Origin of the sequence: Tenacibaculum aiptasiae, assembly GCF_965221665.1 — a bacterium.
In the GTDB taxonomy this organism is placed as follows: Bacteria; Bacteroidota; Bacteroidia; order Flavobacteriales; family Flavobacteriaceae; genus Polaribacter; species Polaribacter aiptasiae.
The window spans coordinates 519043-576713 of the sequence record NZ_CBDCSN010000002.1 but is presented as its reverse complement, the minus strand read 5'-3'; the positions used below and the strand labels follow the sequence as shown (position 1 = coordinate 576713).

The following is a 57671-nucleotide window of genomic DNA, read 5'->3' as shown; positions in this document are numbered from 1 at the left end:
CGAGAATTCTTTTTTGTATTTCTGTATATATGTTTGACATTCCTGATAATTAAAAGTTGTGTTATCAGGAAAAGAGGAAGTAAAATTCTTTCCGTTATCTCTCTGCCAAGCAGTAGAATGTAGCACCTTCTTTGTATATACAAAGGGTTGCTAAGGCTTCAAAGGGTCTATTCCCTCCACCTTTCTTGATAACATCAATTAAGTTAATGAACTATGGTGCAAATCTATTAGTTTATTTTTAGTTTCCCAATAAATTATTCTTTTTATTTAATAAAAAAATCTCACTTACTAGCTGTAAGTGAGATTTTAAGATTTAATGTGTTTCCTAATTTAGTTAGTTGTTTTCCATTATGATAATTTTATCGAAGATTAACATTAAATCTACCACAAAAGTAAAAGCATCATTTTTTAATGATGTCTATAAATTTTCAAAATACTTTATAAACCATATAATTCTGAAGATAAATAACGATCACCTCTATCACAAACTATAGCAACAACGACTCCTTTTTCTATAGAGTTGGCTACTTTAAGTGCTGAGGCAAAAGCACCACCACTACTCATACCTGCAAAAATTCCTTCTTGTTCGGCTAGTTTTATAGTTGCTTCCTCTGCTTCTTGCTGATTTACCTCTAAAATTCTATTGATTTTTTGTGGTTTAAAGATAGCTGGTAAATATTCTTGTGGCCATTTTCTAATTCCAGGGATTTTAGCGCCGTCTTTAGGTTGTACTCCTATGATTTGAATTTGATCATTTTGTTCTTTTAAGTAATCTGAAACGCCAGTTATGGTACCTGTTGTACCCATGGCTGATACAAAATGTGTTATTTGTCCCTCTGTATCTTTCCAAATTTCAGGACCTGTAGTTGTATAATGTGCTTTTGGATTATCAAAATTATCAAACTGATTTAATCTAAAATATCCTTTTTTATATTTCAATTCTAAAGCATGGTCTATAGCTCCTTCCATTCCTAAAGCACTTGGAGTTAAAATAACCTCTGCACCATAAGCTCTCATGGTTTTTACTCTTTCAACAGTAGCATGTTCAGGCATTACTAATACCATATTAACTCCTAACACCTTTGCCATTAAAGCTAGTGCAATACCAGTGTTTCCACTAGTTGCTTCTACTAAAGTGTCACCCTTTTTTATGTTTTTCCTTTTGATGGCTTCGGAAATCATAAAATAAGCAGCTCTGTCTTTTACACTACCACCAGGGTTGTTCCCTTCTAGTTTCAATAATAATTTAACATTGGGTTTATTGAAAGCATTTGTTATTTCTACAAGAGGAGTATTTCCTACAAAATCGATAATACTTTTTGTTTTCATGATTTGTTTCTTATTGTGAAAATCATTTTGCATATGACTTTCTGGTGGTAATTTTATTTTCTGATTCGTAAGTAACAATTGATCCTTCTGGAACTGATTCTGTTACACACACGTTAGCACCAATAATGCTATTTTGACCTATAACTACGTTTCCTCCTAAAACGGTGGCATTAGCGTAAATAGTTACATTATTCTCTATGGTTGGATGTCTTTTTGTTGAAGCTAATTCTTTTTTTACTTGAAGTCCCCCTAGAGTTACTCCTTGATAAATCTTTACATTATTTTGAATATGTGTAGTTTCACCAATAACAATTCCTGTAGCATGATCGATAAAAAATGAAGCACCTATAGTTGCACCAGGATGAATATCTGTACCTGTTACTCCATGGATGTATTCACTCATCATACGAGGTAAAATAGGTACGTTTAATTTTACCAATTCATGACTTAATCGATATACTGCTATTGCATGAAAACCAGGGTAGGCTAAATAGACTTCTTCTAGGCTTTTACATGCTGGATCATTTTGTTCAAAAGCTAAAGCATCTAAATCTAATTGTTCTCTTATTCTACAAAAGGACTCTTGGTACAATGCCCAAATACTTTCTCCTTCAAGAATGTTTAACTCTTTTAAAATAATAATGAATTGACTTTTTAAATGTGTAGCTTTTTCTTGGCATACATCACTAAATAAAGCATAGAATAGCTGTTTTGTAAAAGTTTCTACATTGTCTTTTAATGATAAATTATAATTTTTAAACTGCATTTTAATAGTACTTTTCTGTATGAAATTAATTTTCGGGTGCCAATTCTATTTCCAAACCTTCTAGCTCAGGAGTTATTTGTATTTGACAGCCTAAACGACTATTTTTCTCTACATGAAATGCTTCTGCTAACATTAAATCTTCATCAGGAGTCATTTCTGATAATTGATGATTTGATTTTACATAACATTGACAAGATGCACACATAGCCATACCTCCACAAATACCAATTGTACCTTCTTCTGCCAGTTCATAGGAACGGACAATTTCCATTAAGTTCATTGCCATATCGGTAGGTGCAATTACTTCATGGAGTATTCCTTCCCGATCGGTTATTTTTATATTGATATCTGACATTGTGTTATTTTTTAATTGATTGCTTTTACTACAGCTTTTGGAGCTTCTTTTTTTGAACCATCAAAACCTTCAACACCTCCAACAGTTGTGTATTTCATTACATATTTTTTATCAGGATGTATACGCTGAAAAGCACTTTGACACATCAATGTAGCTTCGTGAAATCCACATAAAATCAGTTTTAATTTTCCAGGATATGTATTAACATCTCCAATGGCATAAATACCTGGTATGTTTGTTTGATAATCTAAAGCGTTGTTTACTTTTATGGCATTTTTTTCTATTTCAAGTCCCCAGTTAGCAATAGGTCCTAGCTTTGGTGATAAACCAAATAATGGAATAAAATGATCTGTTTCATAAATATATGGCTCTTTGTCTTTTTCTACTATTTGAACAGCATTAACATGCTCGTCTCCATAAACTTCCTTTATTTCTGCAGGTGTTATTAAATGAATTTTTCCAATATCTTTTAACTCTTGTACTCTCTCTACAGAGTCTAAGGCTCCTCTAAATTCATTTCTACGGTGAACTAAAGTTACTTCCGAAGCAATGTCAGCTAAATATATAGCCCAGTCTAAAGCCGAATCACCTCCACCAGCTATAACCACTTTTTTATTCCTATAAATTTCTGGTTCTCTAATAATGTAAGCTACTCCTTTGTCTTCATAATTTGAAATATTAGGAATAGGTGGTTTCCTAGGTTCAAAACTTCCTAAGCCACCTGCTATAGCTACCACCGGAGCATGATGCTTTGTTCCTTTGTTTGTGGTAACTATAAAAGTTCCATCTTCTTGTTTTTCTATAGTGTCAGCTCTTTCTCCTAAGGTAAATCCTGGTTCAAATTGTTTTATTTGTTCCAATAAATTTTTTGTCAAATCACCTGCTAGAATCTCAGGATAAGCAGGGATGTCATAAATAGGTTTTTTAGGATATATTTCTGAACATTGCCCTCCTGGTTGAGGTAATGCATCAATTAAATGACACTTTAATTTTAATAATCCTGCTTCAAAAACTGTAAAAAGTCCTGTAGGACCCGCTCCTATAATTAATATATCTGTTGTAATCATTTTTATTTTTTTGTCACTAGTGTGAAGAGTCGTAAAAAACCTCTTTTTAAGATTCTTTTACTTCTGTTCTTAGCTTATTAAACCTTCTGTTAACTTGTTTAATGTTTCTACTTTTTCTTCAAAATTACCTTTGATGGTCTTTCTGTACTTATTTAAATTTTGAACTAATTCATTAATGTCTTCTGGAATTACTTCTTCAAAAAACTGACGTAACCTTTTAGCTGTTGTTGGAGATTTTCCATTAGTTGAAATAGCTACTTTGACATTTCCTTTTGTTACTATTCCACCTAAATAGAAATCACAGAGATGAGGTGTGTCTGCAACGTTTACCAATAAGTTTTGTTCTTTACAATCGTTGTAAGCTTGTATGTTTACATAGTTGTTATCTGTAGCAACAATAACCAAATCTTTATTATGTAAATGACTTACTTTGTATGCTTCTTGAATTATTTCAATATGATGCTTTTCAGCTAAGCTTTTTACTTCTGGAAGTATATTGATTGCTACTATTTGAACTTTTGCATTTGGGCTTGATTTTAATAAAAAACTCAATTTTTCCAATCCAACATTACCTGCACCTATTAAGAGAACATTTAATTGATGTACTTTTAAAAAGATAGGGTAGAGGTTATTTTTTTCTTCTACTATCATACCGCGATATTGGTTTTTATTTGCGATTGTACCAATTGAAGTTCTGCCCTATGTTTTACAACTTCTCCTAATACTATGATTGCCGGATTACTTAATTTGTTTTTTGTAACTACTTCCTCTATAGTGTTTACAGTACCAATTCCGATTTTTTCTTGTGGAGTAGTACCGTTTTGAATAATAGCTACAGGTAAATCATGCTTTTTTTCTTTTTGAAAAAGTTGAATAATTTCTGATAATTTGCCCATTCCCATTAATATAACTACAGTAGCATTAGACTTTGCGGCTAAAGCGACATCACTAGAAATTTGATGCTTTTTTGTTGTTCCTGTAATTACCCAGAAACTTTCTGAACTTCCACGTTTTGTTAAAGGAATATTTTGATATGCAGGAACTGCTAATGATGATGAAATACCAGGAACTACATCTGTTTGTAGTCCAAATTTTGCAGCATATTCCATTTCTTCTGCACCTCTACCAAAAATAAATGGATCACCTCCTTTTAAACGTACCACATGTCCATGTGAATGACCTCTAGCTACTATTAGTTCATTAATTTGTTCTTGTTGATAACGGTAACAGCCTCTTCTTTTACCAACAAAAATTATTTCAGCATTTGGATTTACATATTTTAATAAATCATTGTTAACCAAAGCATCATATAACACTACATCTGCTTGTTTTAAAGTATTGATTGCTTTTAAGGTGATTAGTTCTACATCACCAGGACCAGCACCCACTACGGTTAATTTTGGTAGATTTCTCATGTCTCTTTATGTTTAACTTTCTACTACTTGCTTCCTGTATGCATCTACCGTTTTATAAAACGATTTTGCTTCTTTCAGATACTTTTTAGCGAAAGCTTCTGTTGGGTTATTTTCTTTTATTTGATATACAAAATCAGTAAATGAAGTTGGTAATTCAATCTTATTTGTACTGATAAATACTTCATCAAAGTTTTTAACAATACTAGCTTGTGTATTGGTTTTTGCTCCTTCTGAAGTTAACAATGCTTTTGCAGTATTGATGATTGCTGAATATGAATGATATATGCTGTCTGACCATTGCTTTTCATTCAATGCACCAGTAGCATTTTCTATTTTTTCTTCACTTTCAAATAGTAAGGTTGCAATCAAGTCGATAACAACTCCAGCACATTCTCCAACACCAATGGCTTTTACATAGTTTTTATCATGACCCCAATCAATAAAATCATCCTGGTTTAAATTGGAAGTATCTGATAAATGTTTTAATAAATCATAGAAATAGGTTTTTCCATATCTATCATAATATGTTAAGAAGTCTTCTTTTTCTTGTTTATGATCTTCAAAATCATTTAAAAGAATACGTAGAGCTTCAGGACCTCTTTTGCTTGGTATTTTTACTAGTTTATCAGAAAAACGTCCTTTACCATTACCTAAAACACCTCCACCAATTAATACTTGAAGGGCAGGAGCTAATAAGTTTCCAACTTTAACAGACATCCCTTGAAACCCTATATGTGCCATATTGTGTTGTCCACAAGCATTCATACAACCACTAATTTTAATAGTGATGTTTTTATTATTTACATATTGTGGATATTCTGATTTTAATACACGCTCTAATTCTGTTGCAATACCTGTACTACTTGAAATACCTAAGTTACAAGTATCAGTTCCTGGGCATGCTGTAATATCTGTTAAGCTGTTATAGCCTATTTCTGTAAAACCTAATTTTTCTAATTCAACATAAAAGAATGGTAAAAACTCTTCTCTGACGTGACGGATTAAGATATTTTGACGCAATGTAAAACGCAATTCATTTGCTGCATACTTTTTAATTAAATCTGCAAGTAAACGAGCCTTGTCTGTGTAAAAATCTCCCAAAGGAACTTTAATTCCAATGGCATATAATCCTTTTTGTTTTTGTTGAATAACATTGGTTTCTTTCCAGTTTTGATAAGCTTCGTTATCAGTTATTTTTACTGAAGGAATTTCCGATGTTTCAAATTTAACTTCCTTTTCAAAATCAGATGTGTCTATTGGATATTTTTGATTAGCAAATGCTTTTTGTTCTTCAGAAACTAATTTTAAAAAGGCATCAACTCCTAAATCTTTAACTAAAAATTTTAAACGTGCTTTTGCTCTTTTTGAACGTTCCCCATGCCTATCAAAAACTCGTAAAACCCCTTCAATAGTAGGAATTAATAAATCAGCTTCTAAAAATTCATAGATAACATCAGCATGTCTAGGTTGCGAACCTAATCCTCCTGCTAATAAAACTTTAAAGCCTTTAATTTCTTTACCTTCTATAGTTTTTGTTTTAGCAATAAAGCCTAAATCATGCATAAAACTCAATGCTGTATCATGGTCTGTTGCAGAAAAAGACATCTTAAATTTTCTTCCCATTTCCTGACAAATAGGGTTACGTAAGAAAAATCGAAATGTAGCATGTGCATAGGGGGTTACATCAAAAGGTTCATTGATGTCTATCCCAGCAGTTTCAGAAGCTGTAACATTTCTAACTGCATTTCCACAAGCCTCGCGTAAGGTGATATCATCTTTTTCTAATTGTGCCCATAATTCAGGAGTTCTATCTAAACTCACATAGTGAATTTGTATGTCTTGACGAGTTGTAATATGTAAGCGTCCTCTTGAGTATTCGTCCGATACATCAGCTATTCGATGTAATTGTTCGCTAGTAACTTTACCATAAGGTAGTTTTATACGGATCATTTGTACTCCAAACTGACGTTGACCGTATACACCTCTTGCCAAACGTAAACTTCTAAAGCGTTCTTCGTCTATTTGACCTTCTTTAAATAAACGGATTTTACGTTCTAATTCTAGAATATCTTTTTCTACAATTGGATTCTCTATTTCGGTTCTAAAACTTTGCATTACTTTATTTTTTAAAGCTCGTAAGCGTTACTTTTTTTAATTGTGTAAGAACTGCTGTTTTGCTAATAGTTCTTCTTCTGTTTCAATAATGTCTTCATCAGGAACACAACAATCTACTGGGCAAACTGCTGCACATTGTGGTTCTTCATGAAATCCTTTACACTCTGTACATTTGTCTGGAATAATGAAATAGTACTCGTCAGAAATTGGTTCTTGATCTTCATTTGCGTCTATTTCTGTTCCATTCAATAATTGAATATTTCCATTTAATGAGGTTCCTTCGTTATAATTCCAGTCTGAAGCTCCTTCATAAATAGCTGTATTTGGGCATTCTGGTTCGCATGCTCCACAATTGATGCACTCATCTGTTATTATAATTGCCATTTGATTTTCTTATTATTGAATAAAGCCTACTCCGGCTGTATTGTTGGTTTTTGGATTGATTAAAATGAAAGTTCCATTAGCTTTGTTTTTCTGGTAAGAATCATAAAACAATGGTTTGCTAACTTTTAAGGTTACATCGCCAATTTCATTTAAAGTTAATTGTGATGGATTTTCTTCCTTACCTGAAAAATCTGTTTTTATGATGGACGATAAAGACATAATTTTTGCCTGTGCATCATTTACTCCATGTTTTATATAATATTTATCAGAAGCTTGTAATGGATTTTTATCCATCCAACAAATTGTAGCAGTTAATTCTTTTGATACCGTAGGAACTTCTTTTGTTTTTACTAACATGTCTCCACGGCTTACATTTACATTGTCTTCCAACGTAATAGTTACAGAACTTCCTCTTTTTGCCTGTAAGTATTCTTTATCAAAAAAATGAATACTCTTTATTTTGGATTCAGTAGCAGAAGGTAATACAGTAACAGAATCGCCAACTGCTAAATTCCCTCCATAGATTTTACCAGCATAACCTCTGAAATCATGATAATCATCTGTTTTAGGTCTGATTACTGTTTGCACAGGAAACCGTGTTTGTGATTGTTCTTCTATATCATCAGCTTGTAAACTCTCTAAATGATTTAGTAATGTTTCTCCATTATACCAAGGAGTATTCTCTGATTTTTCAACTACATTATCTCCTTTTAATGCAGAAAGAGGGATAAAGGTTAATTGCTGATTTTTATAAGCACTTTTGCTAGCTAAATACTCAATTTCATTTTTTATTTGATTAAACTTTTCTTCTGAATAATCAACTAAATCCATTTTGTTAATGGCTATTACTACATTTTTTACTCTCAATAAGTTGTTGATGAAAAAATGACGGTATGTTTGCTCTATAACTCCGTTTCGAGCATCTATCAAAACAATAGAAGCTTGTGAGTTTGAAGCACCAGTAACCATATTTCTGGTGTATTCTATATGTCCAGGTGTATCAGCTATAATGAAACTTGTTTTTGGTGTTGAAAAATATATGTGAGCTACATCTATAGTAATTCCTTGTTCTCTTTCGGCAACCAAGCCATCGGTAGCTAATGAAAAATCTAAGTAATCAAAGCCTCTTTGTCTACTTTTTTCTTCAATGGCTTCTAGTTTGTCATCAGTTAATGAGTTAGTATCGTATAGTATACGACCGATTAATGTACTTTTACCATCATCGACACTACCTGCAGTTGCTATTTTTAGTACGTTCATTTTATGTATTAGTTGTTGTGTAACAACTTGTGTTTAAATGTTTGTTATAAGTTTTAAAAGTATCCTTGTTGTTTTCTTTTTTCCATTGCAGCTTCCGATCGTTTGTCATCTATTCTAGCACCTCTTTCGGAAATTGTTGATACTTTAATTTCGTTTACTACGGTGTTTATATCTACAGCATTGGATAGTACTGCAGCTGTACAGCTCATATCTCCAACTGTTCTAAAACGTACCATTCGTTCTTCAACTTTTTCATTTTCATCTCTATAAACCACATCATCTTCTGCAGACCATATAAGTCCATCTCTTAAAAATGTAGCTCTTTTGTGAGCGAAATAAATAGAAGGGATTTCGATATTCTCATCTCTTATATAAGACCATACATCTAATTCTGTCCAGTTAGAAATAGGGAAGACTCTTACATTTTGACCTAAATCAATTCTTCCGTTTAACATATCGAATAATTCTGGACGTTGATTTTTTTCATCCCATTGCCCAAAATCATCACGAACAGAGAAAATTCGTTCTTTAGCTCTTGCTTTCTCTTCATCTCTGCGGGCTCCACCGATACATGCATCAAAACCAAATTCATCAATTGCATCTAATAACGTTTCTGTTTGCAGCATGTTTCGGCTAGCGTACTTTCCAGTTTCTTCTTTTACTCGACCTTTATCAATATTATCCTGAACATTTCTAATAATTAAATCAACGTTGAGGTCTTTTGCTAAACGATCTCTAAATTCTATTGTCTCAGGAAAATTATGTCCAGTATCTATGTGTAAAAGAGGAAAAGGGATTTTAGCAGGATAAAATGCTTTTTGGGCTAATCTTACTAATGTTATACTATCTTTTCCACCAGAAAACAGTAATACTGGTTTTTCAAATTGAGCAACAACTTCTCTAAATATATATATGGCTTCGCTTTCTAAAGCTCCTACTTTTATTGTTTCTGTATTCATAATCATATTCTTTAAATATGTAAACCACATTCTCTATTACTTTCTACTTTTGTTGGATCGAAATATTTAAATTCATTTGGTAAATTATGTTGTTCTAAATATTCGTCTAATTCCTTATCTGACCAATGATAAAATGGACTCACTTTTAAAATTCCGTCTTTGCTAAAAGAAAGTATTCCTATATTATCTCTAAATGCTGTTTGCCCTTTTCTTAAATTGGTAAACCAAACTTCTGGTTGATGTTCTTTAATCGCTCTTTTAAATGGTTCTAATTTTACTTGTTCTGTAAATAAAGCATGGTCTTTATGTTCTATAGAAGGAACTCCTAATACAATATTTCTATGAGCCACTGTTTGTTTAGGAACATATAAATGAACATTCAAGCCTAATTTTTCAATTAATTCCTCAGCATGTTTGTAGGTTTGTGGTGTGTTGTAACCTGTATCGCACCAAATAACCTTTATGTAAGGGTTTTTTCTAGACACTAAGTGTAAAATGGCTACTTCATAAGGTCTAAAGTTTGTTGTAATAATTGTTCTTTTCTTTAATTCGAAAACCCATTCTATAATTTGTTGTGGAGTTAACTTTGCTAACCCTTGGTTTAATTCTTCAATATTTAATTGACTTTCTAAGCTCATTTTTTGCCCCATTTTATTTTGTTCCAAACTCTTTCATGAAAAAAGTACAACACCATTTTTGTGATTAACTCAATGCTTCCTATTGAAAATGCTGTGGCTACTTCTCCGGTAATTAACCATGATATTAATATGGTATCTATTGTTCCTATAACTCTCCAGCTAATTGATTTTACAATGCTTCTCAACGGATTTTCAGAAGCTTTATCTAGCGTGTAATTTTTCTTATTTTCTATTATTTGTTCTAAAATCATTTTTAAATTCTATTACCCTATCGGGTAACTAGGTTTTAAGAAGTGACAAATGTATACATTCATTTTAAATGTGAAAACATTTATTTGAAAATTTTACAATAGAATAACATTTGTGTTATTTTACACTAAATCTGCTAGTGTATTATTACGAAGTACTTGTAGGGTATTATCCCTAACTTGAATCATTAATTTATGTACTGAACATGCATCTTCATCAGGGCAGTCATCACACTTTTCATAATAATTTAAGCTTACACAAGGGAGCATAGCAATAGGACCTTCTAAAGTTCTGATAACATCAGTCATCTTAATTTCTGAGGCTTCTTTTAACATATAGTAACCTCCACCTTTGCCTTTTTTGGCTCCTAAAAATCCTGCTTTTCGTAAGGTAAGTAATATACTTTCTAAAAATTTATGTGATATATTTTCACTCTCGGAAATAGTAGCTATTTGTACTTTATTTCCTTTTTCTTGTCTTGCAATAAAGGTTAGTGCCTTTAAACCGTATTTTGTTTTCTTAGAAAGCATATTACAAAAATACACTTTATTTACTTTTTAAGTATCTAATGCTTGTGTTAAATCGTTAATAATATCATCTATATTTTCTAAACCAACGGAACAGCGTACCAATCCGTTTGTGATACCAACTTCTAACCTGTCTTCTTCACTCAACTTACTATGAGTTGTAGATGCAGGATGAGTAACTATGGTTCTTGTATCTCCTAAGTTTGCCGATAACGAACATAACTTTATGGCATTTAGAAAGCTACGTCCAGCTTCAATTCCACCTTTAATTTCAAAAGCCACAATATTGCCTCCTAATTTCATTTGTTTTTTTGCTATTTCATGTTGAGGATGTGATTTTAAAAAAGGATATTTTACAAGGTTTACCTTTGGATGTTTTTCTAAAAATGTAGCCACTTTTAAAGCATTTTCACAATGTTTTTCAACCCTGATACTTAAGGTTTCTAAACTTTTAGATAATACCCATGCATTAAAAGGGGACATAGCTGGACCAGTATTTCTTGAAAAAAGATAAATTTCACGAATCAATTCTTTTTTTCCAACGGTAATTCCTCCTAGAACTCTTCCTTGTCCATCAATTAATTTAGTAGCTGAATGGATAACTAAATCGGCACCAAAATTAATTGGGTTTTGTAGGTAAGGAGTAGCAAAACAATTGTCAATTACTAAAAGTAAGTTGTGTTTTTTAGCAATATTTCCTAGTAATTCTAAATCAATAATATCTACTGCTGGATTTGTAGGTGTTTCTGCATATAGAATTTTTGTATTTGGCTGAATTAACTGCTCAATTTTTTCAACTTCATTTATTTTGAAGTAGCTTGTTTCAATATTCCATTTTGGTAAATATTTTGTAAATAAACTATGGGTTGACCCAAATACAGATCTACATGAAACAATATGGTCTCCAGCATTTAATAAAGCCCCAAAAGTAGAAAATACAGCAGCCATTCCAGTAGCAAAAGCATAGCCAGCTTCAGCTCCTTCCATTTGCACTATTTTATTTACAAATTCTGTAGTATTTGGATTTGAAAATCTACTGTATAGATTTTTATCTTTTTCTTCAGCAAAAGAAGCACGCATGTCTTCTGCATCATCAAATACAAAACTTGATGTCAAATATAACGGAGTTGAATGCTCTGAAAATTGAGAGCGTTCAGTTTGTGTTCTAATAGCTTTTGTTTCGAAATGGTTGCTCATTATTTTTATATTTAAGAACTATTAAATAGTGGTTTAATGTTTAGTTGTTGTTATTAGCTAATCGTAAAATATCTCCAAATACTCCTCTGGCTGTTACTTTTGCTCCAGCTCCAGCTCCTTGAATTACAATTGGCTGCTCTCCGTAAGATTCTGTGTAAATTTCGAAAATAGCATCAGAGCCTTTTAAACTTCCAAGAGGTGAATTGATAGGAACAGAAGTTAGTTTTACACTTAAGTTTCCTTTTGTTTGTTGTAGGTCTCCAGATAAGTCTCCTATATATCTTAATACATGATTTGATTCTTGATTTTCTTTTAATTTTTGGAAAGAAAAATCTAATTTTTCTAAATCAGATAAAAAGGCTGTAGAAGAAATATTTTGAAGTTCTTTTGGAATTAAATTTTCTATTGAAATATCTTCAAATTCATTTTCTAAGTCAAGTTCTCTGGCTAAAATCAATAGTTTTCTAGCAACGTCATTACCACATAAATCTTCGCGAGGGTCTGGTTCTGTTAACCCTTTGTCTATTGCTTCTTGTAATACCGTTGAAAATGCCGAGTTACTTGATGAATAATGATTGAATATATAACTTAAAGATCCAGAAAAAACACCTCTAATTCTGGTAATATTTTCTCCTGAGTCATGTAATAGTTTAATAGTGTCAATTAATGGTAATCCCGCACCAACATTGGTTTCGTATAGATATTTCTTATTGGTGCTTTCTAACGTTTTTCTTAGATTTTTATAAGACTTATATGATACTGTATTGGCTATTTTATTAGATGAAACCAAATCGAAACCAGCATTTACTAAAGGAATATAGTTATTAATAAAATCGGTACTTGCCGTATTGTCAACAGCAATTAAGTTTTCTAAATGGTTTTCTTTAGAGAAGTCAATAATATCTTGAACTATTGTGCTGCTTTCTTTTGAATCTTCTAAATCTTTGTTCCAATTTTTAGTTGCTCCATCTTTAGTTAAAAGTGCTTTTTTGGAGTTGGCAATAGCAAAAATATTTAATTGTATTTTTCGTTTTTCTAAAATGGCCTTTGCATTTTCTAATATTTGTTCTATTAGAGTTCCTCCAACTAAACCTTTACCAAAAAGAGCAATGTTTATTTTTTTAGAAATTCCAAAAACTTGTCCATGGATAACGTTTAAAGCTTTGTGTAATTCTTCTTTTTTTACAACCAAGCTAATGTTTTTGCCTGTAACAGTATTATTAAATAATAATGGTATTATTTGATTTTTGATTAAGGCATTATAAGGATGATGGAATTCACTTAAATCTTGTCCGATTATTGATATTACAGCAATATCTTTTACTACAGATATTTTATGGACATCTTTAGTATAAAACTCATTTTCAAACTCTTTATTTAATGCTTTTACAGATTCTTCAGCTCTGGTTTTTTCAACAACCAATCCAATGCCTCTTTCTGAAGATCCTTGAGAAATAAAACTAACACTAATATCAGAACTACTTAAGGTTTTAAAAATACGAGCATCAACACCAACTTTTCCTAATAAACCTCTTCCTTCAAAGTTTAATAAAGCTACATTATCTAAAACGGATAATGATTTTATTCCTTTTGAAGTAGATTTAGAGGTTATTAAAGTTCCTTTATCGTTAGGATTAAAGGTATTTAATATTCTTAAATTGATATTTTTTTCAAGTAAAGGAATAATTGTTTTGGCATGTAAAATATTAGCACCAAAGTTTGCTAATTCGTTTGCTTCAGAAAAAGAAAGACTTTCTATCTTTTTAGCATCACTTACCAAATCTGGATTAGCTGTAAATATTCCATCAACATGTGTGTAATTTTGTAATTCATCAGCATCTAAATAATTAGCCAATAAAGATGCCGTATAATTACTACCATTTCTTCCAAGAGTGGTGGTTTCATTTTTTAAGTTTGAAGCAATAAAACCAGATACTACATTTACAGTAGCATTATTAAATTGGCTAAAATGTTTTTTAACATTCTCCTTAGAAACCTCTAAAATTGGTTGTGCATTACCAAAATTTTCATCGGTTTTTAACAGTATTCTTGAATCTGTAGGATTTGCATTAATTCCTTTTTGCTGTAATAATTCAGAAACAGTTTTTATAGATAGTAATTCACCCTGTGCTAAAACTTCATCTTTTATTTTAATACTATAATCACCTAATAAGTTTACTCCTTCAAATAATTTCTCTAAACGAGAGAATTCTGAAGAAAAATCTATTAATGGAGTTAATAGTGATTGTTCATGTTTAAAAGCTTCAAGTTGTTGTTGGTATGCTTCGTTTTTAGCGGCCTTATTTAAAATGTCTTCTAAAGTATCGGTAGCGTTTCCACGGGCAGAAACAACAACAGCAATGTTTTCACCATCATTAATTTTATTTTCTATAATAGAAATTACATTGTGTATTCCTTTGTTTGACAATGATTTTCCACCAAATTTTAAAACTTTCATTTTGTTGTTTTTTGAATTTTTATTGAATATGGGTTCAATAATTTCTTTTAGTTGTTCGTATTCTATTAAAAAAGCATCATGACCGTGGTCAGAGTTAATTTCATTATAAGTTACATTTGAATGTACTGTTGCAAGTTCCTTGTGTGTTTCTCTATTTTCTTCAGCAGTAAAAAACAAATCAGAATCAACACCTATAATATGAATGTCGGCTTTAATCGTTTCTAACACATTTAAAACTTTACGTTCCTTGGTTACATCAATTGTTTTTAATAATTGATTCATTAATTTATAAGATGCTAATTGATAGCGCTCTTGTAATTTTTTACCATGATGAAGTAACCAGCTTTCTACATTGAAGATTTGTAATTCTTCATTTTTTGAACGTTGAAAACGTTTTTTAAAAGACTCTGGAGTACGGTAACAAAGCATAGCATGCATGCGAGCATCGTGTACTGGATTACTAGAATTGGTTAAAAACTGTTCTTGAATTTGGCAATTCGCAATTAGCCAATCGGTAGACTTCCAATCTGTAGCAACAGGAATCAAATATTCAGTTATTGTTGGTTTTAAAACGGCCATTTCCCAAGCAATGCCTCCTCCTAAAGAACCACCAATTAAAGCAAATAGCTTTTTAATGTTTAGTTTTTCTAAGCCTAATAAAAAGATATTGGCAATGTCTCTAGCTACAAAACTTTTGTAATCATCTATTAAGAAATCATCATAACCATTACCAGGAATATTAAAACATAAAACAGTATACTTTTGAGTATCTATCACTTTATTCTTTCCAATAATATCTTTCCACCAACCATTTTCGCCAGCAACATTACTATTTCCTGTTAATGCATGATTAATTAGAATAACAGGAGCAGTACCCAAATGTTTCCCAAACAACTGATAACTTAAAGGTATATCATTAAACTGGGCACCACTTCCTGTTGTGTAACTAAGAATATTTATATGTAATAATTTGCTTTTCATTATTTAAAGTAGTCTTTAAACTTTTAAACAAGAGCTCCCTTTGGTATTTTATTGAAGGCTTCTTTTAGGTCTGATTTTAAATCGTCAATGTTTTCTAAACCAACAGATAATCTTATTAAATCTTCTGTAACACCAGCACTAGCTTGTTCTTCAGGATTTAATTGTTGATGTGTAGTGCTTGAAGGATGAATAATTAAAGATTTTGTATCTCCAATATTTGCTAAAAGTGAAAATGTTTTAGTGGTATTAGCTATTGTTTTTGCTGCTTCAAAACCACCTTTAGCTCCAAAAGTGACTATTCCGCTTTGACCTTTTGGTAAATAATTATTGGCTAAGGTTTTGTATTTACTACTTTTTAAACCAGGATAGTTTACCCAAGCAACCTCTTCTTGTTCTTCTAACCATTGGGCTAATGCTAAAGCATTTTCTGAATGCTTTTGAATTCTAATGTTTAAGGTTTCTAACCCTTGAATAATGTTAAAAGCGTTTGTTGGACTTAAAGCGCCTCCAAAATCACGTAAGCCTTCTAAAATTAATTTAAAAGTATAAGATTCGGCTCCTAAAGTTTCATAGTATTTTAAACCATGATACCCCGCTGAGGGTTCTGTAAATTCAGGAAATTTACCATTAGCCCAATTAAAAGTACCAGCATCGATAATTGCACCTCCTAAAGAGTTTCCTTGTCCGCCAATGTATTTAGTTAAAGAGTGAATAACAATATCAGCTCCATGCTTGATTGGGTTTAGTAGGGCAGGAGTAGCAACGGTATTATCGACAATGAAAGGGACTTCTGCTTTTTTTGCTTGCTTAGAAATAGCTTCTAAGTCTAAAACATCAAGCTTAGGGTTACCTAAAGATTCAACAAAAAATGCTCTTGTATTTTCTTGAACAGCTTTACCGAAATTTTCAGGATCAGAAGCATCAACAAAAGTTGTAGTAATACCCAAACGAGGTAAGGTAATATTTAATAAATTGTAAGTTCCGCCGTATAAACTACTAGATGCTACAATATGATCGCCTGCTTTTAGTAAGGTTAATAATCCTGTAGAGATGGCAGCGGTACCAGAAGCAAAAACAACAGCACCAATTCCTCCTTCCAAAGAAGCTAAACGCTCTTGTAAAATTTGATTTGTAGGATTGTTTAGTCGAGTATAAATAAATCCTAATTCTTTTAATGAAAAAAGATTTGCTGCATGATCAGAGTCATTGAAAACATAAGAGGTTGTTTGATAAATAGGAACGGCTCTTGTGCCTCCTGTTTGTTTTACATCATGTCCTGCGTGCAACGCTTTTGTTGCAAATTTTTGTGTACTCATTTTTCTTGTTTTTGAGTTAATAAATAATTAAACCAAAAGCCAAATGCGTCAATGTTTTGACGTACTTACTAGAAAAATGTTATTAAGAAATATTAGAAATTTCAGTATGAATTTATAGAAATTTCTTTTTGGTTATCTATCCTTGTAGCTACATCTCGATTTTTTACCGAAGTAACATTTTGGTAGAATTTAGCACCTTCTTTGTATAGAACAAAGGGTTGCTAAGGCTTCATAGGGTCTAATCCCTCCACCTTTCTTGATAACATCGTCAATAAGTGATTGAACTTTTACGAATGCAAATATTCAGTTATAAAAATTTAATTTCCTAATATTTTTTACTTTTTTTTATTTTTTAATTCGTTATATACTACGTATATAGAATTTTATTTTTAATTCTTTTTTAACAAAAAGCTTTTTAAAGTTTGAATTTAATCAATAACTTTGCGGCTGAATTTTTGAGGAGAAATTTGATCTGATTGCAACCTCTATAAAAAATGCTAAAGCAGTAATTATCTACTTCTTTTAGCGACCAAGCAATCCAAGTTTTTCTTCCGTTAATTTTTAAAAAGAAGTTTATGTCATATTTATTTACTTCAGAAAGTGTTTCTGAAGGACATCCAGATAAAGTAGCAGATCAGATTTCTGATGCTTTAATAGATAATTTTTTAGCTTTTGATGAAACGTCTAAGGTAGCTTGTGAAACTTTGGTAACTACTGGTCAAGTTGTATTGGCAGGTGAGGTAAAATCTAAAACATATTTAGATGTTCAAAAAATTGCAAGAGATGTAATTAACAAAATAGGATATACCAAAAGCGAATATATGTTTGATGGTAGTTCTTGTGGAGTTTTTTCAGCAATTCACGAGCAATCACCAGATATTAATCAAGGGGTAGAAAGAGCTAATCCAGAAGATCAAGGAGCAGGAGACCAAGGAATGATGTTTGGTTATGCTACTGATGAAACAGATAACTATATGCCTTTAGCATTAGAGTTATCGCACCGTTTGTTAATTGAATTAGCTGAGTTAAGAAGAGAGAATAAAGATATTACTTACTTACGTCCAGATGCTAAATCTCAAGTAACTATTGAGTATTCTGACGATAATGTTCCTCAAAGAATTGATGCTATTGTAATTTCTACTCAGCATGATGATTTTGATGAAAGTGAAGAGGTAATGTTAGCAAAAATTAAGTCTGATATTATATCTATTTTAATACCAAGAGTAGTAGCTAAATTACCAGAGCATATTCAGGTATTATTTACTGATGATATTACGTATCATATTAATCCAACAGGAATTTTTGTTATTGGAGGACCTCATGGTGATACAGGATTAACAGGTCGTAAGATTATTGTTGATACTTATGGAGGTAAAGGAGCTCACGGTGGAGGTGCTTTCTCAGGAAAAGATCCATCTAAAGTAGATCGTTCAGGAGCTTATGCAACTCGTCATATTGCTAAAAACTTAGTAGCTGCTGGTTTATGTAAAGAAGTGTTAGTACAAGTTTCTTATGCTATTGGAGTAGCTAAGCCAACAAGTATTAATGTTGAGACTTATGGAACTGCAACAGTTGATATGACTGATGGTGAGATAAGTAAAGTAGTGGAAACTATTTTTGATATGCGTCCTTATTTTATCGAGCAACGCTTAAAATTAAGAACACCTATTTATTCTGAAACAGCTGCTTACGGACACATGGGAAGAACTCCAGAAAAGAAAACAGTTACTTTTACAAACCCAATGGGAGATACTATTGAGCGTGAAGTAGAAACGTTTACTTGGGAGAAATTAGATTATGTAGATAAAGTAAAAGAGAGTTTTGGTTTATAATAAACTCTGATTAATACAAAAAAAAGCCTTGACATTGTCAAGGCTTTTTTTACGTCTTATTTTATCTGAAAGATAAAAGGCATTCTAGCTTGAATTCCTTTTAGTTTTTTCATTTGGTTTATATTGTCGTATAATTGATAGTGTTCATCACCTAAAGCTTCTTTTAAAATTTCTTCTTTAGAAACTTTACCAAAAGGAGAAAAGTTTAAAGCTTCTTTTAAATCCTTTTTATAGTTAGGATAATTACGGATTTTATAATTTTCAAGGTCAGCTAATTCAGCAGCTATTTCAATAGCATCATTTAAACTTCCTAATTTATCTACCAATCCTTTTTCTATAGCTTCTTTACCACTCCAAACTCTACCTTGAGCAATTTCGTTTACTTGCTCAAAAGTCATATTTCTTCCAGTGGCAACACGATTTACAAAAGTAGTATAAATTTGTTCAACACCTTCTTTAGTAACATCATAAAACTTTTGATTCATAGGTTCAAAAACACTATAACTTGGACTATCATTTGTAGATACTTGCTCGGCATTTATTCCAATATTATCCGCTAATTGATTAAAGTTTGGAATTGCTCCAAACACTCCAATAGAACCTGTAATTGTAGTTGGTTCAGCAATAATTTTGTTGGCATTACAAGCAATATAATAACCACCAGAAGCAGCTACGTTACCCATAGAAACAACTAAAGGTTTCTCTTTTTTAGCTAATTCTAATTCACGCCAAATTAATTCAGATGCCAAAGCACTACCACCTGGAGAGTTAACACGTAAAACGATTGCTTTTACATTTTTATCTTTTCTAGCTTTACGAATAGCTCTATTTGTTAAACCTTGTCCAATAATATCTTCATTTCCTTCTCCATACATAATTTGACCTTGTGCATAAATTACAGCAATTTTGTCTTTACTTGTAGAGGAAACTCTTCCTTTTCCAGATTTGATATAATCTTCTAAACTAATTGTGTTTACTTTTTTGTCAGAGTCTAATTTAAGCTTCTTTTTGTATTCATCTATATAAATAATTCCATCAATTAACTTGTTTTCTTTTGCTAGAGTAGCATTTCTTCCGTTAGCATTATCAGCAATTAAATTTAAATTCTCTACAGAAATGTTTCTGCTGTTGCTAATATCTTCAGTAATTTCAGACCAAATTGAATTTAAAAAAGAAGTAGTTTGTTCGCGATTAGCATCACTCATTTTATTACTTAAGTATGGTTCTACAGCACTTTTATATTTTCCATGACGTATAACCTCCATTTTTACACCGTATTTATCTTCAAAATCCTTGTAGTATAAAATTTCGGTAGATAAACCTTTAAAGTCAATAGCTCCAACAGGGTTTAAAAATACGCTGTCGGCAACTGAACTTAAGTAATAATTCTTTTGAGTATATACATCATTATAGGCATATACAAATTTTCCACTTTCTTTAAATTCTTCAATCTTATTTCTAATAGCTTGGGTTTGTGCAATTCCAGCACTTATATATGTAGTTTTTATACTAATCCCTTTAATATTGTTATCAGTCTTAGCATTTTCTATAGCATTAATAATTTTATTTAAAGCTAATTTTTCATCGTTTAATTCTAAAATTTCAGCTAGTGGATTATCTTCTTTAGGAGCATAATCCTTTATAGGTGTAGCTAGATTTAATTCTAAAACAGAATTTGATTTTACAACTACTTCATCTTCTGATCCTGTAATTGCAGCAATAGCCACAAAGAATATAAATATTAAAAAAATGGCTATAAAAAAACCAAGAATTGATGCTAATAAATTTCTTAAAAACTTCATTTTATATTGTTAAATTTTTTCTGGCAAATATACAGTTTTACAGGAAGTTTGTAATGTTACCTTAAACGTATGCGATATTTGCGCTGTGCGAACTCAAAATAATTAAACAGTTTGTAATTTACATCATACCCATAGTTAATATGAGGACTGTAATCAATTTGGTTTCCATAAATATTTGGATTAAAACCTAATGAATTATTAGCTCTTGAATTCCATATAGTAACATAAATTCGGTTTTTAGTTTCCAAAAAAGACTGAGAGTAAAAACCAACCGGTCTTGCTATTGTTTTTAAATAATTATTAAAGCCAGGATCTAGAATGGTGATTTCATATTCTAAACTATCATTTTTTATAACTACAGGTTCTTCTTTTGAGCTTGAACTGTTTTTTATTGGAGATGAACTACAAGTATAAACTACAACTAGTAGTAGACTAAGTATTGAAAAATATTTTAATGTTTTCATAATCAAAAGATTTAGTAATTATAAAGTTGCAAAAATTATTCCATTTTTCATTGATTTTTAGCCTGTTTAACAGTAATTTTCAGTTTTAAAATAAAGAAATGAAAAAAAGATGCTTTTGGGTAAGTGATGACCCATTATATATAGAATATCACGATAATGAATGGGGAGTTCCTGTATATGAGGATGATAAGTTGTTTGAGTTTTTAATTTTAGAAACGTTTCAAGCAGGTTTAAGTTGGATTACAGTACTTAAAAAGAGGGAAAATTTTAGAGAAGCTTTTGATAGTTTTGATTATAAAAAAATAGCGAATTACGGAGAAGAGAAATTTGAAGAGTTACTTCAAAACGCAGGAATCATAAGAAATAAATTAAAAATAAAAGCAACAATTACCAATGCTCAAGCTTTTATGAAGGTGCAAGAAGAGTTTGGTTCATTTTCAAAATATATTTGGGGGTTTGTAAATGGAAAACCAATTAAAAATTCTTTTTCAAAAAGAGAAGAAGTACCTGCAACTACTGAATTATCTGATGCAATTTCAAAAGATTTAAAAAAGAGAGGATTCAAGTTTGTTGGTTCAACAGTCATTTATGCTCATATGCAAGCTACAGGTATGGTTAACGATCATACGACCGATTGCTTTAGATATAGCGAAGTTTAAAATTCGTACATTTATCAACAGAAAAATCAATTAAATATTAAAAAATGAAATTAAAACAGATGCTTTGTGCTGCAGCTGCAGTTGGTTTTTTGGTTTCTTGTAATGTAGAGAAGAAAAAAGAACCAAAAGAAGAGGTAAAAAAAGAATCAAAATTTGATTATGAAGTAGAGCAATTTGCAGATATTAAAGTATTAAGATATCAAATTCCAGGATTTGATCAATTAACTTTAAAAGAAAAAAAGTTAGTGTATTACTTAACTCAAGCAGGTTTAGCAGGTAGAGATATTATGTGGGATCAAAATTACCGTCATAATCTTGAAATAAGAACAGCTTTAGAAAAAGTAAATAACGAATTTAAAGGAGATAGAACTTCTCAAGATTTTAAAAACTTTACAACTTATTTAAAGAGAGTTTGGTTTTCAAATGGAATACACCATCATTATTCTAATGATAAAATTAAAGCTGAGTTTTCTAAAGAATACTTAGAAGGTTTATTAAAAGAAACAAACACAACAATTTCGCCAGAAGCTTTAGATGTTATTTTTAACGATAAAGACATGAAAAAGGTGAATAAAAAGGCAGGAGTAGATAATGTATTAGCATCTGCTGTAAACTTTTATGGTCCAGAAATTACAAATAAAGATGTTGAGGATTTTTACGCTACAGCATATAAAGGTCCAGAAAATCAACCAATAGAAGCAGGATTAAATTCTAAATTAGTACGTGAAAACGGAAAGTTAGTTGAGAAAGTATGGAAGTCAGGAGGAATGTATGGAGCTGCAATTGATAAAATTATTTTTTGGTTAGAAAAAGCCAAAGGTGTTGCAGAAAATGAAAAGCAAGCTGAAACATTAAGATTATTAATTGAGTACTATAAAACAGGTAGCTTAGATGTTTGGGATAAATACTGTATCGCATGGGCTACTTCTACAGAAGGAAATATTGATTGGATTAATGGGTTCATAGAAGTATATAACGACCCTAAAGGATATAGAGGATCTTATGAGACAATAGTTGAAATAAAAGATTTCGATATGTCTAAAAAGATGAAGGTTTTATCTGATAACGCTCAGTGGTTTGAAGATAACTCACCATTATCTCCAGCGCATAAAAAACAAAATGTAGTAGGAGTATCATACAAAACTGTAAATGTAGCAGGAGAAGCAGGAGATGCATCTCCAAGTACTCCAATTGGAGTAAACTTACCAAATAACAACTGGATTCGTCAGCAGCATGGTTCAAAATCAGTTTCTTTAGGGAATATTATTGGAGCATATAACAATGCTGGAGGAACAGGACGTTTAAAAGAGTTTGCTCACGATCAAGAGGAAATAGATTTAGAGATTAAGTATGGAAAGTTAGCGGATAAGTTACATACAGCTTTACATGAGGTAATTGGACATGCTTCTGGACAAATAAATGAAGGAGTAGGGCAGCCAAAAGAGACTTTAAAAAACTATGCATCTACAATGGAAGAAGGTAGAGCAGATTTAGTTGGATTATACTATTTAATGGATCCTAAGTTACAGGAATTAGGATTAGTAGATGATTGGCAAAAAGTAGGAAAAGCTGCTTATGATGGTTATATCAGAAATGGATTAATGACTCAGTTAATTCGTATCAATTTAGGAGATGATATTGAAGAAGATCATATGGTAAACCGTCAATGGGTTTCAGCTTGGGCTTTTGAACAAGGGAAGAAAGATAATGTAATAGAGAAAGTAACAAAAGATGGTAAAACATATTTTGTTGTAAATGATTACATGAAACTTCGTGAGATTTTTGGACGTTTATTAAAAGAAGCGCAAAGAATTAAATCTGAAGGAGATTTTGAAGCTGCAAAAGCATTAGTAGAAGGATATGGTGTAAAAGTAGATCAAGACATACATAAGGAAGTATTAGATCGTAATAAACAATTTACGTCAGCTCCTTATAGTGGGTTTGTAAATCCTGTTTTAGAGCCTGTAAAAGATTCAGAAGGAAATATAACTGATGTAAAAATTACACAACCAAATACATTTGAAGAGCAAATGAATTTTTACGCTAAAAACTATAATTTCTTACCAATTAAGAACTAATAGAGTTTAACAAATAAGAATTATAAAACCGACACTGAATGCAGTGTCGGTTTTTTGTATTTTTAAAGCATAAAGAAACTAACAATGGCAAAGAAAATAAAAGACCCAGGATTTGGATACAATTCAAGAAAGAACATTAAAGGAATTGTAAATAAAGACGGAAGTTCTAATGTTATACACATTAACAAAAAGTTTAATTTGGATGATATGTATACCTTCTTTATAGAATTGTCGTGGTGGAAATTTTTCTTGTTAATTATTGTAGGTTATACATTCTTAAATATTGTTTTTGGATTTATTTATATGGCAATTGGTATTGAAGAAATAACACCATCGAGAGGAAATTTTATAGATGATTTTTTAAACGGATTCTTTTTTAGTGCTCAAACATTAACAACTGTAGGTTATGGTGGAATTGCGCCACAGGGAGTTACTGCTAATTTAATTGCAGCATTTGAAGCAATGATAGGACTGTTAAGTTTTTCATTTATTACAGGATTACTGTATGGGCGATTCTCAAGAGCTAAAGCAGCTATTCATTTCAGTGAAAACTTAATTTTAAGAGATTTTAAAGAGCATAGAGCTATTATGTTTCGTTTAATGAATAGTAGGAAAACAGTAATGATAGAGCCAGAAATAACAGTGACTTTATCAATAAATGAAAAGAATCTAGAAGGTGAATATAAAAGAGAATTTTATCGATTAAAACTGGAAAGAGATAAAATCATGTACTTACCTACAGTATGGACTATAGTTCATGAAATAGATGAAAAAAGCCCATTATTTAAATATTCTGATGAAGAAATTTTAAATTTAGAAGCAAAACTGTATGCACTAATACAATATCACGAAGAATCTTTCGGGCAAAAAGTATATCAAATAACTTCATATGACTTTCAACAGCTAGAATCAGCAGTAAAGTATAAACGATCATTCCATTTTAATGAAGAAGGCTATACAGTCTTAGATCATGAAAAGATTAATGAAGTAGAAGAAATGGTTTAACCCTTAATTAAGTATTTCGAAAGAAATAAAAGAGCAATCACAGTAATAATACCGATAGCTACATACAAAGCGCCATTTTGATAATGTTTCTTATTGTTTTTAGCATCTTTTTTATAGCTGAAAATCATTAAAGCAACAAAAGCGATAACAAATAAACTGGCAAAAATAATTCTTCCAGTAGTAAACATTTTGGCAGCAATAAGTGTAAACATAAAATTGTATTTTTAGCAAAGTTAAAGAATGATTTTATAATGAAGAAAACTAAAACAGCAATTGTTTTTGGAGCAACATCAGGTATCGGTAAAAACCTAACAGAACTGTTAGTAAAAGATAATTATATTGTTGCAATAACGGGAAGAAGGCTAGAGATGCTTGAAGAAATAAAAGCCCAAAATCCTGCCCAAATAATTATAAAACAAAATGATATAACTCAAGTAGAAGAATTAGAAAAGGCTTTTAATGAAATTGTTACCGAATTAGGAGAGGTGCATCTAGTAGTGCATTCATCGGGAGTAGGAGAGGTGAACAATAAACTAGATTGGAGTACAGAAAATAAAACAGTTCAAACCAATGTTGTAGGTGCAACGAAATTATACGGATTGGCTTATAATTTATTTAGAGAACAACAATTTGGACATTTGGTAGGGATTTCATCAATAGCATCGCTTAGAGGAAATAGAGCGGCACCTTCGTATTTTGCTTCTAAAGCATATCAGAAAGCGTATTTAGAAAGTTTATATATTAAAACTAAAACCATAAAATCAAGAAAGGTTTTTATAACCGATATAAGACCTGGTTTTGTAGATACAGCCATGGCCTTAGGAGACGGTATTTTTTGGATGGTTTCTTTAGAAAAAGCAACAAAACAAATTTACTCAGCAATAAAAAGAAAAAAGCGAGTAGCTTATATTTCGAAAAGATGGCGTTTAATTGCTTGGGTTTTAAAAATAGTTCCAACTCGATTATTAAAAATGGCAACTTAAATGAAAAAGAAAAATTTAATAGTTTTTGATATAGATGATACTTTAACAAAAAGTGAGAATCAGCATCAAACAGCATTTGTAGAGGCAATGATTAGTTTTGGGATTACTAATATTGATAAAGATTGGAAATCCTATAAGAATATGACTGATAGTTATATTTTGAAGAAAAACTACGAGCGTAATTTTAACAAAGAGTTTGACTTTTCAATGATGCCAGAGTTTGAGGAAAAGATGACGGAACATTTACTCTCTTTACAAGAAACAAAAGAAATACTAGGAGCAAAAGCTATTATAGATTTTTTTATGAATGAAACGGATTATGCTATTTGTTTTGCTACAGGATCTTTGTTAGAACCAGCTTTAATAAAACTACAACAAGCAGAAATAAATTTTATACCAGATGTAATTGAAACTGCAAGCTCTTTTTATACAAGAGAAGAAATTGTAAAATCAGCGATAGAAAAAGCTAAAAAATATTTTCAGGTAGATGAGTTTGAAACAATAATCTCAGTAGGAGATGGTATTTGGGATTTAAAAACGGCTCATAATCTTGGAGTTCACTTTTTAGGAATTAGAAATAAAAACTTGGAAGATTTTCAGCAACACAATATAAAAAGTCATATTGTAGATTGGTCTCATTTTGATTTTCAAAAAATACAAACAGAATTAGAAATAATATAAGATGAAAGATAAAATAAAAGCAGTACATGAATTTCATTCAGCATTTAAATTAAATATTCAAAATGAACCAACAGTTGCTATTTCTGATGAAAGAAAACAATTGCGTTTTGAGTTAATGAAAGAAGAGAATGAAGAATATTTAGAAGCAGCAAAAAATAACGATTTAGTTGAAGTAGCTGATGCGCTTGGTGATATGTTATACATTCTATGTGGAACTATTATTGAACATGGTATGCAACACAAAATAGAAGAGGTGTTTGATGAAATTCAGAAAAGTAATATGAGTAAGTTAGGAGAAGATGGAAAGCCTATTTATAGAGAAGATGGTAAGGTATTAAAAGGACCAAATTATTTTAAACCTAACATTAAAGAAATATTAAATAAATTGTAATAAAAAAGCTCCTTAATTTTAAGGAGCTTTTTTATTATTGTTTTTCCATAATACGGTCTAGTTCGGAAGTTAAAGTCTTAACATTGTTAACCATTTTGAGAATAACACCGTTAGAATCTACAATTAAATGGGTAGGATATTGTTTAACTTTTAACTTTTTAGACATATAGTCTTTCTGCTCAGGAATAGTAGAGAATTTAAAAGATTTTGTTTTTAAAAAATCAACGAGTTTATCTTTTTTATCAAAAGCTAAACTTACAAACTCAATATTATCATCTTTATATTTATCAACCAAAGCATTTAACTCAGGAAACTCTTCTACACATATTTTACAGTTAATAAACCAACATTTTAAAACCAATATTTTACCTTCAGTATCAGCTTTATTATGAGATTTTCCTTTTAAATCAACAAAATCATAACTTGGTAGCTTTTTACCTTCTCTTCTAAAGTATTGATAAGCTATAGTGGCTTTTCCTGTAATTCCTTTTTTAATCTTTTCATCTGAAGCTTGCTCAAGATTAATAAGTTTGTATTGAGTTTCACCTTTTACCACGTCTTTAATAGGGATAAAAGCACCAGTTCTTAATAAACTAAGGAATATACCTTTGTCGGTTTTAACTCCTTTGTCATCAACAGGAACAAAGGTAGACATCAAATCGATGTTCTCTTTCGTATACTTATTCCAATTCTCAAAACTTCCTTGAATATCACTTAAATTAGTTTCTTTAGGAGTTTTAGATTCAGTTTTTTTTTCGCTCTTTTTTTTAGAAGAAGCTTTTGTTTTCTTTTTAACTTCAGTTTTTTTAGCTGTTTTAGCATTATTGGTTTTTATACTTTCACTTGAATAGCTATTTAAAGCAAATAGTGATATAGAAAAACCTATTATAATAGATAAAACAGTCGGTACAATATTTTTCATTTCCCCTTGAATTTTATTGTAATTAATTGACTATAAGTTACTAATATAGCTTTTTTTTATCGAAAATTAAATTTTCACTCGCCAGTTATACTGATCTTCCGATTTATTATACTGAATATTAAGTAGTTTTTCTTTAAATAAACTAGCGTAAGAATTTTCAATATTTGGTAATTCGAAAGTACTGTCGTTATGTTTAAAACCTTTTATAGGGTTAATTACAGCAGCAGTACCAGAACCAAAAATTTCTTTTAGTTCACCTAGTCTGGCAGCTTCTTTAATTTCAGAAACAGATACTTTTCTAACTTCAATTTCGATGTTGTTATCTTTAGCAAGTTGAATAATAGATTTTCTAGTAACACCATCTAAAATTCGATCATTAGTTGGTGTGGTAATTAATTTATCACCAACTCTAAAGAAAATATTCATCGTCCCAGCTTCTTCTAAGTACTCATGAGAATTGGCATCTGTCCAAATAATTTGCTGATATCCTTCTTTGTGAGCTAAACTAGTAGGATAAAACTGAGCAGCATAATTACCAGCCGCTTTGGCATATCCAACACCACCATCGGCAGATCTACTATATTTTTGAGAAAAAATAACTCGAACCTCACCAGCATAATATGATTGAGCAGGAGAACAGATAATCATAAATTTATAAGCTTCAGCAGGAGAAGCAGCAATGGCTCCTTCTGTAGCAATAATAAACGGACGGATATATAAAGAGTTACCTAATCCTTTTTTTATCCAGTCTTTATCAATGTTTAATAGCTTTTTTAAACCTTCAAAAAAAACATTTTCAGGAACAGGAGGCATAGCCAAACGTTCGGCAGATAAATTTATTCGGTTAAAATTTTCATCAGGTCTAAAAAGAAAAATATCATCATTTTCGTCTTTATAGGCTTTCATACCTTCAAAAACAGCTTGCCCATAATGAAAAACTCTGGCAGAAGGCTCAAATAAAATTGGACCATAAGGTTTAATTTCTGGGTTTACCCATTGTCCGTCAACATAATCGCAAACAAACATGTGATCCGAAAAAGTTCGTCCAAAATTTAAATTATCAAAGTCTACAGAGTCAATTTTTGATTGCTCTATTTGCTGAATTTTAATATCCATAAATTGCTGTTTTTACAAGTGCTACGAAGATACAAAAACTAGCTGTATTATGCTTTTTTTGAAGACAGACTTAGTGAATAATAATTATATTTGTTATCTAACTAGATTAAATTGAAAAACAAATGAAAAAAATACTTTTATTAGGACTTTGTTTAAGTCTTTCATTTATAGCTTGTAAGTCAGAAAAAAAAGAAGAAAAACAAGAGGTAAAAGCTATTGAATTAGTTTCTTTTGGAAAGGAAATTTCAGCAGATAATGCTATTAGTAAAGAAGAAATGGCTAAGAAGTTTGAAACTATGAATGCCGGAGATACTTTGGATGTGAAATTTATGGGAGAAATAGCTGAGGTATGTCAGAAAAAAGGGTGTTGGATTAAAGTACCTTTAGACGATAAAAAAACATCTTTTGTAAAGTTTAAAGATTATGCATTCTTCATGCCTTTTAATTCGGCAAAAAGTAAGGTTATTTTAAACGGAAAAGCATTTAAAAATGAAGTTTCAGTAGAAGAGTTACAACATTATGCAAAAGATGCTGGGAAATCTGAAGAGGAAATAGCTAAAATTACTGAACCAAAAGTAACGTACTCTTTCTTAGCAGATGGAGTGTTGTTAGAGGCTACAGCTGATGAAAAATAGAATTTTGTTTGTATTTTTTTTGAGTTTGATGTTGAGTTGTCAAACACAAAAAGAAACAAAAGAAATAAAGATTGTAAAAAAGGTTCCGTCAAAGTTTCAGATGTATAAAACATCTGAAATGGCGGAATTAATGAGAAATATGCTCGCCAAGAATAAAGAAGTGAGAACTCAAATTATTCAAGGAGAAGAAATAGGCGATTTCAACAAAGAGTATATTAAAATACATACAGCAAAGCTTACCGATAGTACAGATTTAGACGAAAACTTTTTAACCTATGCTAATCATTTTGAAAAAATGCATAGAAAGCTTTTTGAAGTTTCCAAAGAAGAAAGGAAAGAGCAGTTTAATGATGCGATTAATTCGTGTATAGCTTGCCATCAAATGAAATGTAGAGGTCCAATACCTAGAATTAAAAAATTATTAATCAATTAATTTGAAACGAGAAATTATCATAACATCCGATGGTTCAACAACTATTCATTTGCCCGATTGGAATGAGCAATATCATTCTAAACATGGGGCAATTCAAGAAGCATATCATGTTTTTATAAAGAATGGTTTAGAGATATTAGATAAAGATGAAATTTCAATCTTAGAAATTGGATTTGGTACAGGATTGAACAGTTTTATTACTTTTTTAGAAAGTGATAAAACTGTTAATTATGTAGGAGTTGAAGCTTATCCGGTTGCTGAAGAGGAGGTTGTGAAATTAAATTATGTAGCGGAACTCAAAGCAGCAGCTAAAGAATCTGTGTTTAAAAAAATGCATGAGGTTTCTTGGGGAGTGAAACAGGAGATAACAGAAAGCTTCTACTTAACAAAACGTCAACAGTTTTTTAAAGATATTGACGATATTGACACCTTCGACTTAATTTATTTTGATGCTTTTGGAGCCCGAAATCAACCAGAATTATGGACTGAAGAGATTTTTAGCATAATGTTTAATGCCTTAAAGTCAAATGGCGTTTTAGTAACTTATTCAGCTAAAGGAAGCGTTCGTAGAGCTATGCAGGCAGTAGGTTTTGAAGTAGAACGTTTACCTGGTCCACCTGGAAAAAGAGAAATGTTAAGAGCGGTAAAGCATTAAAGACTTTTTTGAACCCCTCCAGTAATTTGTAAATTAGTAGAATTTTGTACAAAAGCAATAATTCTGTAATTATCGTTAATGTCAAAATTTTCAGGGATATTTAACGATATATTTCCATTAACTTTATCTTGAATTGGAAGAGAAACTTGGTTAATAACAATGTTACTGTTTTTAATTTTTCTATTAGAATTTTCTCCCCTTTTAACAAAAGTTGTTTTCTCTTCTAATACCAAAGCAAGTGAAACAATTTTATCATTCAAATCACCTTTTATTTTATAATCAATGTTTATAAGCCTGTCTTTTTTATGAATATTGGATAAGATAATAGCGTTAGAGGCATTTTTCGAAGTATACTTTCGTAAACTACGTTTAAGTTTACTTCTGTTAGAACCAGTAAAATGCTCATTTCCATTAACCACTAATTGAGGAGTATATACACTAGAACTGTTAAATTTTCGTGCGTAATCATATTGTAATTCTGTAAAGACTTTTTTACTAAAAGGATCTTTCCAACCTAATCTGTCCCAATAACCTACATGATAAGACATCACAATAACATTAGAGTTTGTAGTATTTTTTTTGACTTGTTCGAGCAAATAATCAGCAGGTGGACAGCTACTACAACCTTGGGATGTAAATAATTGAAATACAACAAAAGGAGGATAGGTTTCTTCTTTAGTATTCTCTGAATTTGTATAAAATAAGGTAGCTAGGAAAAAAATAAAAACGTATTTCATTACTTAATATGAATTTGAGAGTTAGGCGAATTTTGCTTTTAATCCTTACAGTTTATAAGAAGTTAAGAATAGAATTAATATCTTCGATGCTTAAATATAAAATGAAGGATGAAGTTTCAAAGAAGATTTGGAAATAGAAAACGAACAAATCCTAAAAGAGGGTTGTTTTTAGTATTGTTATTGGCAGTAGTTTTATTTTTATGGTTTTATGCCGAAAAACTAATGGAAAGAATTTTATAAATGAAGCCATTTAAATTTAAAGAGTTTACGGTACATCAGGATAAAACAGCGATGAAAATAGGTACTGATGCCGTTTTGTTAGGAGCTTGGTGCGATTTAGGTGAATTTCCAGATACAATATTAGATATTGGTTCAGGTACTGGTGTTATTTCGTTAATGTTAGCACAACGTACTGATGCCATGACTATAGATGCGGTGGAAATAGATGAAGGGGCTTATGAGCAAACGGTAGAAAACTTTGAACAATCTGATTGGGGCGATCGTTTGTTTTGTTATAATGCAGCTTTTAATGATTTTGCTGAAGAAATGGCAGAAGAAGAGGAAGTATATGATGTTATTGTATCGAATCCACCTTTTTATACTGATGATTTTGAAACAAAAGATGAAGCAAGAAATAAAGCTCGTTTTACATCGTCACTTACTTTTGAAGATTTACTAGCAGGTGTTTCTAAAATATTATCTACAAACGGATTATTTTCTGTAATTATTCCATTTAAGGAGGAAGAAAGTTTTGTACAGTTAGCACAAGAAAATGGATTATTTACTCAAAGAGTTTGTAGAATAAAAGGAAATGAAACTTCTGAAATAAAGAGAAGTATGTTAACCTTTTCTTTTCAAGAGCAAGAAGTTAAAGAAGAGGAATTAATTATAGAAAAAGAAAGGCACCAGTATACTGATGCCTATATTGAGTTAACTAAAGATTTTTATTTAAAGATGTAGTTTTTCTACATCTTTTTTTATTTAGTATAATCGTAAGTGTTTGAATAAAAAGTATCAGCTATATTATTGAATATTTTAGATTGATTACGAGGAGCACCATGATTTATTCCTGGCATTATACAAAGCTGTGCTCTAGGGATATTATTATATATTTCAACAGCGTGTTCATTTTTAATAATATCTCTATCACCAATCATAATTAAAACAGCAGCTTTAATTTTAGCCAATTCTGCATGACTTATGTTAGGTTGATTTAATAAAAGTTTGTCTAACTGTAATTCTCTTTCCCAATCTTTAGAAGTATCCCCTTTTTTAATCATTTTGATGGTATTGGAATGCATTTCTACTACTTGTTTACGTGCCCAAAAGTTAATAGCAGTAGTATCAGGTCTTAGGTTAGCTCCCATGGCAATTATTTTATTGATATTTACCTTGTTGTTAATCCCCATTTTTAAAGCAATAATTCCACCATCGCTCCATCCAAGAATATTAATAGTTTTTAATTTCAAGTGATTTACAAGAGCTTCTAAATCTTCAGCCATTAAATCATAGGTCAATTTTTTTGTTTTTAATTTAGATTTTCCCTGACCTCTACTATCAACAGCAATAACTCTAAATTTATCTTTGAAATAATCGATTTGATATTCCATAGCACTGATGTCAGTACCACAGCTATGAATAACTAATAATGGCTCCCCTTTCCCGTATTCTTCATAATATATTTTAGTACCGTTTACATTTACATGTTTACCTACTTCTTTATTATTACCATAAGGTGTGCTTAATTTTTGCTGAGCTAAAAGAATGCTTGTTTGAAAAATGAAAAGCAATAAGGTTGCTTTAAAAAGTATTATTTTTCTCATTGTGTTAGGATGTGTGTAATTTGTTTTTAATAAATGTTTTATGATCCGGCAAAGCTAATAGATTCTAATTAAGAATCAAGAAAGAACTTATTTCTAAATTATGATGTTAACCATTTTTTAATGAACAAGTGGTTTCGGGAGAATTAAAAACAAAAATAAAGGCATCAATATACTGATGCCTTTATTGAATTTATAAGAGTTATATGTAATTGTTTAACTTTTTAAATAGAACTCTTTTATAACTTTTACATGGTGTAATTCATGTCCCAAAATATGATAACCTAAAGCTCTTACACTAGTTTGGTTACCATTTGCAGTGCCTATGCGCTTTAAAGAATTATAAGAAAACCCGTTAAAAAGAGTAATTGTAGATAATCTCAAAGCTTCATATTCAGCCATTATGTTTTCAATAGTCCTTTCAGAAGTATCAGAAAAAAGATTGTAATCATCTTGTTCAAAACCTGGAAGACATGTTTGGTCATTTCTAGCAAAAGCAAGTGTTCTATATCCATAAATTCTCTCGTCATCAATTATATGAACCAAAACTTCTTTAATAGACCATTTATTTTTTTGATACCTATAATTAAGCTGCTCTTCTGATAAATTATGAATGATAGCTTTGGTTGTTTCTAAATTAGATTTTAACTGTTGTATTAAACTTCCATCTTTTTTTACCAATTTCATATACATTTCTGCATATGAAGGGTATTCGTTTTTTGATGGAAATTCAATATGTTTTATCATTATAATTTAATTGAGAAGTTTAAACTTAATTTATCCTCTTAAACTTTCAGGATTATAACCTAAATAAGGAACTTCTTTTTCAACAAAAGTTATTCCGTATTCTTCCAACTCTTTTAAAATAGGTTCGTATACTTCTTTAGTGATAGGAATTTGCACTCCAGGAGTTTTAATTTCTCCATTTAATATTTTTAAAGCAGCCATAGCAACAGGTAAACCAACAGTTTTAGCCATTGCTGTGTAAGTTTGATCATCACCTTTAATAATCATGCTACTTTCAATTTGTAATTTTTCTTCTTTGTACTGATAACCAAAAATATGTTGCATTACAATCATGTCTTTATCGTCATCTTGTAATGTCCACTTATCTGATAATATTTTTTGTAAAATTTGTGCAGGAGTCGCATTTTTCAGTCCTACTTTTTTATCAGCATTAAAAATATCTAACTCTAAAAATTTATCCCACATAATATCATCTTGATCGATTTTCAAGTATGAGCGGAATTTTAATTCAACAGAATCAGAAGGAGAATAGGCTAAGAATAAATTAGTAAAATCTCTATAAGTTAAGTTTTCAGAATCTTCAATAGTGTAAGAATCATCAGTCATTCCTAATTGTACAAAAACATTCCAAGCTCTAGAAAAACCAACTTTTCTAATAGTTCCTCTATACATGGTTGGAATATCATCTAAACCATAAATGCTTCTGTATTTTAAAGAATCTCTGTTGGCATAAGCTTCAAATTTTCCGCTACCATTCACTGTTAAAAACTCTGTTCTTCTAAATAATTTATGATAAGGAATGTATTTATAAGTTCCTTCTTGAATAAACATAGCCGATCCACCTTGTCCAGCTAAAACTACATTTCTAGGGTTCCAAGTAAACTTATAGTTCCATAAATTATCATCACTTTCAGGAGCAACCAAACCTCCACAGAAAGATTCAAATAATAACATTTTTGAACCATTATCTCTAATACGATCAATAATTTGCATTGCACTCATATGATCAATACCAGGATCTAATCCAATTTCATTCATAAAAACTAATCCTTTTTCCTTAACAGCTTTATCTAAAGCTTGCATTTCATCAGAAACATAAGATGCAGTTACCATGTGTTTATTGTAAGTAACACAATCTTTAGCTACTTCAATATGGAAACGAGCTGGAAGCATAGAAATAACGATGTCAGCATTTTGGATTGCTTCAATACGTTGCTCAGCATTAAAAACATCTAAACTAATAGCTGTAGCGTTTTTATGATTGTTTGTTTTTTCTTGAGCACTTTCAATAGAAACATCACCAATAGTAATGTGTAAATTTTCTTGTGTCGATTTATCTAGTAAATATTTTATAAGGGATGAGCTAGATCTACCAGCTCCAATAATTAATATTTTTCTCATTTATGGTGTACTTTAGTGGTCTAAAATTTGTGGCGACAATATCGCTAAAAAAGTTTAAAATTAAACAAAAATCGATAAAATGTATAAAAATTTAACAACAGCATCTGTCTTAGGAGTACTGGCAGTAATTTTAGGAGCCTTTGGAGCACACGCATTAAAAGCCAAATTAAATCCAGAAGCAATGCAAAGTTTTGAAACAGCAGTGAGATATCAGTTTATTCATGTGCTTGTATTATTATTTGTAAACAGCTATAAAGAGTTTAATTTGAAACAAAAAAGTGCAATTAGTAGATTTTTAATAGGTGGGATTTTAATGTTTTCAGGATCAATTTATGCAATTTACTTGTTAAATGTTCCTGCTAAAACAATTTGGTTTATAACACCTTTAGGAGGAGTTTTGCTAATAGTAGCCTGGGTTTTGATGACTTTTCAGTTTGTCAAAAAAGTTATTAAAAAAGAATAGTTCATAAAATTTTTTAATGATTAATGAGTTTAATCAAAAAGAACTATTTTTGTCTAAAATTAAACACAACTAAATTATTCTAAGATGACAAATCTTGATACGAAAACGATATCGTTAGATAACTTAGGAATTAAGGGAGCAACGATTCGTTATCAATTGACTTCAGACGAGTTACATGATACAACCATTGAAAAAGGACAGGGAGAGAAAACTAGTTTTGGAGCATTAGCTGTTAAAACAGGTGAATTTACAGGACGTTCTCCTATGGACCGTTTTATTGTTAAAGACGATATAACAAAAGACGAAATATGGTGGGGAGACATCAACATACCATTCGACTCAGATAAATTTGATAAATTATACGATAAAGTAACTGATTACCTTTCTAATAAAGAAGTTTTTGTACGTGATAGTTATGCATGTGCTGACGAAGATTACAAACTAAATATTAGAGTAGTAAACGAATATCCATGGAGTAACATGTTTGCTTACAACATGTTTTTACGTCCAACTGCAGAAGAATTAAAAGGTTTTTCTCCAGAATGGACTGTAATTAATGCACCAGGTTTTATGGCTAATCCAGAAGTAGATGGAACACGTCAACACAATTTTGCAATCTTAAACTTTGAAAAGAAGATTGCTTTAATAGGTGGAACTGGATATACAGGAGAAATTAAAAAAGGAATTTTCTCTGCATTAAACTTTATATTACCTGTATTTAAGAATACATTACCAATGCACTGTTCTGCGAATGTTGGTAAAGAAGGAGATACAGCTATTTTCTTTGGATTATCAGGAACAGGAAAAACAACTTTATCTACAGATCCAAATCGTAGTTTAATTGGTGATGATGAGCATGGTTGGACTTCTGAGAATACAGTATTTAACTTCGAAGGAGGATGTTACGCTAAAGTAATTGACTTATCTCAAGAAAAAGAACCAGAAATTTATGCAGCTATAAAGAAAGGAGCTATCCTTGAAAATATAGTTATGGATAAAGATGGAAACGTAGATTTTCACGATACATCAATTACACAAAATACACGTGTAAGTTATCCAATTTACCATATTGATAATATTCAAAAGCCATCAATAGGAAAGAATCCAAAAAACATATTCTTTTTAACTGCTGATGCATTTGGAGTATTGCCTCCAATATCAAGATTAACACCAGGTCAGGCAGCTTACCACTTCATTTCTGGATATACTGCAAAAGTAGCAGGAACAGAAGCTGGAGTTACAGAGCCACAACCAAGTTTCTCAGCATGTTTTGGAGCGCCATTTATGCCATTACACCCAACTCGTTATGCAGAAATGTTAAGCGAAAAAATGAAAGAAACTGGTGTAAACGTTTGGTTAGTAAACACAGGATGGTTTGCTGGACCTTATGGAGTTGGTGATAGAATGAAATTAAAGTACACACGTGCTATGATTAATGCTGCATTAAATGGTGGATTACCTCAAGAAATTACTCACGAGAACTACCACATTCACTCTGTATTTGGATTAGCGCAACCAAGACAATGTCCTGGAGTACCATCAGAATTATTAAGTCAGCGTCAAGCTTGGAATAATGATGAAGAGTACTATAAAACAGCACATAAATTAGCAGATTCGTTCAAAGAAAACTTTAAGAAATTTGAAGAATATGCAAATGAAGAAATTTTAGCAGGTGGACCACCAAATGTTGAAAAATAAATTGATAAGAAAGCATCCGAAAAGGATGCTTTTTTTATGCAGAAATACTACCTATTTTTGTAATCCTAAAAAATAAATAATGATAGTACAAGGAAATATAGTTGATATACTGAATAAAAGAATTTATAAAGGAGAAGTAGAAGTTGAAAACGGTAAGATAAAAGCAATAAGAGAAGCTAATCATACTGTAGAAAATTATATACTTCCTGGTTTTGTAGATGCTCATATTCATATTGAAAGCTCAATGTTGGTACCGTCAGAATTTGCAAAAATTGCTGTAGTTCATGGAACAGTAGCTACTGTTTCTGATCCTCATGAAATAGCAAATGTTTTAGGAGTAAAAGGAGTTGATTTTATGATTGAAAACGGAAAGAAAGTTCCGTTGAAATTTAATTTTGGAGCGCCTTCTTGTGTGCCAGCTACTTCTTTTGAAAGTGCAGGAGCTGTTATCGATTCTGATGATATTAAGAAGATGATGGAAAATCCGGATATCAAGTATTTAGCAGAAATGATGAATTATCCAGGAGTTATTTATCAGGACGAGGAAGTATTAAAGAAAATAGCTTGGGCAAAACATTATAACAAACCAGTAGATGGGCATGCTCCTGGAGTCCGAGGAGAAGATTTAGATAAATATATTGCTGCTGGAATTTATACCGATCACGAGTGTTTTACTTATGAAGAAGCATTAGAAAAACTTCAAAAAGGTATGAAAGTAATTATTAGAGAAGGAAGTGCTGCTAAAAACTTTGAAGCTCTTATTGATTTATTACCTGAGCATTATGAGAATATGATGTTTTGTTCTGATGATAAACATCCAGATGATTTATTAGTAGGACATTTAAATGAGTTATGTGAAAGAGCTATAGCTAAAGGAATAGACGTTTTTAAAATGTTACAAGCAGCTTGTGTAAATCCAGTAAAGCATTATAATTTAGATGTAGGATTATTGAAAGAAGGAGATGATGCCGATTTTATTGTAACTGAAAACTTAAAGAATTTTAAAGTATTACAAACTTACATTAACGGTGAGTTAGTAGCAGACAAAGGAGAGTCGTTTGTAAAGCATGTTGACTTTGAAGTGTTGAATAACTTTGATACGGATAAAAAAAAAGTTGTCGATTTTGAGTTTCATTCAGCTTCTGATAAGATTAGAGTAATTGAAGCTTTAGATGGAGAATTAGTAACTAATGAAATAGAAGTAGATTCTTTAATAAAAGAAGGAAATTTAGTTTCTAATACTGAAAATGATGTATTAAAAATGACAGTAGTAAACCGTTATAAAAATGCAGAACCATCGATAGCGTTTATTAAAAACTTCGGATTAAAGGAAGGGGCAATAGCAAGTTCAGTAGGACATGATTCTCATAATATTATTGCAGTAGGAGTTTCTGATGAAGCTATTTGTAAAGCAGTAAACCTTTTAATTGAAAATAAAGGAGGAATTTGTGCTGTTTCTAATTCAGAAGAAAAAGTAGTTGCTTTACCAGTAGCAGGAATTATGAGTGATAAACCTGCTGAAGAAATAGGAAAAGCATATGCAGAGTTAGATTGTATGGCTAAGGAAATGGGAAGTTCTTTAAGAGCACCTTATATGACCTTGTCATTTATGGCACTATTGGTAATACCAGCATTAAAATTATCAGACAAAGGATTATTTAATGGAAGTACTTTCCAGTTTACTCCTGTTGAAGTGAAATAATAAGAATATTCAAACTATATTTTTGATATAAATATGCGCTTCTGAATTAAAAGAAGCGCATATGTTATTTTTAATAAGAATCTATTTATTAGGGTTTGGTCCTAACCAAACTTTTTGAGGATAATTAGGGTTCACACCTACATTTCCTTTAAAGCCTTGGCTTCTTAAAAATTCAACAAATTCTTCTGTTGTTTTTGGCTCTGATACGATTACTTCATAATCAACAGAGACTTCTTTTGTGTCTAAAGTTTTCATAAGATATAAATTTATATTAGGTTTATAATTAGTTACCACTGAACAACAGTTTCTTTGTTTTTATAAACAACTTCACCATACTCGGTAATTTCAAAAAAACATTCTAATGTAGAATTTTGGTAGTTTGCATTAAGCTGTCCACTATATTGTTGTATTCCTGTATTTTTCCATAAAGTTTGTTTAGGGTTTTCAGGATTCATTGTTCCATTTCCTAAATCTAATCCATCAAAACTTGATGAAGTTGTAATGATATTAGTTGTGGTATCTATGCTGTATGATATTTCAAGTCCTCCCATTCTACGGACTCCTTTAATCGGTGATGTAACTGTATTATTAGACATTTTCAATATGTTTTAATTGTTGTTGAGTTGTTTTTTTAGCTGAGGTATCAACATCAAAGAATGATACTTCAAGTGTGTTTATTTTTGCAGGGTCTAGTGATACCTGTACTGCAGAAAAACGATCTGAATAAGCAAAATTGTATGCTTGTGATAATGGTTGCAACGTTGCTGCATACTGGTTATAGTAAGCATCATTACTCTGTAAGTTTCCAAATAATTCAGTGTTCGGAATTTTACTAAACCAATCGCTACTTTTCATCGCTCCAGCTTGAGTTCCAGCAAAAGAAGTTGTAGAACCAATAGCTCCAATATTAAAACCAGCTAATAAATCGCCAGTAATCCATCCGTATACATCGTTTGCAGGACTTTGTTTCGCTGCTTTATTTAAGGAAAACATGGCATTGGCTCCATAGATCCCATTAGGATTAATCAAATCTTCTTTTTTATAAAGCATGGTAACATTGTTTCCTCCAACAGTTCCAGTTAATGTAATATCTAAGCTAGCATCAATAGTTGCTGTTAAATCATAATCTTGAGCGCTTTGTGGTCCTGTAGGTGGAACATGTGGGCCAACACCATTAAAATGTCCACTAATTTTAGCAATAACTCCATTACCTAATCCACTAATAGACACTGCATCCGCTTTTGCAGAAGTTCCAAAGTTGTCGTTTAAATAGGTTAAATACGATTCAAATAAATGGTATGGAGTAATTGGTACTCCGCCAATTGGTGGGTATGAAGATGGACCAATAATTCTAGCAAATCCAGATCCTGATTGGTTTGAATGTTGTGTGAAATCTCCAGGAACTAAAGCAGGTTTTGCATTTGCTAATCCAGATTTAGGAGTATTAGTTAATTCTTTTAAAGCTTCATATACTTGGTTTGAAGAAATTCCTTGTTTCAAACCGTAATCAATCTGTTCTGGAATTAATCCATCCAAAGAAGTTTCTAATTTCATAGGAATACTCCAATAGTCGATACTAGTTAAATCGGCAACATCTGTAGCAGCTCCATTAAAAGTAAGTTCCATTTTATCATATCGTAAGAAGAAATTTGGATCAGTAACATTTTGAGCAGGTTCGTAATATGGATTTACAACTTTCCACGCTTGTCCGTAACAAACGTAAATTCGTCCGCTAAAATTTTTTACTTGTACTCCGTTTTTTAGTTCTTCATAAGAATACCAGTTTCCTTTGCCACTAACTGTGTTTACTGGTTTGATGTTGATTTCTAAAGGTTCTAATTCTCCAGCTTTATAACTGATGTTAAATAAGTCGTCAGTGCTTCCAGAAACAAAACCTATATAGATGTTTTTTTCAGTAACATCTATTCCTTTGTTAAATTTTATGGTTAATATACTCATGGTAGTAGAGGTTTGGTTAGTTATAAGAAGTAAGCTCTATTAAAGTAACATAGAGCTTACTTTGAAATTATACAGTGGCTTCGTTACCGTGTAACCTTGGGTTTAATACACCAGCTGTTATAGTATAGATAGGTCCATTTGGTCCTTCTTGAGCAAAGCCGAAAATTCCGTTTGTACCTTCTTGATATATTTGGTTTTCTCTTTCTTCAAAAGGAACAGAAGCCCACTTTTTTACATCAGATTCAGAAACTGTAATTGTTTTGCTAGGATATGAAGCATCAGAAGGACAGAAAATTTCTATAGAAAAACTTCCTTCTAAGCCATTTTCAAGATCCAAAAACCATGTAGGTGTTGGTCCTGATCCATTTTGTCCAGGAGGAACTGGTAAATGAATGTTTTCATTTATAGCAGATGATCCTTTGCGAAGTGTTCCATTACAAACCCCTGTGATTTTGCAATATAATTTAGCGCCATCATTAGCTCCTGGGTCATTCTGACTTAAAGCCGATAGTTGAAAAATGTTGTTAGACATAGTTATTGAGGTTTAAAATTATAAATTGAAAATATGTCCATTAACAGGCACTTTTTCTTCGTGTTTACCTTGAAAAGTAAATCCACCTTCACCATTCCAATCAGCTTTTAAAGCCATGTTTGCTTCGAAAGGAAATTGTAATGGAGTTAATTTGTTGTCAGAAGGAATACTTCCTTTTAAACTTAATACTCTTACAATATCTCCCAACCCAGTTGAGTATACTGTTCCACTTACTTTTCCAGTATAGCTTTTTTTATCGGTACCTACATTAATGGTAACTGTTCCACTAACTGTATGGTTTTCTGGGTGTACTAATAATGAAAAGTTTACGATAGTTGCTAAAAGATTAGGAGCAAAGCCCATAGTTCCTTTAAAATATATTGTTTCTACTGCTGTATCTACTGTTGTTGACATAATTAATAAGATTAGTTTTCCTACTCATAAGGCTTTTCGGATTCCGCCTCGTTTTTTAAAATGGTGACTGCTCCATTTTAGTCTAAGTTTAGTTAGTTATTAAATAGTAAAGTATAGTAGTTATAGTATGTACCGAAAACACGGTTGGGTCTCTACACTTGTTAGTATTTAAGAACAGCGAAATAATTTGTGCTAGCGCTTTATTTCTGACCTAAAATTAGATTAGAAGTAGAGGTGAGCGGAAAAAAATGGCATAAGCGAGTATATTTTTTCCATAAAAACAGAAAAAAATAGCAGGAAGATTTTCTTAAGCTAATCTTGTATGTGTTGTGTATGAGTTACTTAAGTGTACGTACTTTTTTTATAATATCTTTATAACGTTCGCTTAAGGTAGCTTTCTTATTTCCAGTAAGTAAGATTAAATTGTCTGCTGGAATAATCTCTGTAATGTGTTTGGTGTTTACTATAAAGTTTCGATGTGTTCTTTGAAAAATAGGGTTGTTTAGTAGTTGAAGAATTTTAGTTAATGAAATAAGAATAACAAACTTCTCTTTTTCCGTAACAATATTGCAGTATTTTTCTTCAACATCAATATAAACAATATCAGTAATTAATACTTTTTTTAGCGATTTTCCTTTTTTAATAAATAAATGATCTTCACTAATCACGGTATCTTCTTCATCACTTAAAAAGACATCATTTTGTGCATAAAACTTTTCAACAGCCATTTCTATGGCGTACAAAACCTCTAATTCGTTAAAAGGTTTCATTAAAAAGCTAAACGGTTGTGTTAGTTTAGCTCTTTCAAAAATACTTCGATCTCTTGAACTTGTTAAAAACACAAATGGCTTAGAAGAATTAGGTACAGCATTGATGGTTTCGGCAAAGGTAATTCCATCAGGAGAACCGTTTAAAAAAATATCGATAATAACAATGTCAACATCAATTTTATAAAATTGATCTAAGGCATCTTTAAAGTTTCTAGCAATTCCAGTAACCGTATAATTGTTGTCTTCAAGAACTTGAATTAGACGATCACTTTCAGCAGGAGTATCTTCTATAATAAAAACATTCACATTATTCATTCGAAGGATTTTTAGGTAAAGATACAATCATTTTGGTACCTTTTCCTAATTCACTTTCAATATCAAATTTTCCATTGTTTTTTCGAATCATCGATTTACATAATTGCAAGCCTAAACCTGTACCAATTACATCTTCGTGCTCTTTTTTATGTAAAAGCGCTGTGTCTTTTAATAACTCTAAACGCGTAGCTTCACTCATTCCTAAACCAGTGTCTTCAATAATTAAATCGCAAAAATCATCAGAAGAGTTTTGTGAATATATTTTAATACTACCGTTAGGTTTAGAAAACTTAATGGCATTGTCTAATAAATTACGTAACACAATTTTTAGGGATTCCTGATCGGCAAAAACAATATCTTTTTTAGAAACGGTATTTTCTAAACTCAACTCCTTTTCTAGTAATAAAGGTTGGTAGTTATAAGACACTTGTTCTGTAATAAAAAATAAACGTAATGAGCTAATACTAAAGTAGCCTTGGTTGGTTTGTAATAAAGCCCAATTTAAAAGATTGTCTAAAAGACCGTAAGCACCATTAACAATGGCACTGTTTTTTTGAAGTAAGTTACGTAATGCACTCAAATTATTACTGTCTAAATTTTTAACTAAAGAACCATTACTGGTTTTTAAAGCATTAACAGAAGAGCGTAAATCGTGGCTTACAATAGAAAAAAGTTTGTCTTTAGTAGCGTTTAAGGCATTAAGGTTTTCTTTTTGACTGGCAATAATCTTATTTCGTTTTACTTTTTCTCTATAGAAATAAAGACTAATTCCTAAAAGAACAAATAAGCCAATAGCAGCATATAAAAAGATAGTACGTTGAGTTTCTTTTAACTCATTTTGAACTTGTAAAATATCAACCTCATTTTGTTTTTGTTTTACAGCAAACTCTTTTTCTTTCTTAGCAACTTCGTAGATTTTATTTTGGTCGTTTAGAGAATCTTTCCACTGCTGAGTTTCTTTTCTATAAGCTAAAGCTTTTTTAAAGTTTTTACGATTTTCTTCAATAGCAGACATGTTTTTGGACGCAAGTCTTTTTATATCAAAATCATCCAAATATTTAGATATATTGTAGGCTTTTTTGAAGTATTTATAAGCTTTTTGGTTTTGTGATTTGAAATAATATAAATTAGCTGTATTTATATAACTTTCGGCTAATTTTAGAGAATCTTTAATGTTTTGATTCAATCTTTTAAAATATAATTCTGCTGTATCATACTTTTTTAATAAAAAATTACATAAGGCTATGTTATTGAGGATTGAATTTTTATTAAAATATAATATTTTCTCTTCTGGCAACTCAGAAAGTGGAAGTAGGTGTTCTATAGCTTTTTCATAATCAGATAATGACATATAAACGTAAGCTAAATAAAACTCTTTAAGATTAAAAAACTTAAAATCATTTGAGATTAGTAAAAAATGCTCTTTAGCTTCATTATATATACTTTTATTGGTTAAGCTTATTCCTCTAAAGTAATGGCAAAGCTCAGTAACTTGTCTGTTGCTTGAGTTTTTTTCAATTTGTCTTTGAGAATAAATTAATGTAGAGTCCCATTCTTTTTTAGAAAAGAAAGTTGCAGCTTTTTTTAAATCAGAATGAGATTTGAATTTTTGAGAATACTGATTCATGTGAGTATAAAGTAAACTGTCTTTTTTTTGAGAATAAACTAAACTACTTGTAATTAATAGAGATAAAAAAAGAAATCTGAAGTACATTTTAGACTAAATAAATTATCTGCAATGTATAAAAAATGTCCTGAAAAAAAACAGGACATTTTTAATAATTATTTTTTAATTTAAAATTTTTTCCGTTGGTGGTTTACTAAAAGCGACTTCTGTTCCTTTTGAAGTTTCGGCACCATTATTTCCAACTTCAGAATCATTAACAGCATAGCTTATAGGATAAGTATTGTGGCCTATAGAGATATTATTAATTTCAGAAAAGGTATAAATATCAACATGTGTAGGATCGGTATCAGCATAATCAACATTTACAACAAAAGCATATATTATACTTTTACCCTTATAATTGAAATTTGGGTTTATTGAATATTCACTTGGTTGAGAAGCTCCATGAGCAACAGCTATTTTAAAAGAAGTTATTTTGTTTTTAGGAGAAACTTCTACATCAAATGGTGAGTATAGATGATCACTGAGAACAGCTCCTGAAGGTAATGTAGAAATAGGTTGATTTAAATTTGACGTAACTTTAGCCATAATATTTAGTTTTAGATTGGTTAATAATATTTTATTGTTTCTTTTTTCAAATAAACAATAAAATATTAAGCTGTTAGAAAAAAAAGGAATAAGATGGAGATTTACAGGAACAAGAAATGTTTTTTTAAGAATAAAATATAGAGAGTTTGTCATGAAATGAATTTTGATTAAAAAGAGAAAGTAGATTGTACTAATCAATAATAGAATACTCAGGTATATAAACGATATTAAATGATTAGTTTTGTATTTATAGAAAGTAAGCGTTTTTGAAGACAGAAAAAATAATATTAGGTATCGACCCAGGTACTAGTATCATGGGGTTTGGAATTATAAAAGTGATTGGTAAAAAGATGGAATTTGTTCAAATGAACGAATTACTTTTAAAAAAGTACGACGATCATTACTTAAAACTAAAACTCATTTTTGAACGTACTATAGAATTAATTGATACTTATAATCCTGATGAGATAGCTTTAGAAGCTCCGTTTTTTGGAAAAAACGTACAATCTATGTTAAAGCTAGGTAGAGCGCAAGGAGTAGCAATGGCAGCAGGATTGTCAAGGCAAATTCCAGTTACAGAGTATGCTCCTAAAAAAATTAAAATGGCTATTACTGGAAAAGGAACTTCAAGTAAAGAACAAGTAGCAATGATGTTAAAGTCTTTATTAAACTTAAAAGAGCTACCAAAAAACTTAGATGCTACCGATGGTTTGGCTGCAGCCGTTTGTCATTATTATAATTCAGGGACCAAAATAGGAGGTAAGAACTATACTGGTTGGGCAGCTTTTGTAAAACAAAACCCTAAGAAAATAGGATAACTGAAAAATTTTGGCAGGAATTTACCTACATATCCCATTTTGCAAGCAAGCGTGTTATTATTGCGATTTTCATTTTTCTACCTCTTTAAAGAGAAAAGAAGAGCTGATTGTTTGTATGGTAAAAGAATTAGAACTTCGGAAAGAAGAGTTGAATAATGAAACAATAGAGACTATCTATTTTGGAGGAGGAACACCAAGTTTGTTATCAGCCAAAGAGATAAGATTATTATTAGATACGATATATCAGAATTATCAAATAATTGAGCAGCCAGAAATTACATTAGAAGCTAATCCAGATGATTTATCAGAAGAGAAAATCTTAGAATTAGCAGAATCTCCAGTAAATAGATTAAGTATTGGAATTCAATCTTTTTTTGAGGAAGATTTAAAGAGTATGAATCGAGCACATAATGCAGAGGAGGCTAAGAACTGTTTATCTCTAGCGACTAGTTATTTTGATAATATTACCATCGATTTAATTTACGGAGTTCCAAATATGACAAACGAGCGCTGGAAAGAAAACTTACAAATAGCCTTCGATTTTGGAATCAATCATATTTCTAGTTATGCTTTAACAGTAGAACCTAAAACAGTATTGGATACATTTGTGAAAAATGGGAAATATCCAGAACCAGATGAGGTAGAAGCTAAAGCGCATTTTGATATTTTAATGGATGAAACCACTAAAAACGGATTTGTACATTATGAAATTTCTAATTTTGGAAAACCTGATTATTTTTCAAAACATAATACATCTTATTGGTTAGGAAAAAAATATATAGGAGTAGGGCCTTCAGCGCATTCATTTAATAAAACACATAGAAGCTGGAATATTTCTAATAATGCTAAATACATAAAAACACTTGAATTAGGTAATTTACCTAATGAAATAGAAGAGTTAACCAAAGAAGATAGATTTAATGAATATTTAATGACAGGATTACGAACCATTTGGGGAGTGTCTTTAGATAAAATAAATCCTATTTTTAGAGAAAGTTTATTAGCTTCTTCGAAAAAGTTTATAGAACAAGGATTGTTAACCATAGAAGAGGATACATTAAAAACAACTTCTAAAGGAAAGTTTTTAGCAGACGGATTGGCTTCCGAATTGTTTATAGTTTAAAAGCATAAGTATGATTGCAGAAATACAACACAAAACAGGAAAATATAAAATAGATTTCTCCAAACCATTAGATATATCTATTCCTGTAGATTTAGCTAAGCAAAATATTAATGCATGGTATTTAGAAGATCCAGAAATTTCACCTGTTCAATCAGGAGACTGGGTAGGAAGTGTTGCACAAGGAGCTGATGTTAATTTTAATACAATAGTATTTAATCCACATGCACATATTACACATACCGAATGTGTTGGTCATATTACAAAAGAAGTACATTCAGTAAATAAAAACTTAAAACAGTTTTTTTATTTGGCTGAAGTTGTAACCCTACAACCGGCGTTGCAAGCAAGTGAAGATTTGTTAATTACCAAAGGGCAATTGCAAGAAGTATTAGGAAACAAAGAAAGAGAAGCAATTGTAATTAGAACAACTCCAAATTTATTAGATAAAAAGTCGAAACGTTATTCAAATACCAATCCACCATATTTAGCAGAAAATGCAGCAGAATACTTAAAAGAAAAGGGTATAGAACATTTGTTGATAGATTTACCTTCGGTAGATAAAGAAAAAGATGAAGGAAAATTATTAGCGCACAATGCGTTTTGGAATACAAAAGGAGAGCTAAGAATGGAAGCAACAATTACAGAATTCATTTTTGTTGCTAATGAAATAAAGGATGGTGTTTATTTCTTAAACTTAATGATTGCACCTTTCGAAAACGACGCTAGTCCTAGTAAACCTATTTTGTATAAAGTTGAAAGCTAATAGGTTTAGCGATAATAATAAAATTATATTCATACGATAACAGTTTTACGATTAATTTAAACTATTCTTTTTCTTAGTGTCTTTTATAAATGTTTCTTTTTAGGGACCTCTATCTATTCGGCGAGATTTACTTTATGTTTCATTTACACTTCAAAGATACAACAGCATTAGAGTTAAAAATGTTGATTTAAGATTAAACGAGTTTTAGTGTCGACGAATGGTAGGAATATATCTTTTAAGCATAATTAGGTTTCTTTGTAGTGATGGAATGAAAATCAATTTTTTTGAAAATTAGAATAGTCGATGAATATACATGTTAATAATATATTCTGATGATATAAGAAACTGCGTATGCTTTCGGCTATAGCGAAGACAATATAAAAGAAAGGTTTTGGGATGACAGTATGGTAAACTGTATAAGCGTAGTGATTCAACAAAATAATATTGATACAATACTATATTTCATAGTATTATAAAGTTAGTTCTTTTTCTTAGTGCTTTCTATAAATGTTTCTTTTTAGGGATCTCTATCTGTTCGGCGAGATTTACTTTATGTTTCATTTACACTTCAAAGATACAATAGCATTACAGTAAAAAAGTTGAATGTACGATAAAATGTGCTATAGTGTCGATGAATGGTTTGAATGTGTCTTTTAAGCATTTTGATTAAATGCACGGAGCTGAAATTAAATATCTGTTAATAAAATACGGCAAAGTATTAGTCAATTTAATTATAGCTCCGTATGGAAAAGTTGCTAGTTTAAGCGAATTGGTTTTTATAAAATCGTATAGTAGTAGGTTTGGCGATTTGATAAAATGATATTCATACAATAAGGGTTTTAATATTTTGTGTTGTTTATTCTTTCTCTTAGTTTTTATAAATGTTTCTTTTTAGTGACCTCTATCTGTTCGGCGAGATTTACTTTATGTTTCATTTACACTCCAAAGATATTACAACATTAAAAGAGAAAAGATGAATACAAGCTTAGAAGAGTTTTAGTATCGACGAATGGTATAAATGTATCTTCAAAGTAGATATAGATAATTAAATAAATTGAGGTCAAAGTTTGGTTATGAATAGTTTAGAATGAATATAAAAACGAACTTTAAAATGTTTTTTGTAAAACCTATTTCTTTTTTTTATAGTTTTACAGCTCAATTGATATATAAAATGACAAATTTTAATACATATAAGCAGTGTAAGTCTACCGTGAGAAACGGAAGATATCGGGCTATTTATGTATTATGATTATTTAAATATAAAATATATCAATTGTAAAAAGTCCGACTTCATAGTCGGACTTTTTATTTTTAAGCAAACCACTAACAACTAAACCACAATACTATGAAAAAACTTTATTTTAATTATTTAAACACGTTTAAAGGCCTCTCTACCGAAGTTTGGTGGCTGTCTTTAATAACCTTAATTAACAGAGCTGGTACCATGGTAATTCCTTTTTTATCATTGTACTTAACAAAGAGCTTAGATTTTACCTTAAAAGATGTAGGATGGATTATGACTTGTTTCGGATTTGGATCTGTAATAGGATCTTGGTTAGGAGGAAAGTTAACAGATAAAATAGGCTTTTATAAAGTAATGAAAACAAGCTTGTTTTTAACTGGGGTATTATTTATAGCTTTACAATATGTAACAACATTTATTGGATTTGGTATAGGAATATTTCTAGTAATGCTAGTAGCCGATACTTTTAGACCTGCCATGTTTGTTGCGTTAAGTGCTTATAGTAAACCAGAAAATAAAACACGTTCGGTAACCTTAATTCGTTTGGCGATTAATCTCGGATTCTCAGCAGGTCCAGCTGTTGGAGGTCTTATTATAACTTCTTTAGGGTATGATGGATTATTTTGGGTAGACGGAGTTACTTGTATTTTAGCTACTTTTTTATTGATAAATGTTTTAAATCCAAAGAAATCGAAAGTAGTAGATGAGGTAAAAGTAGAAAATCCAATTTCTGTTTTTTCTGATAAAGCTTTTTGGATGTTTTTTATAGCAATGTTTATTTTCGGATTTGTTTTTCTACAATATTTCTCAACAATGCCATTGTATTATAAAGATGCACATCATCTGTCAGAATTACAAATTGGGTTACTTATGGGAATGAACGGTTTCTTAATTTTTGTACTAGAAATGCCATTAATTAAATGGTTGGAAGAAAGCAAATATTCTAAAGAACGATTAATGTTTGTAGGGTTATTACTTACAGGAATAAGCTTCTTAGTTTTAAACCTAACAGGTTGGGTAGGAGTTTTAATTGTAGGAATGTTATTTATGACCATTGGAGAAATGATAGCGTTTCCATTTTCGAATGCTTTTGTAATGGAAAGAGCAAAACGAGGAAACCAAGGAGAATACATGGCATATTATAGCATTGCTTTTTCTGCAGCTCATATTTTTGGACATAATACAGGTATGAGAATGGTAGATTTTTTAGGGTTTGATACAACATGGTGGATTATCACTTTTGTATCTACAATAGGTCTGTTTTTCTTAATTAGTTTAACCAGAATAATAAAAAAAGAAAAAGCATAATATGAATTTAAATCAAGTTACAATTCCATCAATAAACGTTGAAAAATCCACAGCGTTTTATATAAAACTAGGCTTGCATCTAATTGTAGATGCAAGACCTAGATATGTTCGTTTTGAAGTTCCAGATGGAGATAGCACATTTTCAATACATCAAGTAGAGTCTATGCCTAAAGGAGAAGGTGTAGTATTATATTTTGAAGATGAAAATTTAGATGAGCTAGTAAAAGAGCTTCAAAAAAAAGAGATAGAGTTTTTACAATTGCCTAAAGATCAAACATGGCTATGGAGAGAAGCACATTTATTAGATCCAGATGGAAACAAATTAATATTATTTAAAGCAGGAGAGAATAGAAAAAATCCGCCATGGAGAATTGATAAGTAAGAAGAAATTTTATATTTGATTTTTTAAAAAAGTTAAAACAAAACAAATGAATATACAAGACGCTCAAAAACAAGTTGATGATTGGATTAAAAACCATGGTGTTCGTTATTTTAACGAGTTAACTAATATGGCTCAATTAACAGAAGAGGTAGGAGAAGTAGCAAGAATAATTGCGCGTCGTTATGGCGAACAAAGTGAAAAAGAGAGCGATAAAAATAAAGATTTAGGTGAAGAATTAGCAGATGTAATGTTTGTAGTTTTATGTTTAGCAAATCAAACAGGAGTTAATTTACAAGAAGCTTTTGATAAGAAGCTAGATATTAAAACAAAACGAGATCACGATCGTCATCATAACAACGAAAAATTAAAATAAATGAGTTTCGGTAAAAACATACAAAAGAGAATTTTTTGGATAAATCTTTTAAAGGTAAGTATACCATTTTTAATTTTTGTAACCCTATTTTCATTATTACTAAACAGTGGAAAAGCGTTGTTTACAGGAGATTTTGAAAAAGTAAATGAAATTCATTTTTCAGAAAAGAAATGGGTTCGTTTTTGGCTTACCAAAGTTACAGTTAGCGTTTTGTATGGTATGTATACAGTGAATAAAAAAATGAAATAATTTGTATGAATTTACATCTTAAAACCAAAGAGAATAAAAAAATAGCTTCAGAAATAACAATTTCAGGTTCAAAAAGTGAATCAAACAGATTGTTAATTTTACAACAGTTATTTCCAAGCATTAGCATAGATAATTTATCAGATTCAGATGATACGCATCATTTACAAGAAGCATTATCTTCTACCAATGAAATAGCAGATATAGGACACGCAGGAACTGCCATGCGATTTTTAACAGCTTTCTTTTCAACACAAGAAGGGAGTGTGAAAATTTTGCAAGGGTCGGAAAGAATGCACAATCGTCCAATAGAAATATTAGTTGATGCACTTCGTAGTTTAGGAGCAGAAATCCAATATTTGGAGAAAGAAGGATATCCGCCAATAAGAATTATAGGAAAGAAGTTGACCAAAAACAAGGTTTCTATAAACGGAAATGTAAGTAGTCAATATATTTCAGCTTTAATGTTAATAGCTTCAAGTTTAGAGAATGGATTAGAAATTCAATTAGAAGGCAAAATAACTTCAGTTCCATATATAAAAATGACTTTAGCTTTGTTACATCAAATAGGGATTGTAGCAAGTTTTGAAGGAAATATTATTAGTGTAGAGCCTAAAAAAGATATTCAATCAAAAAATATTACGGTTGAATCAGACTGGAGTTCAGCATCTTATTTTTATTCTTTAATAGCCTTGAGTGAAATAGGTTCATCAGTAAAGTTATCAGCATATAAACAAGATAGTTTGCAAGGAGATAGTTGTTTAGCTAGAATTTATAAGCATTTTGGTGTTGCAACTAAATTTGAAGAGAACTCAATAACTTTAACCAAAGAAAGAAAGCATAACACAGAAGTATTAGTTGAAGATTTAAAAAATGCTCCAGACATAGCTCAAACCATAGCGGTAACAAGTTTCGGATTAGGAGTAGCTTGTGAATTAACAGGCTTACATACTTTAAAAATAAAAGAAACAGACCGATTAGAAGCTTTAAGAGAAGAGTTAACAAATTTAGGAGCAGAAATTGAGGTAACTAATGAAAGTTTACACTTAAAAGCATCAGAAAAAATAAATGAGGATATTTCAATAGCAACTTATAACGATCATAGAATGGCAATGGCATTTGCTCCATTAGCATTTAAAGTACCAATAACTATTTTAGAAGCAGAAGTAGTAACAAAGTCATATAGAAACTTTTGGAATGATATGAGAGAGATAGGTATTGAAACCGAAGATGTAAAATAAACAGCGAATCACTTGACAAGGCCTATGTCGAAATTGTATATTTGCCCACGTTTAGAAAATATTATCAATGAAATTATCAAATTTTAATTTTGACCTGCCAGAAGAATTATTGGCAGAGTACCCTTCAGAGCATAGAGATGAATCACGTTTAATGGTATTACATAGAGATACTCAAAAGATTGAACACAGACAGTTCAAAGACTTAATAGAGTATTTTGATGAAGGAGATGTAATGATGTTAAACAATACAAAGGTTTTTCCAGCTCGTATGTACGGGAACAAAGAAAAAACTGGAGCTCGTATTGAAGTATTTTTATTACGTGAGTTAAATGCTGAAAATCGTTTATGGGATGTATTAGTTGATCCAGCTAGAAAAATTAGAATAGGAAATAAGTTATTCTTTGGTGATGATGAAAGTTTAGTAGCTGAAGTTATTGATAATACAACATCTAGAGGAAGAACATTACGTTTCTTGTTTGATGGACCATATGAAGAGTTTAGAGAAAAGTTAGTTAAGTTAGGTGAAACACCATTACCTAAATATATTAAGCGTGAGGTAGAACCATCTGATGAAGATCGTTACCAAACAATTTTTGCAAAGCACGAAGGAGCTGTTGCAGCACCAACTGCAGGATTACACTTTTCTAAACACTTAATGAAAAGATTAGAAATTAAGGGTATTGATTTTGCTGAGACTACATTACACGTAGGATTAGGTACTTTTAATCCAGTAGAGGTTGAAGATTTATCTAAACACAAAATGGATTCTGAGAAGATTATTGTACCTCAGAGTAGTGCAGACATAGTAAACAATGCTATGGAAAATAAAAGAAGAGTTTGTGCAGTTGGAACTACTGTAATGAGAACAATAGAGTCTTCTGTATCTTCTAAAAAGAAATTAAATCCATATGAAGGATGGACTAATAAATTTATTTTTCCTCCTTATGATTTTAGTATTGCAAACTGTATGATTACTAACTTCCATACACCAAAATCAACATTATTAATGATGGTTTCTGCATTTGCAGGTCATGATTTTATGATGGAAGCTTACCAAGAAGCAATTAAAGAAAAATACAAGTTTTACTCGTACGGAGATGCGATGTTAATTTTGTAAGAGCAAAGAATAAAATGAAAAACAAAGCCTCACAAGACTACTTGTGAGGTTTTGTGTATTTTTGTACCCGATGAAAGTGAAGAAAAAAGACATACGCGCATTAACAAAAGACCAGCTTCGCGATTTTTTTGTGGATAATGGAGATAAAGCATTTAGAGGTAATCAAGTGTATGAATGGTTGTGGAGTAAATCTGCACATACATTTGAAGATATGACAAACCTATCTAAAGGAACACGTCAAATGCTTAATGAGAATTTTGTAATCAATCATATAGAGGTTGATGACATGCAGCGTAGTAAGGATGGTACAGTAAAAAATGCAGTACGATTACATGATGGTCTTGTTGTAGAGTCGGTTTTAATTCCTACAAAAACAAGAACTACAGCATGTGTTTCAAGTCAAGTAGGTTGTAGTTTAGATTGTAAATTTTGTGCTACAGCACGCTTAAAAAGAATGCGAAACTTAAATCCAGATGAGATTTATGATCAAGTAGCAGCCATAAACAAAGAAAGTTTGTTGTACTACAATAGAAAGCTTTCTAATATTGTTTTTATGGGAATGGGAGAGCCATTAATGAATTACAATAATGTAATTAAGTCAATAGAGAAAATAACATCTCCAGAAGGTTTAGGGATGTCTCCTAAGCGAATTACATTATCTACTTCAGGAATTCCTAAGATGATAAAAAAGATGGCTGATGATGAGGTGAAGTTTAACTTAGCTGTTTCGTTACACTCAGCCATAGATGAGGTACGTACTTCGATAATGCCTTTTAACACAACTTTTCCTTTAAAAGATTTAAAAGAGGCTTTAGAGTATTGGTACGAGAAAACTCAAAGAAAAATTACCTACGAGTATGTTGTTTGGGGAGGTATTAATGATAGAAAAGAAGATATTGAAGCCTTAATTAAGTTTTGTAAACATGTTCCATGTAAAGTAAATTTAATTGAATATAATCCTATTGATGATGGAGAGTTTCAACAAGCAAGTCCAGAAGCAATAAATAATTATATTTCAAATTTAGAAATGCACGATATTGTTGTAAATGTTCGTAGATCTAGAGGGAAAGATATAGATGCTGCCTGTGGTCAATTAGCAAATAAGTCATAGTTTGAGTTTTTCTAAAACATTTATAGGGCAAACAACACAAACTTTAGGTTGGTTACTATTTGCCATTGTTTTAGGATTATTTATTGACAGTAAATTCGTTGCTGATAATTTTTATGAGAATGCACAATGGATTAATAATGTAATTGCAGTTATAGTTTTTGTTTTTTTATACCAAAAAGCAAATGCTAGAGCAAAAGAACAGTTAATTTATGCTTTAATTATAGCGGTTGTTGGAGAGTATATATTCTCAATTTTATTAGGAATGTATACCTATCGCTTAGAAAAAGTTCCGCATTATATACCTCCAGGACATGCTATTGTTTTTGTTCTTGTTTACTATTTCAGTAAAAAGCCTAAAGTCAAAGAAAATAGAATTGCGGTTGAAAAGTTTTGTTTAGTTCTAATAGCATTGTTTTCTCTTTATTTTTTATTAATTAAAAATGATGTTTTTGGTTTTTTATGTACAATTTTGGTTTTCTTCTTTTTAAGAAAGTATCCTAAAGAGAGACTATTTTATCTAACAATGTATTGTATAGTAGCTATTTTAGAATTTGTAGGTACAGGATTAGATTGTTGGAAATGGCCAGAAATAGCGTTCAATAAGTTTCAATATTTGCCAAGTGCTAATCCACCTTTAGGAATTAGTTTGTTTTATTTTGGTTTGGACAGAGGAACAATATCAATATATAAGAGAAGGCATAAAGAAGCTTGGGCTAGACTCAAACGAATAAGAATGATAAAATCTTAATATAATTTGTTACTTTTGGTCTTTGATTTTGGAAATCAAACATTAATGAAGCCAGTAGAGCAAATAAAACTTCCCATAGCAAAAGAAATGGAACTCTTTGAAACCAAGTTCAAAGATTCTATGTTATCTAAAGTACCCTTATTAAATAGAATTACCTATTATATAGTCCGAAGAAAAGGAAAGCAAATGCGACCAATGTTTGTTTTTTTGGTAGCAAAAATGGTTTCTAATGGCGGGTTCGATGAGCGTACTTACCGAGGAGCATCAGTAGTAGAATTAATTCATACAGCAACATTAGTACATGATGATGTGGTTGATGATAGTAATAGAAGAAGAGGTTTCTTTTCAATTAATGCGCTTTGGAAAAATAAAATAGCAGTTTTAGTAGGAGACTTTTTATTGTCGAAAGGATTATTATTATCGATAGATAATGAAGATTTTGATTTGTTAAAGCTCATCTCAATAGCAGTTAGAGAAATGAGTGAAGGAGAACTTTTGCAAATAGAAAAAGCTCGTAAATTAGATATTACTGAAGAAATTTATTTTGAAATAATTCGTCAAAAAACAGCAACTTTAATAGCAGCTTGCTGTGGAATAGGAGCAGCTTCAGTAGGAGCAAATAATGAAACAGTTCAACAAATGCGAAAGTTTGGAGAGTATATTGGTATTGCTTTTCAAATTAAAGATGACTTGTTTGATTATACCGAAGACAAAATAGGGAAGCCTACAGGAATAGATATTAAAGAACAAAAAATGACACTTCCCTTAATTTACACGTTAAATAACTGTTCTCAAAAAGAAAAATCTTGGTTAATTAATTCGGTAAAAAAACACAACACCAACAAAAAACGTGTTAAAGAAGTAATTGCTTTTGTAAAAGAGAATGGAGGTTTAGAATATACTATAACCAAAATGCACGATTATAAAAATAAAGCATTAGCCATACTTGACAATTACCCAGAGTCAGAATATAAAAACTCATTGCTTCAAATGATAGATTACGTCGTAGAGCGTAAAATTTAAGTAGAGCCAAACAAATATTTATAAAATAACAAACCCTAAGAAAATTAAATCTTAGGGTTTATATTTATTATTTATAAGATGATTTATATTACATCATTCCTGGCATTCCACCACCCATTGGAGGCATTCCACCAGCAGGAGAATCTTCCTTAATATCGATTAAAGCACATTCTGTAGTTAAAATCATACCTGATACAGATGCAGCGTTTTCTAAAGCAACACGTGTTACTTTTTTAGGATCTATAATTCCAGCATCTAACATGTTAACATATGCTTCAGATTTAGCATCATAACCAAAGTCTTTTTCACCTTCTAAGACTTTATTAATAACAACTGAGCCTTCACCACCAGCATTCTCTACAATTGTTCTTAAAGGAGCTTCAATTGCTTTATTTACAATTTGTACACCAGTAGTTTCATCTAAGTTTTCAGTAGTTAAAGATTCTAGTACTTTTTTAGCACGAACTAAAGCTACACCACCACCAGCAACAATACCTTCTTCTACAGCTGCACGAGTTGCGTGTAAAGCATCATCAACACGGTCTTTCTTTTCTTTCATTTCTACTTCAGAAGCAGCACCAACATATAGTACAGCCACACCACCAGCTAACTTAGCTAAACGCTCTTGTAATTTTTCACGATCGTAGTCAGAAGTAGTAGTTTCAATTTGTGCTTTTATTTGGTTAACACGAGCTTTAATTTGTGTTTCATCACCTGAACCATTTACAAT

62 protein-coding genes and 2 riboswitches (2 of these 64 only partly in view) are annotated in these 57671 nt (G+C 30.8%); of the genes, 27 read left to right on the top strand and 35 right to left on the bottom strand.

Annotation, left to right across the window (positions count from 1 at the left end; all coding sequences use genetic code 11):
* The 17 genes from ACOQN8_RS02990 to ACOQN8_RS02910 form a co-directional block, all read right to left on the bottom strand.
* Positions 1–40, bottom strand: partial view of a homocysteine S-methyltransferase family protein gene (locus ACOQN8_RS02990; protein ID WP_420551547.1) — the beginning only. Its footprint begins 974 nt before the window's first position; 40 of the gene's 1014 nt are visible here — the first part of the coding sequence; it begins with the start codon at positions 38–40; its stop codon lies beyond the left edge, outside the window.
* Positions 41–91: 51 nt separating this feature from the next.
* Positions 92–195: riboswitch (SAM riboswitch) on the bottom strand.
* Positions 196–438: 243 nt separating this feature from the next.
* Complete coding sequence (gene cysM / locus ACOQN8_RS02985) at positions 439–1329, bottom strand: cysteine synthase CysM (protein WP_235273445.1); 891 nt, start codon at positions 1327–1329, stop codon at positions 439–441.
* Between the two features lie 22 nt (positions 1330–1351).
* Positions 1352–2095: a serine O-acetyltransferase EpsC gene (gene epsC, locus ACOQN8_RS02980; protein ID WP_420551546.1), complete on the bottom strand. Its 744-nt coding sequence runs from the start codon at positions 2093–2095 to the stop codon at positions 1352–1354.
* Between the two features lie 25 nt (positions 2096–2120).
* Positions 2121–2450: a 2Fe-2S iron-sulfur cluster-binding family protein gene (locus ACOQN8_RS02975; protein ID WP_420551545.1), complete on the bottom strand. Its 330-nt coding sequence runs from the start codon at positions 2448–2450 to the stop codon at positions 2121–2123.
* 11 nt (positions 2451–2461) lie between these two features.
* Complete coding sequence (locus ACOQN8_RS02970; RefSeq protein WP_420551544.1) at positions 2462–3517, bottom strand: NAD(P)/FAD-dependent oxidoreductase; 1056 nt, start codon at positions 3515–3517, stop codon at positions 2462–2464.
* 69 nt (positions 3518–3586) lie between these two features.
* Positions 3587–4168, bottom strand: coding sequence for a precorrin-2 dehydrogenase/sirohydrochlorin ferrochelatase family protein (locus tag ACOQN8_RS02965; protein WP_420551543.1), 582 nt, complete (start codon positions 4166–4168; stop codon positions 3587–3589).
* Entirely contained in the window at positions 4165–4932 is a 768-nt protein-coding gene (cobA, locus tag ACOQN8_RS02960) for a uroporphyrinogen-III C-methyltransferase (protein ID WP_420551542.1), read from the bottom strand. The genes ACOQN8_RS02965 and cobA overlap by 4 nt, the downstream gene beginning before the upstream one ends.
* Positions 4933–4944: 12 nt before the next feature.
* Positions 4945–7047, bottom strand: a complete 2103-nt coding sequence (locus tag ACOQN8_RS02955; RefSeq protein ID WP_420551541.1) for a nitrite reductase — start codon at positions 7045–7047, stop codon at positions 4945–4947.
* Between the two features lie 36 nt (positions 7048–7083).
* Positions 7084–7431 carry a 4Fe-4S dicluster domain-containing protein gene (locus tag ACOQN8_RS02950; RefSeq protein WP_420551540.1) on the bottom strand — a complete coding sequence of 116 codons (348 nt, stop codon included), beginning with the start codon at positions 7429–7431 and terminating at the stop codon, positions 7084–7086.
* Positions 7432–7443: 12 nt separating this feature from the next.
* Positions 7444–8691 (bottom strand): sulfate adenylyltransferase subunit 1, encoded by a 1248-nt coding sequence (locus ACOQN8_RS02945; protein WP_420551539.1) that lies wholly within the window; start codon positions 8689–8691, stop codon positions 7444–7446.
* 53 nt (positions 8692–8744) lie between these two features.
* The gene (gene cysD / locus ACOQN8_RS02940) at positions 8745–9650 is read right to left on the bottom strand and encodes a sulfate adenylyltransferase subunit CysD (protein ID WP_420551538.1); all 906 of its coding nucleotides are present in this window, start codon (positions 9648–9650) and stop codon (positions 8745–8747) included.
* An 11-nt stretch (positions 9651–9661) separates the two neighbouring features.
* Positions 9662–10288 (bottom strand): phosphoadenosine phosphosulfate reductase domain-containing protein, encoded by a 627-nt coding sequence (locus ACOQN8_RS02935; RefSeq protein WP_150900139.1) that lies wholly within the window; start codon positions 10286–10288, stop codon positions 9662–9664.
* Positions 10285–10539 (bottom strand): DUF2061 domain-containing protein, encoded by a 255-nt coding sequence (locus tag ACOQN8_RS02930; protein WP_235273436.1) that lies wholly within the window; start codon positions 10537–10539, stop codon positions 10285–10287. Before ACOQN8_RS02930 ends, ACOQN8_RS02935 begins: the two co-directional genes overlap by 4 nt.
* A 120-nt stretch (positions 10540–10659) precedes the next feature.
* Entirely contained in the window at positions 10660–11067 is a 408-nt protein-coding gene (locus tag ACOQN8_RS02925) for an RrF2 family transcriptional regulator (protein ID WP_150900140.1), read from the bottom strand.
* A gap of 27 nt (positions 11068–11094) precedes the next feature.
* Positions 11095–12261 (bottom strand): O-succinylhomoserine sulfhydrylase, encoded by a 1167-nt coding sequence (locus ACOQN8_RS02920; RefSeq protein ID WP_420551537.1) that lies wholly within the window; start codon positions 12259–12261, stop codon positions 11095–11097.
* Positions 12262–12301: 40 nt separating this feature from the next.
* On the bottom strand, positions 12302–15700 hold the full coding sequence (thrA, locus tag ACOQN8_RS02915) for a bifunctional aspartate kinase/homoserine dehydrogenase I (protein WP_420551536.1): 3399 nt from the start codon (positions 15698–15700) through the stop codon (positions 12302–12304).
* 23 nt (positions 15701–15723) lie between these two features.
* Positions 15724–17016 (bottom strand): O-acetylhomoserine aminocarboxypropyltransferase/cysteine synthase family protein, encoded by a 1293-nt coding sequence (locus ACOQN8_RS02910; RefSeq protein ID WP_420551535.1) that lies wholly within the window; start codon positions 17014–17016, stop codon positions 15724–15726.
* Between the two features lie 155 nt (positions 17017–17171).
* A riboswitch (SAM riboswitch) is annotated at positions 17172–17282 on the bottom strand.
* Between the two features lie 309 nt (positions 17283–17591).
* Here ACOQN8_RS02910 and metK point away from each other — a divergent pair.
* The gene (metK, locus tag ACOQN8_RS02905) at positions 17592–18848 is read left to right on the top strand and encodes a methionine adenosyltransferase (RefSeq protein ID WP_420551534.1); all 1257 of its coding nucleotides are present in this window, start codon (positions 17592–17594) and stop codon (positions 18846–18848) included.
* Between the two features lie 56 nt (positions 18849–18904).
* On the opposite strand, the gene sppA is transcribed toward metK, so the two are convergent.
* The gene (gene sppA, locus ACOQN8_RS02900) at positions 18905–20650 is read right to left on the bottom strand and encodes a signal peptide peptidase SppA (protein ID WP_420551533.1); all 1746 of its coding nucleotides are present in this window, start codon (positions 20648–20650) and stop codon (positions 18905–18907) included.
* Positions 20651–20706: 56 nt separating this feature from the next.
* Positions 20707–21114 (bottom strand): DUF6146 family protein, encoded by a 408-nt coding sequence (locus tag ACOQN8_RS02895; protein ID WP_420551532.1) that lies wholly within the window; start codon positions 21112–21114, stop codon positions 20707–20709.
* A 98-nt stretch (positions 21115–21212) separates the two neighbouring features.
* Between ACOQN8_RS02895 and ACOQN8_RS02890 the strand changes: the two genes are divergently transcribed.
* The 3 genes from ACOQN8_RS02890 (at position 21213) to ACOQN8_RS02880 (ending at position 24856) form a co-directional block, all read left to right on the top strand.
* A complete protein-coding gene (locus tag ACOQN8_RS02890) occupies positions 21213–21773 on the top strand; it encodes a DNA-3-methyladenine glycosylase I (RefSeq protein WP_420551531.1) in 561 nt (186 codons plus the stop codon).
* Between the two features lie 44 nt (positions 21774–21817).
* Positions 21818–23851 carry a dipeptidyl-peptidase 3 family protein gene (locus ACOQN8_RS02885; RefSeq protein ID WP_420551530.1) on the top strand — a complete coding sequence of 678 codons (2034 nt, stop codon included), beginning with the start codon at positions 21818–21820 and terminating at the stop codon, positions 23849–23851.
* A gap of 84 nt (positions 23852–23935) precedes the next feature.
* Positions 23936–24856, top strand: coding sequence for an ion channel (locus ACOQN8_RS02880; protein ID WP_272151952.1), 921 nt, complete (start codon positions 23936–23938; stop codon positions 24854–24856).
* Here ACOQN8_RS02880 and ACOQN8_RS02875 read toward each other — a convergent pair.
* Positions 24853–25068 carry a hypothetical protein gene (locus tag ACOQN8_RS02875; RefSeq protein ID WP_235273425.1) on the bottom strand — a complete coding sequence of 72 codons (216 nt, stop codon included), beginning with the start codon at positions 25066–25068 and terminating at the stop codon, positions 24853–24855. The two genes, ACOQN8_RS02880 and ACOQN8_RS02875, sit on opposite strands and share 4 nt — an antisense overlap.
* 39 nt (positions 25069–25107) lie before the next feature.
* Between ACOQN8_RS02875 and ACOQN8_RS02870 the strand changes: the two genes are divergently transcribed.
* Genes ACOQN8_RS02870 through ACOQN8_RS02860 form a run of 3 tightly spaced genes read left to right on the top strand, consistent with a single transcriptional unit; the run spans position 25108 to position 26911 of the window.
* The gene (locus ACOQN8_RS02870; protein ID WP_420551529.1) at positions 25108–25839 is read left to right on the top strand and encodes an SDR family NAD(P)-dependent oxidoreductase; all 732 of its coding nucleotides are present in this window, start codon (positions 25108–25110) and stop codon (positions 25837–25839) included.
* Positions 25840–26520 (top strand): HAD family hydrolase, encoded by a 681-nt coding sequence (locus tag ACOQN8_RS02865; protein ID WP_420551528.1) that lies wholly within the window; start codon positions 25840–25842, stop codon positions 26518–26520.
* Position 26521: 1 nt separating this feature from the next.
* Entirely contained in the window at positions 26522–26911 is a 390-nt protein-coding gene (locus ACOQN8_RS02860; protein ID WP_420551527.1) for a pyrophosphohydrolase domain-containing protein, read from the top strand.
* A 34-nt stretch (positions 26912–26945) separates the two neighbouring features.
* On the opposite strand, the gene ACOQN8_RS02855 is transcribed toward ACOQN8_RS02860, so the two are convergent.
* Both ACOQN8_RS02855 and ACOQN8_RS02850 read right to left on the bottom strand, forming a co-directional pair.
* Entirely contained in the window at positions 26946–27833 is an 888-nt protein-coding gene (locus ACOQN8_RS02855) for a TlpA family protein disulfide reductase (protein ID WP_420551526.1), read from the bottom strand.
* Positions 27834–27899: 66 nt separating this feature from the next.
* Positions 27900–28949 carry a branched-chain amino acid aminotransferase gene (locus ACOQN8_RS02850; RefSeq protein WP_420551525.1) on the bottom strand — a complete coding sequence of 350 codons (1050 nt, stop codon included), beginning with the start codon at positions 28947–28949 and terminating at the stop codon, positions 27900–27902.
* A 122-nt stretch (positions 28950–29071) separates the two neighbouring features.
* Here ACOQN8_RS02850 and ACOQN8_RS02845 point away from each other — a divergent pair, with 122 nt between their 5' ends.
* From ACOQN8_RS02845 to mnmC2, 3 genes are read left to right on the top strand one after another with little or no spacing between them, the layout of a single operon-like run.
* Complete coding sequence (locus ACOQN8_RS02845) at positions 29072–29584, top strand: DUF4920 domain-containing protein (RefSeq protein ID WP_420551524.1); 513 nt, start codon at positions 29072–29074, stop codon at positions 29582–29584.
* Positions 29574–30017, top strand: a complete 444-nt coding sequence (locus ACOQN8_RS02840) for a hypothetical protein (protein WP_420551523.1) — start codon at positions 29574–29576, stop codon at positions 30015–30017. Before ACOQN8_RS02845 ends, ACOQN8_RS02840 begins: the two co-directional genes overlap by 11 nt.
* A 1-nt stretch (position 30018) precedes the next feature.
* Positions 30019–30672, top strand: coding sequence for a tRNA (5-methylaminomethyl-2-thiouridine)(34)-methyltransferase MnmC2 (mnmC2, locus tag ACOQN8_RS02835; RefSeq protein WP_420551522.1), 654 nt, complete (start codon positions 30019–30021; stop codon positions 30670–30672).
* On the opposite strand, the gene ACOQN8_RS02830 is transcribed toward mnmC2, so the two are convergent.
* Complete coding sequence (locus ACOQN8_RS02830; RefSeq protein ID WP_420551521.1) at positions 30669–31409, bottom strand: DUF1223 domain-containing protein; 741 nt, start codon at positions 31407–31409, stop codon at positions 30669–30671. The genes mnmC2 and ACOQN8_RS02830 overlap by 4 nt on opposite strands.
* A 108-nt stretch (positions 31410–31517) precedes the next feature.
* On the opposite strand from ACOQN8_RS02830, the gene ACOQN8_RS02825 reads away from it, so the two are divergent.
* Positions 31518–31649 (top strand): hypothetical protein, encoded by a 132-nt coding sequence (locus ACOQN8_RS02825; RefSeq protein WP_255689031.1) that lies wholly within the window; start codon positions 31518–31520, stop codon positions 31647–31649.
* Positions 31650–32369, top strand: a complete 720-nt coding sequence (locus ACOQN8_RS02820; protein WP_420551520.1) for a tRNA1(Val) (adenine(37)-N6)-methyltransferase — start codon at positions 31650–31652, stop codon at positions 32367–32369.
* A 17-nt stretch (positions 32370–32386) separates the two neighbouring features.
* Here ACOQN8_RS02820 and ACOQN8_RS02815 read toward each other — a convergent pair whose 3' ends face one another.
* The 3 genes from ACOQN8_RS02815 to ACOQN8_RS02805 form a co-directional block, all read right to left on the bottom strand.
* A complete protein-coding gene (locus tag ACOQN8_RS02815; protein ID WP_420551519.1) occupies positions 32387–33232 on the bottom strand; it encodes an alpha/beta fold hydrolase in 846 nt (281 codons plus the stop codon).
* A 213-nt stretch (positions 33233–33445) separates the two neighbouring features.
* Positions 33446–33976 carry a DinB family protein gene (locus ACOQN8_RS02810; protein ID WP_420551518.1) on the bottom strand — a complete coding sequence of 177 codons (531 nt, stop codon included), beginning with the start codon at positions 33974–33976 and terminating at the stop codon, positions 33446–33448.
* A 30-nt stretch (positions 33977–34006) separates the two neighbouring features.
* A complete protein-coding gene (locus ACOQN8_RS02805) occupies positions 34007–35377 on the bottom strand; it encodes a saccharopine dehydrogenase family protein (protein ID WP_420551517.1) in 1371 nt (456 codons plus the stop codon).
* A gap of 79 nt (positions 35378–35456) precedes the next feature.
* Here ACOQN8_RS02805 and ACOQN8_RS02800 point away from each other — a divergent pair, with 79 nt between their 5' ends.
* From ACOQN8_RS02800 to ade, 3 genes are all read left to right on the top strand, one after another.
* Positions 35457–35840: a DUF423 domain-containing protein gene (locus ACOQN8_RS02800; RefSeq protein WP_420551516.1), complete on the top strand. Its 384-nt coding sequence runs from the start codon at positions 35457–35459 to the stop codon at positions 35838–35840.
* Positions 35841–35924: 84 nt separating this feature from the next.
* Positions 35925–37538 carry a phosphoenolpyruvate carboxykinase (ATP) gene (gene pckA, locus ACOQN8_RS02795; RefSeq protein WP_150900086.1) on the top strand — a complete coding sequence of 538 codons (1614 nt, stop codon included), beginning with the start codon at positions 35925–35927 and terminating at the stop codon, positions 37536–37538.
* A gap of 79 nt (positions 37539–37617) precedes the next feature.
* Positions 37618–39240, top strand: coding sequence for an adenine deaminase (gene ade / locus ACOQN8_RS02790; protein WP_420551515.1), 1623 nt, complete (start codon positions 37618–37620; stop codon positions 39238–39240).
* 81 nt (positions 39241–39321) lie between these two features.
* On the opposite strand, the gene ACOQN8_RS02785 is transcribed toward ade, so the two are convergent.
* The 8 genes from ACOQN8_RS02785 to ACOQN8_RS02750 all read right to left on the bottom strand — a co-directional run bounded on the left by ACOQN8_RS02785 (position 39322) and on the right by ACOQN8_RS02750 (position 45445).
* A complete protein-coding gene (locus tag ACOQN8_RS02785; protein ID WP_420551514.1) occupies positions 39322–39495 on the bottom strand; it encodes a hypothetical protein in 174 nt (57 codons plus the stop codon).
* A gap of 32 nt (positions 39496–39527) precedes the next feature.
* Positions 39528–39836 (bottom strand): hypothetical protein, encoded by a 309-nt coding sequence (locus ACOQN8_RS02780; RefSeq protein WP_420551513.1) that lies wholly within the window; start codon positions 39834–39836, stop codon positions 39528–39530.
* Entirely contained in the window at positions 39829–41199 is a 1371-nt protein-coding gene (locus ACOQN8_RS02775; protein WP_420551512.1) for a beta-1,3-glucanase family protein, read from the bottom strand. Before ACOQN8_RS02775 ends, ACOQN8_RS02780 begins: the two co-directional genes overlap by 8 nt.
* A gap of 67 nt (positions 41200–41266) precedes the next feature.
* Entirely contained in the window at positions 41267–41731 is a 465-nt protein-coding gene (locus ACOQN8_RS02770) for a hypothetical protein (RefSeq protein ID WP_420551511.1), read from the bottom strand.
* An 18-nt stretch (positions 41732–41749) separates the two neighbouring features.
* On the bottom strand, positions 41750–42145 hold the full coding sequence (locus ACOQN8_RS02765) for a DUF1842 domain-containing protein (RefSeq protein WP_150900091.1): 396 nt from the start codon (positions 42143–42145) through the stop codon (positions 41750–41752).
* 338 nt (positions 42146–42483) lie between these two features.
* Positions 42484–43230 (bottom strand): LytR/AlgR family response regulator transcription factor, encoded by a 747-nt coding sequence (locus ACOQN8_RS02760; protein WP_150900092.1) that lies wholly within the window; start codon positions 43228–43230, stop codon positions 42484–42486.
* Positions 43223–44857: a tetratricopeptide repeat-containing sensor histidine kinase gene (locus ACOQN8_RS02755; protein ID WP_420551510.1), complete on the bottom strand. Its 1635-nt coding sequence runs from the start codon at positions 44855–44857 to the stop codon at positions 43223–43225. The genes ACOQN8_RS02760 and ACOQN8_RS02755 overlap by 8 nt, the downstream gene beginning before the upstream one ends.
* Before the next feature lie 162 nt (positions 44858–45019).
* Positions 45020–45445, bottom strand: a complete 426-nt coding sequence (locus ACOQN8_RS02750; RefSeq protein ID WP_420551509.1) for a hypothetical protein — start codon at positions 45443–45445, stop codon at positions 45020–45022.
* Positions 45446–45711: 266 nt separating this feature from the next.
* On the opposite strand from ACOQN8_RS02750, the gene ruvC reads away from it, so the two are divergent.
* The 12 genes from ruvC (at position 45712) to ACOQN8_RS02690 (ending at position 56941) form a co-directional block, all read left to right on the top strand.
* The gene (gene ruvC, locus ACOQN8_RS02745) at positions 45712–46263 is read left to right on the top strand and encodes a crossover junction endodeoxyribonuclease RuvC (RefSeq protein WP_272151921.1); all 552 of its coding nucleotides are present in this window, start codon (positions 45712–45714) and stop codon (positions 46261–46263) included.
* Between the two features lie 10 nt (positions 46264–46273).
* Positions 46274–47386: a radical SAM family heme chaperone HemW gene (hemW, locus tag ACOQN8_RS02740; RefSeq protein WP_420551508.1), complete on the top strand. Its 1113-nt coding sequence runs from the start codon at positions 46274–46276 to the stop codon at positions 47384–47386.
* Positions 47387–47396: 10 nt separating this feature from the next.
* On the top strand, positions 47397–48149 hold the full coding sequence (locus tag ACOQN8_RS02735) for a cyclase family protein (RefSeq protein WP_420551507.1): 753 nt from the start codon (positions 47397–47399) through the stop codon (positions 48147–48149).
* Positions 48150–49494: 1345 nt separating this feature from the next.
* Positions 49495–50700 carry an MDR family MFS transporter gene (locus ACOQN8_RS02730; protein WP_420551506.1) on the top strand — a complete coding sequence of 402 codons (1206 nt, stop codon included), beginning with the start codon at positions 49495–49497 and terminating at the stop codon, positions 50698–50700.
* Between the two features lies 1 nt (position 50701).
* Positions 50702–51082: a VOC family protein gene (locus ACOQN8_RS02725; RefSeq protein ID WP_420551505.1), complete on the top strand. Its 381-nt coding sequence runs from the start codon at positions 50702–50704 to the stop codon at positions 51080–51082.
* A gap of 46 nt (positions 51083–51128) precedes the next feature.
* Entirely contained in the window at positions 51129–51455 is a 327-nt protein-coding gene (locus tag ACOQN8_RS02720; protein WP_086031186.1) for a nucleotide pyrophosphohydrolase, read from the top strand.
* The gene (locus tag ACOQN8_RS02715) at positions 51456–51704 is read left to right on the top strand and encodes a hypothetical protein (RefSeq protein WP_420551504.1); all 249 of its coding nucleotides are present in this window, start codon (positions 51456–51458) and stop codon (positions 51702–51704) included. It abuts the gene before it with no gap.
* Between the two features lie 5 nt (positions 51705–51709).
* On the top strand, positions 51710–52942 hold the full coding sequence (locus ACOQN8_RS02710; protein WP_420551503.1) for a 3-phosphoshikimate 1-carboxyvinyltransferase: 1233 nt from the start codon (positions 51710–51712) through the stop codon (positions 52940–52942).
* 67 nt (positions 52943–53009) lie between these two features.
* On the top strand, positions 53010–54059 hold the full coding sequence (gene queA / locus ACOQN8_RS02705) for a tRNA preQ1(34) S-adenosylmethionine ribosyltransferase-isomerase QueA (protein ID WP_150900102.1): 1050 nt from the start codon (positions 53010–53012) through the stop codon (positions 54057–54059).
* 70 nt (positions 54060–54129) lie between these two features.
* Entirely contained in the window at positions 54130–55170 is a 1041-nt protein-coding gene (rlmN, locus tag ACOQN8_RS02700; protein WP_420551502.1) for a dual-specificity RNA methyltransferase RlmN, read from the top strand.
* 1 nt (position 55171) lies between these two features.
* On the top strand, positions 55172–55918 hold the full coding sequence (locus ACOQN8_RS02695) for a hypothetical protein (RefSeq protein ID WP_420551501.1): 747 nt from the start codon (positions 55172–55174) through the stop codon (positions 55916–55918).
* A gap of 45 nt (positions 55919–55963) precedes the next feature.
* Entirely contained in the window at positions 55964–56941 is a 978-nt protein-coding gene (locus ACOQN8_RS02690; protein WP_150900105.1) for a polyprenyl synthetase family protein, read from the top strand.
* 88 nt (positions 56942–57029) lie between these two features.
* Here ACOQN8_RS02690 and groL read toward each other — a convergent pair whose 3' ends face one another.
* Positions 57030–57671: the end of a chaperonin GroEL gene (gene groL / locus ACOQN8_RS02685; RefSeq protein ID WP_150900106.1), read on the bottom strand. It continues 993 nt past the right edge of the window; only the last 642 of its 1635 coding nucleotides appear in the window; its start codon lies beyond the right edge, outside the window; it ends in the stop codon at positions 57030–57032.

Excerpts from the sequence above, each read along its gene's own strand:
- ACOQN8_RS02710 (WP_420551503.1), top strand. The coding sequence starts at position 51,710 with ATGAATTTACATCTTAAAACCAAAGAGAATAAAAAAATAGCTTCAGAA.
- ACOQN8_RS02785 (WP_420551514.1), bottom strand. The coding sequence starts at position 39,495 with ATGAAAACTTTAGACACAAAAGAAGTCTCTGTTGATTATGAAGTAATC.
- ACOQN8_RS02860 (WP_420551527.1), top strand. The coding sequence starts at position 26,522 with ATGAAAGATAAAATAAAAGCAGTACATGAATTTCATTCAGCATTTAAA.
- ACOQN8_RS02950 (WP_420551540.1), bottom strand. The coding sequence starts at position 7,431 with ATGGCAATTATAATAACAGATGAGTGCATCAATTGTGGAGCATGCGAA.
- ACOQN8_RS02895 (WP_420551532.1), bottom strand. The coding sequence starts at position 21,114 with ATGAAAACATTAAAATATTTTTCAATACTTAGTCTACTACTAGTTGTA.
- ACOQN8_RS02880 (WP_272151952.1), top strand. The coding sequence starts at position 23,936 with ATGGCAAAGAAAATAAAAGACCCAGGATTTGGATACAATTCAAGAAAG.
- rlmN (WP_420551502.1), top strand. The coding sequence starts at position 54,130 with ATGAAAGTGAAGAAAAAAGACATACGCGCATTAACAAAAGACCAGCTT.
- ACOQN8_RS02750 (WP_420551509.1), bottom strand. The coding sequence starts at position 45,445 with ATGGCTAAAGTTACGTCAAATTTAAATCAACCTATTTCTACATTACCT.
- ACOQN8_RS02930 (WP_235273436.1), bottom strand. The coding sequence starts at position 10,539 with ATGATTTTAGAACAAATAATAGAAAATAAGAAAAATTACACGCTAGAT.
- ACOQN8_RS02865 (WP_420551528.1), top strand. The coding sequence starts at position 25,840 with ATGAAAAAGAAAAATTTAATAGTTTTTGATATAGATGATACTTTAACA.
- ACOQN8_RS02765 (WP_150900091.1), bottom strand. The coding sequence starts at position 42,145 with ATGTCAACAACAGTAGATACAGCAGTAGAAACAATATATTTTAAAGGA.
- pckA (WP_150900086.1), top strand. The coding sequence starts at position 35,925 with ATGACAAATCTTGATACGAAAACGATATCGTTAGATAACTTAGGAATT.
- ACOQN8_RS02815 (WP_420551519.1), bottom strand. The coding sequence starts at position 33,232 with ATGAGAAAAATAATACTTTTTAAAGCAACCTTATTGCTTTTCATTTTT.
- ACOQN8_RS02870 (WP_420551529.1), top strand. The coding sequence starts at position 25,108 with ATGAAGAAAACTAAAACAGCAATTGTTTTTGGAGCAACATCAGGTATC.
- ACOQN8_RS02760 (WP_150900092.1), bottom strand. The coding sequence starts at position 43,230 with ATGAATAATGTGAATGTTTTTATTATAGAAGATACTCCTGCTGAAAGT.
- ACOQN8_RS02830 (WP_420551521.1), bottom strand. The coding sequence starts at position 31,409 with ATGAAATACGTTTTTATTTTTTTCCTAGCTACCTTATTTTATACAAAT.
- ACOQN8_RS02840 (WP_420551523.1), top strand. The coding sequence starts at position 29,574 with ATGAAAAATAGAATTTTGTTTGTATTTTTTTTGAGTTTGATGTTGAGT.
- cysM (WP_235273445.1), bottom strand. The coding sequence starts at position 1,329 with ATGAAAACAAAAAGTATTATCGATTTTGTAGGAAATACTCCTCTTGTA.
- ACOQN8_RS02955 (WP_420551541.1), bottom strand. The coding sequence starts at position 7,047 with ATGCAAAGTTTTAGAACCGAAATAGAGAATCCAATTGTAGAAAAAGAT.
- ACOQN8_RS02720 (WP_086031186.1), top strand. The coding sequence starts at position 51,129 with ATGAATATACAAGACGCTCAAAAACAAGTTGATGATTGGATTAAAAAC.
- ACOQN8_RS02945 (WP_420551539.1), bottom strand. The coding sequence starts at position 8,691 with ATGAACGTACTAAAAATAGCAACTGCAGGTAGTGTCGATGATGGTAAA.
- ACOQN8_RS02735 (WP_420551507.1), top strand. The coding sequence starts at position 47,397 with ATGATTGCAGAAATACAACACAAAACAGGAAAATATAAAATAGATTTC.
- ACOQN8_RS02825 (WP_255689031.1), top strand. The coding sequence starts at position 31,518 with ATGAAGTTTCAAAGAAGATTTGGAAATAGAAAACGAACAAATCCTAAA.
- ACOQN8_RS02890 (WP_420551531.1), top strand. The coding sequence starts at position 21,213 with ATGAAAAAAAGATGCTTTTGGGTAAGTGATGACCCATTATATATAGAA.
- ACOQN8_RS02690 (WP_150900105.1), top strand. The coding sequence starts at position 55,964 with ATGAAGCCAGTAGAGCAAATAAAACTTCCCATAGCAAAAGAAATGGAA.
- ACOQN8_RS02820 (WP_420551520.1), top strand. The coding sequence starts at position 31,650 with ATGAAGCCATTTAAATTTAAAGAGTTTACGGTACATCAGGATAAAACA.
- ACOQN8_RS02810 (WP_420551518.1), bottom strand. The coding sequence starts at position 33,976 with ATGATAAAACATATTGAATTTCCATCAAAAAACGAATACCCTTCATAT.
- ACOQN8_RS02775 (WP_420551512.1), bottom strand. The coding sequence starts at position 41,199 with ATGAGTATATTAACCATAAAATTTAACAAAGGAATAGATGTTACTGAA.
- ACOQN8_RS02780 (WP_420551513.1), bottom strand. The coding sequence starts at position 39,836 with ATGTCTAATAATACAGTTACATCACCGATTAAAGGAGTCCGTAGAATG.
- ACOQN8_RS02965 (WP_420551543.1), bottom strand. The coding sequence starts at position 4,168 with ATGATAGTAGAAGAAAAAAATAACCTCTACCCTATCTTTTTAAAAGTA.
- ACOQN8_RS02715 (WP_420551504.1), top strand. The coding sequence starts at position 51,456 with ATGAGTTTCGGTAAAAACATACAAAAGAGAATTTTTTGGATAAATCTT.
- ACOQN8_RS02910 (WP_420551535.1), bottom strand. The coding sequence starts at position 17,016 with ATGAGTACACAAAAATTTGCAACAAAAGCGTTGCACGCAGGACATGAT.
- ACOQN8_RS02875 (WP_235273425.1), bottom strand. The coding sequence starts at position 25,068 with ATGTTTACACTTATTGCTGCCAAAATGTTTACTACTGGAAGAATTATT.
- ACOQN8_RS02770 (WP_420551511.1), bottom strand. The coding sequence starts at position 41,731 with ATGTCTAACAACATTTTTCAACTATCGGCTTTAAGTCAGAATGACCCA.
- ACOQN8_RS02935 (WP_150900139.1), bottom strand. The coding sequence starts at position 10,288 with ATGAGCTTAGAAAGTCAATTAAATATTGAAGAATTAAACCAAGGGTTA.
- queA (WP_150900102.1), top strand. The coding sequence starts at position 53,010 with ATGAAATTATCAAATTTTAATTTTGACCTGCCAGAAGAATTATTGGCA.
- ACOQN8_RS02755 (WP_420551510.1), bottom strand. The coding sequence starts at position 44,857 with ATGAATCAGTATTCTCAAAAATTCAAATCTCATTCTGATTTAAAAAAA.
- sppA (WP_420551533.1), bottom strand. The coding sequence starts at position 20,650 with ATGAAGTTTTTAAGAAATTTATTAGCATCAATTCTTGGTTTTTTTATA.
- ACOQN8_RS02730 (WP_420551506.1), top strand. The coding sequence starts at position 49,495 with ATGAAAAAACTTTATTTTAATTATTTAAACACGTTTAAAGGCCTCTCT.
- thrA (WP_420551536.1), bottom strand. The coding sequence starts at position 15,700 with ATGAAAAGCAAATTATTACATATAAATATTCTTAGTTACACAACAGGA.
- ACOQN8_RS02925 (WP_150900140.1), bottom strand. The coding sequence starts at position 11,067 with ATGCTTTCTAAGAAAACAAAATACGGTTTAAAGGCACTAACCTTTATT.
- ACOQN8_RS02805 (WP_420551517.1), bottom strand. The coding sequence starts at position 35,377 with ATGAGAAAAATATTAATTATTGGAGCTGGTAGATCTAGCTCATCCCTT.
- cysD (WP_420551538.1), bottom strand. The coding sequence starts at position 9,650 with ATGAATACAGAAACAATAAAAGTAGGAGCTTTAGAAAGCGAAGCCATA.
- ACOQN8_RS02975 (WP_420551545.1), bottom strand. The coding sequence starts at position 2,450 with ATGTCAGATATCAATATAAAAATAACCGATCGGGAAGGAATACTCCAT.
- ACOQN8_RS02845 (WP_420551524.1), top strand. The coding sequence starts at position 29,072 with ATGAAAAAAATACTTTTATTAGGACTTTGTTTAAGTCTTTCATTTATA.
- ade (WP_420551515.1), top strand. The coding sequence starts at position 37,618 with ATGATAGTACAAGGAAATATAGTTGATATACTGAATAAAAGAATTTAT.
- ACOQN8_RS02800 (WP_420551516.1), top strand. The coding sequence starts at position 35,457 with ATGTATAAAAATTTAACAACAGCATCTGTCTTAGGAGTACTGGCAGTA.
- metK (WP_420551534.1), top strand. The coding sequence starts at position 17,592 with ATGTCATATTTATTTACTTCAGAAAGTGTTTCTGAAGGACATCCAGAT.
- ACOQN8_RS02885 (WP_420551530.1), top strand. The coding sequence starts at position 21,818 with ATGAAATTAAAACAGATGCTTTGTGCTGCAGCTGCAGTTGGTTTTTTG.
- ACOQN8_RS02850 (WP_420551525.1), bottom strand. The coding sequence starts at position 28,949 with ATGGATATTAAAATTCAGCAAATAGAGCAATCAAAAATTGACTCTGTA.
- cobA (WP_420551542.1), bottom strand. The coding sequence starts at position 4,932 with ATGAGAAATCTACCAAAATTAACCGTAGTGGGTGCTGGTCCTGGTGAT.
- ACOQN8_RS02855 (WP_420551526.1), bottom strand. The coding sequence starts at position 27,833 with ATGAAAAATATTGTACCGACTGTTTTATCTATTATAATAGGTTTTTCT.
- ACOQN8_RS02725 (WP_420551505.1), top strand. The coding sequence starts at position 50,702 with ATGAATTTAAATCAAGTTACAATTCCATCAATAAACGTTGAAAAATCC.
- ACOQN8_RS02970 (WP_420551544.1), bottom strand. The coding sequence starts at position 3,517 with ATGATTACAACAGATATATTAATTATAGGAGCGGGTCCTACAGGACTT.
- ACOQN8_RS02920 (WP_420551537.1), bottom strand. The coding sequence starts at position 12,261 with ATGAGCAACCATTTCGAAACAAAAGCTATTAGAACACAAACTGAACGC.
- epsC (WP_420551546.1), bottom strand. The coding sequence starts at position 2,095 with ATGCAGTTTAAAAATTATAATTTATCATTAAAAGACAATGTAGAAACT.